44 protein-coding genes (1 of these 44 running past the window's edge) are annotated in these 57,671 nt (G+C 56.0%); 16 read left to right on the top strand and 28 right to left on the bottom strand.

Going from position 1 to position 57,671, the window contains the following annotated elements; all coding sequences use genetic code 11:
* A protein-coding gene (mukF, locus tag CWM52_RS18770; protein ID WP_004860096.1) for a chromosome partition protein MukF crosses the window boundary here: on the bottom strand, positions 1 to 1,300 show its 5' portion. Its footprint begins 23 nt before the window's first position; only the first 1,300 of its 1,323 coding nucleotides appear in the window; the start codon lies at positions 1,298 to 1,300; the stop codon falls past the left edge of the window.
* A 3-nt stretch (positions 1,301 to 1,303) separates the two neighbouring features.
* Positions 1,304 to 2,083, bottom strand: a complete 780-nt coding sequence (gene cmoM, locus CWM52_RS18765) for a tRNA uridine 5-oxyacetic acid(34) methyltransferase CmoM (protein WP_100685487.1) — start codon at positions 2,081 to 2,083, stop codon at positions 1,304 to 1,306.
* A 121-nt stretch (positions 2,084 to 2,204) separates the two neighbouring features.
* Between cmoM and elyC the strand changes: the two genes are divergently transcribed.
* Positions 2,205 to 2,984 carry an envelope biogenesis factor ElyC gene (elyC, locus tag CWM52_RS18760; protein ID WP_100685486.1) on the top strand — a complete coding sequence of 260 codons (780 nt, stop codon included), beginning with the start codon at positions 2,205 to 2,207 and terminating at the stop codon, positions 2,982 to 2,984.
* Here the strand turns inward: elyC and CWM52_RS18755 are convergent.
* The 12 genes from CWM52_RS18755 to serC all read right to left on the bottom strand — a co-directional run bounded on the left by CWM52_RS18755 (position 2,961) and on the right by serC (position 17,103).
* Entirely contained in the window at positions 2,961 to 3,854 is an 894-nt protein-coding gene (locus CWM52_RS18755) for a YcbJ family phosphotransferase (RefSeq protein ID WP_100685485.1), read from the bottom strand. The genes elyC and CWM52_RS18755 overlap by 24 nt on opposite strands.
* A gap of 143 nt (positions 3,855 to 3,997) precedes the next feature.
* Complete coding sequence (gene kdsB / locus CWM52_RS18750; protein WP_100685484.1) at positions 3,998 to 4,744, bottom strand: 3-deoxy-manno-octulosonate cytidylyltransferase; 747 nt, start codon at positions 4,742 to 4,744, stop codon at positions 3,998 to 4,000.
* The gene (locus CWM52_RS18745; RefSeq protein ID WP_004860086.1) at positions 4,741 to 4,923 is read right to left on the bottom strand and encodes a Trm112 family protein; all 183 of its coding nucleotides are present in this window, start codon (positions 4,921 to 4,923) and stop codon (positions 4,741 to 4,743) included. Before CWM52_RS18745 ends, kdsB begins: the two co-directional genes overlap by 4 nt.
* A 100-nt stretch (positions 4,924 to 5,023) precedes the next feature.
* On the bottom strand, positions 5,024 to 6,253 hold the full coding sequence (locus CWM52_RS18740; RefSeq protein ID WP_100685483.1) for a winged helix-turn-helix domain-containing protein: 1,230 nt from the start codon (positions 6,251 to 6,253) through the stop codon (positions 5,024 to 5,026).
* A 55-nt stretch (positions 6,254 to 6,308) separates the two neighbouring features.
* On the bottom strand, positions 6,309 to 7,289 hold the full coding sequence (gene lpxK / locus CWM52_RS18735; protein ID WP_100685482.1) for a tetraacyldisaccharide 4'-kinase: 981 nt from the start codon (positions 7,287 to 7,289) through the stop codon (positions 6,309 to 6,311).
* Positions 7,286 to 9,034 carry a lipid A ABC transporter ATP-binding protein/permease MsbA gene (msbA, locus tag CWM52_RS18730; protein ID WP_100685481.1) on the bottom strand — a complete coding sequence of 583 codons (1,749 nt, stop codon included), beginning with the start codon at positions 9,032 to 9,034 and terminating at the stop codon, positions 7,286 to 7,288. The genes lpxK and msbA overlap by 4 nt, the downstream gene beginning before the upstream one ends.
* A gap of 36 nt (positions 9,035 to 9,070) precedes the next feature.
* On the bottom strand, positions 9,071 to 11,332 hold the full coding sequence (locus tag CWM52_RS18725; RefSeq protein ID WP_100685480.1) for a ComEC family protein: 2,262 nt from the start codon (positions 11,330 to 11,332) through the stop codon (positions 9,071 to 9,073).
* Between the two features lie 210 nt (positions 11,333 to 11,542).
* The gene (ihfB, locus tag CWM52_RS18720; protein WP_004100704.1) at positions 11,543 to 11,830 is read right to left on the bottom strand and encodes an integration host factor subunit beta; all 288 of its coding nucleotides are present in this window, start codon (positions 11,828 to 11,830) and stop codon (positions 11,543 to 11,545) included.
* Positions 11,831 to 11,981: 151 nt separating this feature from the next.
* Entirely contained in the window at positions 11,982 to 13,655 is a 1,674-nt protein-coding gene (gene rpsA, locus CWM52_RS18715; RefSeq protein WP_004860074.1) for a 30S ribosomal protein S1, read from the bottom strand.
* A 113-nt stretch (positions 13,656 to 13,768) separates the two neighbouring features.
* Positions 13,769 to 14,452, bottom strand: coding sequence for a (d)CMP kinase (gene cmk / locus CWM52_RS18710; RefSeq protein WP_100685479.1), 684 nt, complete (start codon positions 14,450 to 14,452; stop codon positions 13,769 to 13,771).
* A 206-nt stretch (positions 14,453 to 14,658) separates the two neighbouring features.
* The gene (aroA, locus tag CWM52_RS18705) at positions 14,659 to 15,942 is read right to left on the bottom strand and encodes a 3-phosphoshikimate 1-carboxyvinyltransferase (RefSeq protein ID WP_100685478.1); all 1,284 of its coding nucleotides are present in this window, start codon (positions 15,940 to 15,942) and stop codon (positions 14,659 to 14,661) included.
* 72 nt (positions 15,943 to 16,014) lie between these two features.
* Positions 16,015 to 17,103 carry a 3-phosphoserine/phosphohydroxythreonine transaminase gene (gene serC, locus CWM52_RS18700; protein WP_100685477.1) on the bottom strand — a complete coding sequence of 363 codons (1,089 nt, stop codon included), beginning with the start codon at positions 17,101 to 17,103 and terminating at the stop codon, positions 16,015 to 16,017.
* A gap of 613 nt (positions 17,104 to 17,716) precedes the next feature.
* Between serC and ycaO the strand changes: the two genes are divergently transcribed.
* The 4 genes from ycaO (at position 17,717) to pflA (ending at position 24,142) form a co-directional block, all read left to right on the top strand.
* Complete coding sequence (gene ycaO, locus CWM52_RS18695) at positions 17,717 to 19,477, top strand: 30S ribosomal protein S12 methylthiotransferase accessory factor YcaO (RefSeq protein WP_100685493.1); 1,761 nt, start codon at positions 17,717 to 17,719, stop codon at positions 19,475 to 19,477.
* 384 nt (positions 19,478 to 19,861) lie between these two features.
* Entirely contained in the window at positions 19,862 to 20,719 is an 858-nt protein-coding gene (gene focA, locus CWM52_RS18690) for a formate transporter FocA (RefSeq protein WP_100685476.1), read from the top strand.
* 51 nt (positions 20,720 to 20,770) lie between these two features.
* The gene (gene pflB, locus CWM52_RS18685; RefSeq protein ID WP_100685475.1) at positions 20,771 to 23,053 is read left to right on the top strand and encodes a formate C-acetyltransferase; all 2,283 of its coding nucleotides are present in this window, start codon (positions 20,771 to 20,773) and stop codon (positions 23,051 to 23,053) included.
* Between the two features lie 348 nt (positions 23,054 to 23,401).
* Positions 23,402 to 24,142, top strand: coding sequence for a pyruvate formate lyase 1-activating protein (gene pflA, locus CWM52_RS18675; protein ID WP_100685473.1), 741 nt, complete (start codon positions 23,402 to 23,404; stop codon positions 24,140 to 24,142).
* Between the two features lie 114 nt (positions 24,143 to 24,256).
* Here pflA and CWM52_RS18670 read toward each other — a convergent pair whose 3' ends face one another.
* Complete coding sequence (locus CWM52_RS18670; RefSeq protein ID WP_100685472.1) at positions 24,257 to 25,405, bottom strand: MFS transporter; 1,149 nt, start codon at positions 25,403 to 25,405, stop codon at positions 24,257 to 24,259.
* Between CWM52_RS18670 and CWM52_RS26385 the strand changes: the two genes are divergently transcribed.
* Positions 25,404 to 25,622 (top strand): hypothetical protein, encoded by a 219-nt coding sequence (locus CWM52_RS26385; RefSeq protein ID WP_165785412.1) that lies wholly within the window; start codon positions 25,404 to 25,406, stop codon positions 25,620 to 25,622. The genes CWM52_RS18670 and CWM52_RS26385 overlap by 2 nt on opposite strands.
* A 54-nt stretch (positions 25,623 to 25,676) precedes the next feature.
* Here the strand turns inward: CWM52_RS26385 and CWM52_RS18665 are convergent, their stop codons facing one another.
* The 8 genes from CWM52_RS18665 to lrp all read right to left on the bottom strand — a co-directional run bounded on the left by CWM52_RS18665 (position 25,677) and on the right by lrp (position 37,792).
* Complete coding sequence (locus CWM52_RS18665) at positions 25,677 to 26,540, bottom strand: dimethyl sulfoxide reductase anchor subunit family protein (protein ID WP_100685471.1); 864 nt, start codon at positions 26,538 to 26,540, stop codon at positions 25,677 to 25,679.
* A gap of 1 nt (position 26,541) precedes the next feature.
* On the bottom strand, positions 26,542 to 27,159 hold the full coding sequence (locus CWM52_RS18660; RefSeq protein ID WP_100685470.1) for a DMSO/selenate family reductase complex B subunit: 618 nt from the start codon (positions 27,157 to 27,159) through the stop codon (positions 26,542 to 26,544).
* 10 nt (positions 27,160 to 27,169) lie between these two features.
* The gene (dmsA, locus tag CWM52_RS18655; protein WP_100685469.1) at positions 27,170 to 29,608 is read right to left on the bottom strand and encodes a dimethylsulfoxide reductase subunit A; all 2,439 of its coding nucleotides are present in this window, start codon (positions 29,606 to 29,608) and stop codon (positions 27,170 to 27,172) included.
* Between the two features lie 201 nt (positions 29,609 to 29,809).
* On the bottom strand, positions 29,810 to 31,102 hold the full coding sequence (gene serS, locus CWM52_RS18650) for a serine--tRNA ligase (protein ID WP_100685468.1): 1,293 nt from the start codon (positions 31,100 to 31,102) through the stop codon (positions 29,810 to 29,812).
* 91 nt (positions 31,103 to 31,193) lie between these two features.
* Positions 31,194 to 32,537: a replication-associated recombination protein RarA gene (gene rarA, locus CWM52_RS18645; RefSeq protein ID WP_100685467.1), complete on the bottom strand. Its 1,344-nt coding sequence runs from the start codon at positions 32,535 to 32,537 to the stop codon at positions 31,194 to 31,196.
* 8 nt (positions 32,538 to 32,545) lie between these two features.
* The gene (gene lolA / locus CWM52_RS18640) at positions 32,546 to 33,157 is read right to left on the bottom strand and encodes an outer membrane lipoprotein chaperone LolA (protein WP_100685466.1); all 612 of its coding nucleotides are present in this window, start codon (positions 33,155 to 33,157) and stop codon (positions 32,546 to 32,548) included.
* 123 nt (positions 33,158 to 33,280) lie between these two features.
* Entirely contained in the window at positions 33,281 to 37,162 is a 3,882-nt protein-coding gene (gene ftsK, locus CWM52_RS18635; RefSeq protein WP_100685465.1) for a DNA translocase FtsK, read from the bottom strand.
* 135 nt (positions 37,163 to 37,297) lie between these two features.
* Entirely contained in the window at positions 37,298 to 37,792 is a 495-nt protein-coding gene (gene lrp, locus CWM52_RS18630) for a leucine-responsive transcriptional regulator Lrp (protein WP_002439523.1), read from the bottom strand.
* Positions 37,793 to 38,326: 534 nt separating this feature from the next.
* On the opposite strand from lrp, the gene trxB reads away from it, so the two are divergent.
* The 5 genes from trxB (at position 38,327) to infA (ending at position 44,352) form a co-directional block, all read left to right on the top strand.
* Positions 38,327 to 39,295, top strand: coding sequence for a thioredoxin-disulfide reductase (trxB, locus tag CWM52_RS18615; RefSeq protein WP_100685463.1), 969 nt, complete (start codon positions 38,327 to 38,329; stop codon positions 39,293 to 39,295).
* Positions 39,296 to 39,409: 114 nt separating this feature from the next.
* Positions 39,410 to 41,176 (top strand): heme ABC transporter permease/ATP-binding protein CydD, encoded by a 1,767-nt coding sequence (gene cydD, locus CWM52_RS18610; RefSeq protein WP_100685462.1) that lies wholly within the window; start codon positions 39,410 to 39,412, stop codon positions 41,174 to 41,176.
* Complete coding sequence (cydC, locus tag CWM52_RS18605; RefSeq protein ID WP_100685461.1) at positions 41,177 to 42,898, top strand: heme ABC transporter ATP-binding protein/permease CydC; 1,722 nt, start codon at positions 41,177 to 41,179, stop codon at positions 42,896 to 42,898. It begins immediately after the preceding gene.
* A 157-nt stretch (positions 42,899 to 43,055) separates the two neighbouring features.
* Positions 43,056 to 43,760, top strand: a complete 705-nt coding sequence (gene aat, locus CWM52_RS18600) for a leucyl/phenylalanyl-tRNA--protein transferase (RefSeq protein ID WP_100685492.1) — start codon at positions 43,056 to 43,058, stop codon at positions 43,758 to 43,760.
* Positions 43,761 to 44,133: 373 nt separating this feature from the next.
* Positions 44,134 to 44,352: a translation initiation factor IF-1 gene (gene infA, locus CWM52_RS18595; RefSeq protein WP_002211347.1), complete on the top strand. Its 219-nt coding sequence runs from the start codon at positions 44,134 to 44,136 to the stop codon at positions 44,350 to 44,352.
* 130 nt (positions 44,353 to 44,482) lie between these two features.
* Here the strand turns inward: infA and clpA are convergent, their stop codons facing one another.
* A complete protein-coding gene (clpA, locus tag CWM52_RS18590) occupies positions 44,483 to 46,762 on the bottom strand; it encodes an ATP-dependent Clp protease ATP-binding subunit ClpA (protein ID WP_100685460.1) in 2,280 nt (759 codons plus the stop codon).
* A gap of 30 nt (positions 46,763 to 46,792) precedes the next feature.
* Positions 46,793 to 47,110: an ATP-dependent Clp protease adapter ClpS gene (clpS, locus tag CWM52_RS18585; RefSeq protein ID WP_004860017.1), complete on the bottom strand. Its 318-nt coding sequence runs from the start codon at positions 47,108 to 47,110 to the stop codon at positions 46,793 to 46,795.
* A gap of 325 nt (positions 47,111 to 47,435) precedes the next feature.
* On the opposite strand from clpS, the gene cspD reads away from it, so the two are divergent.
* Positions 47,436 to 47,657 carry a cold shock-like protein CspD gene (gene cspD, locus CWM52_RS18580; protein ID WP_004860015.1) on the top strand — a complete coding sequence of 74 codons (222 nt, stop codon included), beginning with the start codon at positions 47,436 to 47,438 and terminating at the stop codon, positions 47,655 to 47,657.
* Positions 47,658 to 47,725: 68 nt separating this feature from the next.
* Here cspD and macB read toward each other — a convergent pair whose 3' ends face one another.
* The 3 genes from macB to CWM52_RS18565 all read right to left on the bottom strand — a co-directional run bounded on the left by macB (position 47,726) and on the right by CWM52_RS18565 (position 52,544).
* Positions 47,726 to 49,672 (bottom strand): macrolide ABC transporter ATP-binding protein/permease MacB, encoded by a 1,947-nt coding sequence (macB, locus tag CWM52_RS18575; RefSeq protein ID WP_100685459.1) that lies wholly within the window; start codon positions 49,670 to 49,672, stop codon positions 47,726 to 47,728.
* Positions 49,669 to 50,784, bottom strand: a complete 1,116-nt coding sequence (gene macA / locus CWM52_RS18570; RefSeq protein ID WP_100685458.1) for a macrolide transporter subunit MacA — start codon at positions 50,782 to 50,784, stop codon at positions 49,669 to 49,671. The genes macB and macA overlap by 4 nt, the downstream gene beginning before the upstream one ends.
* Positions 50,785 to 50,885: 101 nt before the next feature.
* Positions 50,886 to 52,544 carry an ATP-dependent endonuclease gene (locus tag CWM52_RS18565; RefSeq protein ID WP_100685457.1) on the bottom strand — a complete coding sequence of 553 codons (1,659 nt, stop codon included), beginning with the start codon at positions 52,542 to 52,544 and terminating at the stop codon, positions 50,886 to 50,888.
* A 393-nt stretch (positions 52,545 to 52,937) separates the two neighbouring features.
* On the opposite strand from CWM52_RS18565, the gene aqpZ reads away from it, so the two are divergent.
* From aqpZ to hcr, 4 genes are all read left to right on the top strand, one after another.
* On the top strand, positions 52,938 to 53,633 hold the full coding sequence (gene aqpZ / locus CWM52_RS18560) for an aquaporin Z (RefSeq protein WP_100685456.1): 696 nt from the start codon (positions 52,938 to 52,940) through the stop codon (positions 53,631 to 53,633).
* 143 nt (positions 53,634 to 53,776) lie between these two features.
* Complete coding sequence (locus CWM52_RS18555) at positions 53,777 to 54,676, top strand: lysine exporter LysO family protein (protein ID WP_100685455.1); 900 nt, start codon at positions 53,777 to 53,779, stop codon at positions 54,674 to 54,676.
* Positions 54,677 to 54,873: 197 nt separating this feature from the next.
* Positions 54,874 to 56,526, top strand: coding sequence for a hydroxylamine reductase (hcp, locus tag CWM52_RS18550; protein ID WP_100685454.1), 1,653 nt, complete (start codon positions 54,874 to 54,876; stop codon positions 56,524 to 56,526).
* Positions 56,527 to 56,537: 11 nt separating this feature from the next.
* A complete protein-coding gene (hcr, locus tag CWM52_RS18545; RefSeq protein ID WP_100685453.1) occupies positions 56,538 to 57,506 on the top strand; it encodes an NADH oxidoreductase in 969 nt (322 codons plus the stop codon).
* The last annotated feature ends 165 nt before the right edge of the window (positions 57,507 to 57,671 follow it).

Genomic DNA, 57,671 nt, shown 5'->3' with positions numbered 1-57,671 from the left:
CCTGTACCTTGGCTCCGTAATCATTAATCGGCTGCCATTTTGCCGGCAGTCCGGTGAAATCTGCTTGTGCGACGCCCAGGCGTACCGCCTGATCGACGACGATTCGCGCCACATCAAAATGGCGAGCTCGCGGATACTGCGCCAGATATTCGCGCACCACCAGACCGAGATCCAGCGGGACGCCTTTGTCTTTGTAAACCACCAGTTGCGCTTCAATCAGCGCGGCGAGCTGTTCGCGAATTTCGTTAAACTCTTCGTATTCCAGATCCGCCGGGAGCTCCCCGGTAACCTCTTCGTCACGCAGCGCCATCTCTTCATCGCGCATATCCAGCAGACGATCGGCGCTGGCGTGAGTCAACGCCCACGGGGCGTCAAAGTAGGTCTGGATCGACTGACGCAGACGCTGGGCGAAGACGCGGTTTTTATCCATATCGATAGCGGTACGGATAAATTTGTGCACGTGGCGATCGTAGCCGATCCACAGGTCAATCGCCTGCTGGCCCCAGCTGACGATACGGTCCAGTTTACTTTGCAGATCGAAGACTAAACGGTCGACAAAATGCAGGTCGTCGCGCGAAATTGTCGCATCCTGAATTCTCAGCAGGTTAGCCTGTAGCTTATCGCCTGCGGCATCCAGGGTATCCTGTAGCTCGCGCAGAGTGCCGGACGTTTCCGACAGCAGCAGCTCGCAGCTGGAGATAGCCGCGCGCCAGTCTTTGTTCAACAGCTGAGCGATATCATCTTTGACCAGTTGCTGCTGCTCATCCATGATGCGCTGCGTCAGATCGATACTGTCGAAAATCTCAGCAACCGAGTATTTCAGCGGCGCAAAGACGTTGCGATGCCAGTGGAACTCATCGCCGCCCTCTTCCGCCGAGTCGGCTGCGCGCTTGAGCTCGCCGGCAACGATCGACAGCTGCATCGACAGACGCAGCGTAGAAAATTCGCGTTGGCGAATATAGTAGTCGGTAATACCGATGCCCAACGGCGTCAGGCGATAAATCGCATTGCCTTCCGTGATTTCGCTGGTAAAGCGGTTCAGCAGACGTTGGCGCACCATATCGTTGATCGCATTATTGGCGCGCTGGCTGATGGTTTCGCTGGTCTGCTCAAACGCATCACTGACGTGGCGGAACGCATCCACCAGTTCTCCCTCGGTCATTTCCCCTTCGAGCCGCTCGCCGTTCAGCGTAGCAACCGCCAGCAGAAACGAGAGTCTGTCTACCGGCAGCGAAATAGAAAAATCATTTTTTCTGGCCCAGGCAACCAGTTCGGGGACTGTCTGGGAAAATTCACTCATAGTTTATCCTTGCATCTGCGGCTTAAGCGCTGTGACATGAATGTAGCGACCCAGGCTGATATACGGCTCCTGGCGACAGTAGCGCGTCTCCAGCTCCAGCAGCGCCGCAAAATCGTCGCGCTGTTTGCGTTTTTCACGCAGATAATCATGAAACACCCGCACGCCGGTTTTACCGGTAATGCGCCAGCCCTGCTCTTCCAGCCAGCCATAAACCTGTTGCGGGGAACGCGGATAGTCCGGCGACAGCGTGCGTTTTTTCTTTTTCGGCATGCCGAGTTGTACGTAGTCGAAGTTCCCGACGACCATGTTATGCATCAACAGACCGTTAGCATTGTAGAACATTAACGATAACGCACCGCCGGGTCGTAAAACCGACCACAGCGTTCGCAGCATCTCCTGCGGCTCGGCCACCCACTCCAGCACCGCATGAAACAGTATCAGATCGACCGGGCTTTCCAAATGCTGCGCAATATCCTGTGCGGCGCATTGTACAAAATGCATGTTGTCGATCACACCTTTATCGGCGGCAGCCTGCCGGGCGCGCGCCACCATTTCAGCCGAAAGATCGCATAGCGTCACATGGTGGCCCATTTCCGCGACTTTTACCGCCGTTTGCCCTTCGCCGCCGCCGGCGTCAAGAACCCGGAGCGGTCCGGGCCCCAGCTGGTTCAGCAGCGGTTGCAGATCCTGCCACAGAATGGCCTGACGCAGTTCGCCTTTGGTGGTGCCGTAAATATTGCGCGAAAACTTTTCAGCCATGTCATCGAAATTACGATCTTTCACGGACGGATCCACCTGCCAACACAAAGCCGCTATTTTGTCATACCCACGCTGAGAATGAAGCGATCTGTTATAAGATCCGGACATAACTTTGGTTATATGGTTAAAAAAGGAACCATCTGGCATGCTTTTTACACTGAAAAAGGTTTCAGGCGGCATGATGTTGCCGCTTCCCCTGCTGCTATTGCTGATGGCGGTCGGCATCGCGCTACTGTGGTTTAGCCGTTTCCAGCGCAGCGGCAAGCTCTGCGTCAGCCTCGGCTGGCTGCTGTTGCTGTTGTTGAGCCTGCAACCGGTCGCCGATAGTTTGCTCAAACCCATTGAAGATAAATACCCGACGTGGCGGGATGCAAAGCGCGTGCAGTACGTCGTCGTACTTGGCGGGGGCTACACCTGGAACCCGGACTGGGCGCCCAGTTCAAATCTTATCAACAACAGCCTGCCGCGGCTGACGGAGGGGATCCGCCTGTGGTATGAAAACCCGGGCGCAAAACTCATCTTTACCGGCGCGGCGGCGAAAACCAATCCCGTCAGCACGGCAGAAGCCGGCGCCAGAGTTGCAGAGAGTCTGGGGATACCGCGCAGCGAAATTATCGTTCTGGATAAACCGAAAGATACCGAAGAGGAAGCCGAAGCGGTGAAACAGACCATCGGCGATGCGCCATTCCTGCTGGTGACTTCCGCATCGCATTTACCGCGGGCGATGATTTTCTTCCAACATGTCGGGCTAAACCCGCTGCCTGCGCCCGCTAACCAACTGGCGATCGCCTCGCCGCTCAACCCGTGGGAACGGGCGATCCCTTCCCCGGTCTGGCTAATGCACAGCGATCGCGTCGGCTACGAAACGCTGGGGCGCATCTGGCAATGGTTAAAGGGCACCTCAGGCGAGCCAGGGCAGGATTGATTTCGCGGCCAGGTCAAACCGGGCGCGGTCAAAGCGCCCGGTATTGACGAGGCTATCCACCTCATCCCACAGCAGATAGAGCCAGCGTCGCCACAGGAAGGATTCGGCCACCGGCGCGCGGCGCAGATAGTGCCACAGCAACTGCTCCGCCTGTCCGCCGTCCGACAGGCGAAACAGTTCATATTCTCGCGGCGCCCACAGCATCATCCCCGGCCCGACCATCGCCAGCAGCTGATCGCTACGCGCATCTTTCAGCATACTGCGCAGCGTAAAGCTGCCGTGTACCAGCACGCAGTTATCATTAAAATCTTTCAATAAATCCGGGAGGCACTCGCGGGCGCGGAACAGAATCCGTTTATCCTGCATCGTCAGGCCGGTATCCTGGTACAGATTAAGGGTGCTCCACAGCATCTCAACCCGCTGGCGGTACCAGTACGGCCACAGGTTTTCCTGGGTGCTGTCCACCATGCCGACGCAGCCGCCGCTATCGTGCCGGTGCCACGCCAGAAGAGCCTCCACGATCTGTTCCTGCAGTTGCTCCCAGCGTTCCGGCGTACGGGCCGGCGCTTCCGCAGAGACCCCGCGCAGTCGCTCAATCAACAACACGTCCGGGCCAGGATGCTCTTCATGCGTCAGCACCCCGTAGACTACCGGCATGCGCGCGGTACCGCTGCGCGCCAGCGTGGAGATTTTCCACGCCAGCTGGCGGGCAATGCCCGGGGTGGTAAAACTTCTCGCCAGCAGCGGTAGCGGGTTTCCCTGCGCATCATAAAGCGACCACAGCGCCGAGGCGGGTTTCTCGCTGATACACTCCACGCGGCTCAGTTTCTCTCCCAGCAGATGGCTAAGTTCGGTTCGCAGCTGTTCCATTTCTGATTACCCCTGTGAATACTACTGGTTTTAATAATGAGCGCCAGTCGCAGGGATGTCATCAGGCGAGATCAAAAAATTGAGGGAAAAGGTATGGAAAAACAGCTTGAGGATATCCCCTCACGGCGGAGGGGATGAACGAATTAACGCAGCTCCGCGCGCACGCGCTCCAGATCTTCCGGCGTATCAACACCGGTCCCCGGGACAACTTCGGCTACCGCGACATGGATTTTTTCGCCATACCACAGCACCCGCAGCTGCTCCAGCATTTCGATCTGCTCCAGCGGACTCGGCGCCCAGCTGACATAGCGACGGATAAAGCCGGCGCGATAACCGTAAATACCGATATGACGTAGCAGTGAATCGCCGATGGCCTCGCGCGACTGTGCAAAGCGATCGCGATCCCACGGAATGGTGGCGCGGGAGAAGTAGAGCGCATAGCCCTGCGCATCCATCACCACCTTCACGGCATTCGGATTAAATGCTTCCTGAGCATCGTGAATCGCAACGGCGAGCGTTGCCATGCCGCAAGTATTGGCCGCCAGATTTTCAGCCACCTGGCGGACGATCGCCGGCGGAATCATCGGCTCATCGCCCTGAATATTGACGATGATCGTGTCATCACTGAAGCCGCATTTTTCAACAACTTCGGCCAGACGCTCGGTCCCGGATTGATGGTCCGCACGCGTCATACACACTTCGCCGCCGGCAGCTTCTACCGCGCGCGCAACATCATCATGATCCGTCGCGACAATAATGCGCTCTGCCCCGGATTCGCGCGCGCGCTCCAGAACATGAACGATCATCGGCTTACCGTTAATATCCTGTAGGGGCTTGCCCGGCAAACGCGTGGAAGCAAAACGGGCAGGAATGATGACCACGAAACTCATGAATGGCTCTCTCCCACGGCTAATGCGCGGGCTTCGGTCTCCAGCAAGACGGGAATGCCTTCACGGAAAGGAAAGGCCAGACTGTCAATTTTGCAAATCAGCTCTTGCTTATCCTGGCTGTAGTAGAGTTTACCGTTGCAGACAGGACAGGCGATGATTTCTAGTAAACGGTGATCCATGATTCCTCCTGATGGACCGAATAGATTCTGCAGCAGCATATCACATGATGGCAAACTCAGGGATCCGTTTGCGGCAAAGGCTGAGCGGGGGTGACGTTGTTCAGACCGGGGAAATCTCCCAGCCCTGCTGACGGTCGGTGAAAAGCCCCGGCGGCAGACGACCGAAGGTTATGCGCTGTACCGACTGCCAGATAGCAAACTCTTCTATCGCCCGACGCAGCCCTCTCTCCAGCCCCGGGGTAACCTTGACCCCCTCTTCCAGCCACAGCGAAAAGACCTCCAGAACTCCGGTTTTCCGATGCACCTTGCTGTCCATTCTGCCCACCAGTCTTCCCTGGTGCAGCAGCGGCAGGACAAAGTAGCCATACTGACGCTTCGGCGCGGGCGTGTAGCACTCGAGGCGATAGCTGAAACTGAATAGTTGCTCAGCGCGCTTACGGTCCCAGACTACCGGGTCAAAAGGCGAAAGCACCGCGCTGTGGCTGGCGGCGAGTTTACCGCCGGGCGCCGCCTCCAGCTGCCCGAGCGCCTCGCGGTGGAGCCACATTTCGCCCAGCTCCTCGACCTGCACCGGAACCACCACGCCCTCCTCCTGCCAGCTCGCCAGCAGCGCCGGTAAAGCGGGCTGGCGGAGCCGATAGTAATCCGCCAGCCACTGAGGGCGAAAAATGCCGAGACTCCGGGCGCTGTTGCGCAGCATTAATGCTTCCGCCTGCGACTGCGTCAGCGCATCGCGCCCGTCGTCCCAGTGCGGCATGACGCGATGCGTCAGATCGTACACCCGCTGAAAGTTGCGCCGCTCCACCACCATCACTTTGCCGGCGGTAAACAAGCCTTCCAGATGGCGCTTGTGCGGCTTCCATTCCCACCAGCCGCTGGCGCCTTTGCGCGGATGTTCAAAGTCGGCCGAACGAACCGGACCATTCTGCGCGATATGCTCCAGCAGCAGCTGAATATCATCAGCGTGTTCAGTCATCCACGCTTTGTGATATTTCCAGCCCATCTTATCGGGCGTCAGCATGCAGTGGCGTACCAGGGCAAAGTCGCTGCGGGGCAGAAAGCAAGCTTCATGGGCCCAGTACTCCATCAGTTCCCCGCTGCGCAGGGCCTCCTCCAGCCAGCTTTGCGGATAGCGGCCAAGCCGGCTAAAAAGCACAAGATAGGGGCTGCGGGCAACGACGTTAATGGTATCGATTTGTAGCAATGACATCTGCTGAATAGTTTGCAGAATATCGCTGGCGCGGGCACGACGCCGGGGCTTCTTCAGCAATCCCTGCGCCGCAAGATGGAGATGGCGGGCTTCTTTAAGCGAAAGTTGTAATACCGACATGCAGGTTCTCCGTCAAGGACTCCGGCACCGCGTTATTGAAGCGAGCGTGGCAGAACTAACGTTGCGCCAGCGTCACCAGTTCCGTCAGCAGCTGCTGTGCGCGTTCATCCGTCATTATGGCGTCGACAGGTAAATACCACCAGTTTGCTTCGGCAAACCCACGACATTTCACCGCGTCTTTCTCGGTCATCAGCAGCGTTTGCTGCGGGTTCGCAAGGGCGGAAACGCTTGCCTGCGTTAATGCCTGGTGATCGGCAAGCGCGACGGTTTTTACCGGCAGGACGCCGCAGCTTTCGAGGGTGGCGAAAAAGCGCGGGGGATGGCCGATCCCGGCCATGGCAACGACATTGTCGAAAGAGGCCACGTCTCGCCGTTCGCCGCTGCGTAAATTTATCGCCAGTCCAGGCTGCAGGCGCATAGGGATCTCCCCGGCCTGCGCGACGCCGCCGTTCACAATGATGGCATCGACACTGCGTAAACGCGACGCGCGTTCACGCATCGGCCCGGCCGGGAGCCACCAGCCATTGCCAAAACGGCGCTCGCCATCAATCACGACAATTTCTTTGTCCCGTGCCAGTTTGTAGTGCTGCAGACCATCATCGGTGATGATGAGCTGCAAGTCATGCGCATGAAGCAGCGCCTGTACCGCCTCACGACGCTCCGGCGAAACCGCAACCGGCGCGCCGGTTCGTTGAAAAATAAGTACCGGTTCATCGCCGGCTTCCGCCGTACTGGTCTGCTTGCTGAGCAATAACGGATAGCTCGCCGCTTTCCCGCCATAACCGCGGGAGACAACGCCAACGCGAATACCGCGCTGGCGGAGCTGTTCCACCAGCCAGATGACCACCGGCGTTTTGCCGTTGCCTCCGGCGGTGAGGTTACCCACTACCGCCACCGGAACCGGTGCTCGCCAGGCTTTCTTCAGCCCCAGCCGATAGCTGAGGCGAATCAGCCCGCTCACCAGGCCATAAAGCCAGGAGAACGGCAGCAAGAGTCGCCATACCGGCGACTCACCGGACCAGATACGCGCAATCATTGGCCAAACTGCATTTTATGTAGCTGAGCGTACACGCCGCGGTGTTCCAGCAGGTCGGCATGGCTACCGCGCTCGACAATATGACCATCTTCCACAACCACAATTTCATCGGCTTGTTCGATGGTGGACAGACGGTGAGCAATAACCAGCGAAGTGCGGTTTTTCTGTAGCTCGTCGAGGGCCGCCTGGATAGCGCGTTCCGACTCGGTATCCAGCGCCGATGTTGCTTCATCCAGAATCAGAATCGGGCTGTTACGCAGCAGCGCACGCGCGATGGCAATACGCTGACGCTGTCCGCCGGAGAGCAGTACGCCGTTCTCACCGATAACGGTATCGAGGCCATTATCCATTTTGCTGATAAAGTCCATCGCATAGGCCATACGCGCCGCCTCTTCGATCTGCTCGCGGCTGTACTCTTCCTCGCGCGCATAGGCAATGTTATTCGCCACAGTATCGTTGAACAGATGAACGTTTTGCGATACCAGCGCGACCTGGTTGCGCAGCGATGCCAGGGTGTATTCACGCAGCTCGTGGCCATCGAGCAGAATCTGGCCATTATCGATATCATAAAAGCGCGTAATCAGGCTGGCGATGGTCGATTTACCCGACCCCGAACGTCCGACCAGGGCGACCGTTTTGCCTTCCTGGATGTGGAGGTTGATATTTCGCAGCGCTGGCGTTTCGCGGCCCGGATAGGTAAAGGTGACGTCTTTAAATTCCAGGTTGCCCTTCGCGCGATCGAGAACCAGCTTGCCTTCGTCTTTTTCCTGTTCGGAATCAAGAATCGCAAACAGCGTCTGGCAGGCGGCCATCCCGCGCTGGAACTGAGCATTGACGTTAGTCAGCGATTTCAGCGGACGCATCAACGCAATCATCGAGGAGAAGACCACGGTGATGGTACCGGCAGTCAACGTTTCCATGACGCTCGGGAAGCTGGCGGCATAGAGGACAAATGCCAGCGCCAGTGACGCAATCAGCTGAATAACCGGGTCAGAAATAGACGACGCGGAGACCATTTTCATCCCCTGCAAGCGCATTTTGTTGCTGACCTTATCAAAACGTTTGGTTTCTACCTCCTGGCCGCCAAACATCAGCACTTCTTTATGCCCTTTCAGCATTTGCTCTGCGCTGGTGGTCACCTGACCCATGGTGTTCTGCATATTCTTGCTGATATTACGAAAACGCTTCGATACCACGCGAATCGCCACGGAGACGATGGGGGCCAGGACTATCAGAATCAGCGACAGCTGCCAGCTGTAGTAGAACATCATCACAAACAGGCCGATGATCGAAGCGCCTTCGCGTACAACGGTAATCAGCGCGCTGGAAGAGGATGACGCAACCTGTTCGGAATCATAGGTAATGCGTGACAGCAAGGTACCCGTGGATTGTTTATCGAAGAAGGAGACGGGCATCCCCATCATGTGGCTGAACAGTCGGCGGCGCATGGTCATGACGACTTTGCCTGAAACCCACGAGATACAGTAGCTCGAAATATAGCTGGTGACGCCACGCAGCAACATCAACCCAATCACCACCAGCGGCATCCATAGCAGCACTGAGCGATCCGTTTTACCAAAACCATCATCCAGTAACGGTTTAAGAAGCGATAGCATGAAGGTATCACTAGCGGCGTTAAAGACTAACGCAACGGCCGCGACGATCAGTCCGGTTTTAAATGGCGCAATAAGCGGCCAGAGGCGGCGGAAGGTCTGCCACGTGGAGAGATCTTTATCATTCTGCATTCAATAAACCAGCTTATGTTGAAATAGCCGCATATTCTACCCGTTATCCGCGGTCTCGCCAAACCACTGATGATACCAACGCGGTAAAAGTTGATCTCGTAAGCTTTGGATTTGCCAACCTTCTGGAGAAAAAATAACCGTAACTTGCCCCTGATGCGGCGTATCAAACCACCGATAGCCCTGCTGTCGGTAGCGCAGCGCCACTTTAGCCGCCGGCATCCGCCAGACATTATATCGCGAGGCTGAAGCCAGCGCCGCCGCGCCGCCGACCCGCTGCAATAGTGCAACCGAAGAAGAGGTCTGACTCCCGTGGTGCGGAACCTGGATAAGTGTAGACGCAAGATGCTGCCAGTAGCGGCTCATCATTGCCCTTTCCGCCGGAATTTCAATATCTCCGGTCAACAGAACGCTCTGTTTTCCGTCATCAATACGGACCACGCAGGAGCGATTATTACCGGTCATGCTGGAGCCCATCAGCGGCCAGAGCACGCGAAAAGTCAATCCACGCCATTGCCAGCTTTCACCTCGCTGACAGGGAAGATGCCCCTGCCAGCCCAGCGGGCTGCGGATCCAGAGCCCGGGCCAGGCCTTCAGCAGCGAATTGAGACCACCGCGGTGGTCAAGGTGCTCATGGCTCAACAACACGCCCTCCGGGCGCAGGTTATGCCAGCGTAGCCACGGAATAATAATCTGCTGACCGCTATCGCCATCGGACCAGGCCAGTCCCGTATCATACAAGATTGCCGCCCCCTCCCGTTCGATGACCATGGCCAGCCCCTGTCCGACGTCCAGCATCGTGACCCGCCATTCATCTTTCACTTCGTGGCGCCAGAAAGGCCAGCTCAGCAGCACCGTGCTGCTGAGACAAAGTGCCGGGAGCGAACGCCAGGCGTGAAAACGCCACACCAGCAGTAGCAGCCAGGGCAATACGCTTAACGCCGCCCAGCGAAAATCCAGACTGAGCCAACCCTGCGGCAACAGACGCAAAAACCAGAATAATGCCGCCAGCAGACGGTCTGCCAGCCACCATACCGCCATTTCAACCACCGCAGGCCCGCTGAGATGCAGCAGCATCGCCAGCAGGATCAAGGGAACCACCGCGAAGGTAACCAACGGCACGGCAATCAGGTTTGCCCCCCAGGAAGTCAGGCTAATGCCGTGGAAAAGGAGAATCTGAATCGGCAATAGCAGAAACATCAGCCCAAGCTGCAGGTGGCCTAACGCGAGCACTTCGCGCCATGGCCAGCTGGCGCGCAGCTGCAACGGCGCCAGCTGGTACCAGAAAATCAACGTCGCGACGGCAAAGATAGACAGCCACAGACTATCAGACAACACCGCCAGCGGATCGGCGAATAAGATAGCGCCAATACAACAGAGCCAGATCTGCCAGGACGACCAGCGTTTGGCTGATAGCCGTAGGCCCGCCACGCAGATCAGGGCCACGCAGGTCCGCAGTGCAGGCGGCTGCATACCGGTCAGCCAGGCGTAAAATAGCGCGCAGGCCAGACCGACAAGTAGCGGCATTCTCCAGCCAATCCACCGGCACGGGAAAAAGAATTGCAGGCCGCGAACCACCAGTCCGCCGAGTATGGCGCCTAACGCAATATGCAGCCCCGAGATCGCCATCAGATGCGATGTGCCGGTTTCCTGCATCAGCCGTTTGATATCCCCCGGGACAACCAGCCTCTCTCCCATGCCGAGCCCGAGTATCACCGATTGCCAGGGAAAAGCCTCAAGAGTGCGCGCCAGCGATGCCAGATAGCGTGCGCGGTAACTGCACGTCGGGTCTAGCGCTTCAGCCGACGTAAAGCGCCCGGTTAACGCACGATGTTGTGCCAGGGCAAAACGCTGGCCGTCAAAGCCCCCTTCGTTGAGCTGACTATGGACCGGGCGAAGACGAGCGGTCATCTTCCAGCGCTGCCCGGCACATGGCGGGTCGGGCAGCGCATTACCGTACAGAGTCACCGCTGGTGCCGGCCATAGTCTCTGCCCGTTTAAACGGAGAATATTTCCCTGATAGGTCATCTCCCCTTCAACTGCCGTCAACTGGATTTCAACCTGCCGGTTACCGCCGGGTAGCACCTGCATCGGCCACAGCACCTGACGCGCGCTCAGCACACCCCAGGCAAAAAACAGCATGGTCAACGCCAGGTAACGTGATGGACTCCAGCGGTAAAACGCTATCAGGATCGCGCCAGCGATAATCACCTGAACGGCGGGCAGCGTGGGCAGCTCGGGTAACAACAGCAGTGGGCAGATCCCGATAACCGCGCACCCGGCAAGCTGTGATAAACGCATGTCCCCCTCCCTGTTGACGGAGAGTATTGCGCGAAAGCGAAAGGTCGTCAGCGGTCGGCGGGCAGATGTGGATTGCGGCTTGCGCAAAACCTGCGATGTTGCTGCAAAACGGGGGCGCTACTGCGAGGCAGGGCAAACTGGGGGCATAAAAAAAGCACCGCAGAGGTGCTTTTTTTATCATCGGAGTACGTTGTCGCGGCTCTGCGCAACTTACTCTTCGTAAATATTGGCGCGGTCGCGTAATTCTTTCCCAGGCTTAAAGTGCGGAACGTACTTACCTTCCAGCTCAACTTTATCGCCAGTCTTCGGGTTACGCCCGGTGCGAGGTGCTCGATAATGCAAAGAGAAACTGCCGAAACCGCGGATTTCAATGCGCTCACCTTGAGCAAGCGTTGAGGCCATATGTTCCAGCATTTCTTTAACAGCATCTTCGACCGCTTTCGCGGGAATGTGAGATTGCTGGCTGGCAAGTCTTTCTATCAATTCTGACTTGGTCATTATTCCTCCGGTTTCCTTCAAGGCAAAATTAGCTAACTGCTTTAAACAAGGGCGGCCGTAGCCGCCCTTTGTGCTTGATTACAGGACGAATCCTGCAATCTGTCAAGTAAACTCGTCGTAATTCAGGTTGTTGTAACCTGAATGACTAAGATTACTCGCCTTTAGCTGCTTTGAAAGCTTCAGCCATTGCGTTGTTAGAGAAGTTTGCATCTTCCTGTTTGTTAACAGTTGCGATGGCATCTTTCTCATCAGCTTCGTCTTTAGCACGAACAGACAGGCTGATTGCGCGGTTTTTACGATCAACGCCGGTGAATTTAGCTTCAACGTCGTCGCCAACGCTCAGAACCAGAGTCGCATCTTCAACGCGGTCACGGGAAGCTTCAGAAGCGCGCAGGTAACCTTCAACGCCGTCAGCCAGTTCTACGGTTGCGCCTTTAGCGTCAACTGCAGTGACTTTACCGTTTACGATTGCGCCTTTCTTGTTCAGTGCAACCCAGTTGTTGAACGGATCTTCTGCGAGCTGTTTAACGCCCAGAGAGATACGCTCACGCTCTGCGTCAACCTGCAGAACAACTGCTGCGATTTCGTCGCCTTTTTTGTATTCACGAACTGCTTCTTCGCCTGCAACGTTCCAGGAGATGTCAGACAGGTGAACCAGGCCGTCGATGCCGCCGTCCAGGCCGATGAAGATACCGAAGTCAGTGATAGACTTGATTTTACCTTCAACACGGTCGCCCTTGTTGTGGGTTTCCGCAAACTGCTGCCACGGGTTGTTTTTGCACTGCTTCAGACCCAGGGAGATACGACGACGTTCTTCGTCGATATCCAGAACCATCACTTCCACTACGTCGCCAACGTTAACAACTTTGGACGGGTGGATGTTTTTGTTGGTCCAGTCCATTTCGGAAACGTGAACCAGGCCTTCAACGCCTTCTTCGATTTCAACGAAGCAGCCGTAGTCGGTCAGGTTGGTCACGCGACCGGTCAGTTTGGTACCTTCCGGATAACGCTTAGCGATAGCTACCCACGGATCTTCGCCCAGCTGTTTCAGGCCCAGAGATACACGAGTACGCTCGCGGTCGAACTTCAGCACTTTAACAGTGATTTCGTCGCCAACGTTTACGATTTCGCTCGGGTGCTTAACGCGTTTCCACGCCATATCGGTGATGTGCAGCAGGCCGTCAACGCCGCCCAGATCAACGAATGCGCCGTAGTCAGTGAGGTTCTTAACGATACCTTTGACTTCCATGCCTTCCTGCAGGTTTTCCAGCAGCTGATCGCGTTCTGCGCTGTTTTCGGATTCGATAACGGCACGACGGGATACAACAACGTTGTTACGCTTCTGGTCAAGCTTGATAACTTTGAACTCAAGCTCTTTGCCTTCCAGGTGCAGAGTGTCGCGAACCGGACGAACGTCAACCAGGGAACCTGGCAGGAACGCGCGAATACCATTCAGCTCAACAGTGAAGCCACCTTTAACTTTGCCGTTGATAACACCGACTACAGTTTCAGCTTCTTCGTAAGCTTTTTCCAGCGTGATCCAAGCTTCGTGACGTTTAGCTTTTTCACGGGACAGCAGGGTTTCACCGAAGCCGTCTTCTACTGCATCCAGAGCAACGTCAACTTCGTCACCAACCTGGATTTCCAGCTCGCCCTGGGCGTTTTTGAACTGCTCTGCCGGAATGGCGGACTCAGATTTCAGACCGGCGTCAACCAGTACGATATCTTTGTCGATAGCAACAACAACACCACGAACGATGGAACCCGGACGGGTTTCGATTGTTTTTAAGGATTCTTCAAATAGTTGAGCAAAAGATTCAGTCATGTTTAATCTTCAGGTTTCATATTTAACGTCCACCTGGCTCCGTGCCGGATGGGGTTGTTTAACATACCCGCTAACACTCCATTGCTGCGGGGGTACTGCTAAATCGGTCGCGATTACGCGAGTGCCAGTTTTTGGCGCGCATATTGTAGCGCTTTTTCAATCACTTGCTCAATAGTTAAACTGGTTGAATCCAGAACTAATGCATCTTCTGCAGGAACAAGTGGGGCGACGGCGCGGTTACGATCGCGGTCATCGCGCTCTTTTATCTCGGATAAAAGGCGATCAAAGTTAACACTAAACCCCTTCTCCTGCAACTGAAGCATGCGACGCTGAGCACGTTCTTCCGAAGAGGCGTCAAGGAAAATTTTGACGGGGGCATCCGGGAAGACGACGGTTCCCATATCGCGTCCGTCGGCGATCAGACCCGGGGCTTCACGGAATCCACGCTGGCGACGCAGCAACGCTTCACGCACGCGGGGAAACGCGGCGACTTTCGATGCGGTATTGGCCACTTCCTGAGTACGAATGGCGGCGCTAACGTCTTCGCCTTCAAGAATGATTTCCAGACTGCCGTCGGTGGAGATAAAACGCACGTCCAGGTGCGCCGCTAGCGGTACCAGCGCCTCTTCCGATCCGACATCAACATGATGATGCAGCGCCGCAAGAGCCAGAACGCGATAGATGGCCCCGGAATCCAGCAGATGCCAGCCCAGCGCTTCCGCCATTGCCTTGCACAAGGTGCCTTTACCTGCACCGCCAGGCCCATCAATGGTGATTACCGGAATATTTGCCGTCATCTTTTTCTCCTTCAGCAAGGCGCATAGAATGTAAACGCCGCGCATTATACGCATCTCTACGCCGGAAAGTGAGCATTGCTTGCAAATTACGGACTACCAGAAATGAAACGCAGAAGAATTGCGCAATTATAGCGGGCTGACGGAACGTCAGCCCGGAAGATGACAATATTTTACTTTTTCGTTTTACTTTTATGCGCAGGCGAACGTTACGCCAGCGTGCTGATCCGCGCCAGCTGCTCGAAATAATCCGGGAAAGTTTTCGCCGTACATTTCGGGTCGAGAATGGTTACCGGCGTGTCGGAAAGCGCCACCAGCGAGAAGCACATTGCCATACGGTGATCGTTATAGGTGCCGATTTCAGCAAAGCGGAGCTTCGCAGGCGGGGTGATGCGAATGTAATCCTCCCCTTCTTCAACCTCTGCTCCCACTTTACGCAGCTCCGTCGCCATAGCAAACAGACGGTCGGTCTCTTTCACGCGCCAGTTATAAATGTTGCGCAGCGTGGTGGTGCCTTTTGCAAACAGAGCCGCGGTGGCGATAGTCATCGCCGCATCCGGAATATGGTTCATATCCATATCGATAGCGTTCAGTTCGCCATGCGTGCAGGCAATGAAATCCTCGCCCCAGGTGACGGTTGCACCCATTTTTTCCAGTACGTCGGCAAAACGGATATCGCCCTGTACGCTGTTGCGGCCGATACCGGTGACTTTGACCGTCCCACCTTTGATGGCGCCGGCGGCAAGGAAATAAGAGGCTGAGGAAGCATCGCCTTCCACCAGGTAATCGCCCGGCGACTGGTACTGCTGATTGCCGCGGACGACAACGCGTTGGTAGTTGTGGTTTTCAACATCAACGCCAAAGGTTTTCATCAGATGGAGCGTGATGTCGATATAGGGTTTAGACACCAGCTCGCCTTTAATGGCGATGGTCGTGTCCTGCGGTGCCAGCGGCGCAGCCATCAGCAGTGCGGTCAGGAACTGGCTGGAGACGCTGCCGTCTACTTCCACTTCGCCGCCGGTAAAGCCGCCGCGCAGGCGCAGAGGCGGATAGTTTTCCTGCTCCAGATAATCAATCTGCGCGCCGCCCTGGCGCAGGGCGTCGACCAGATGGCCAATCGGGCGCTCTTTCATTCGCGGTTCGCCGGTCAGCACGATATCGTTGCTACCCAGACATAGCGCGGCCGCCAGCGGACGCATGGCGGTCCCTGCGTTACCCAGGAACAGCTCCAGCGCGCTACCGGCCAGCAGCGGCCCACCGTTGCCGGTCACTTCACAGCGGGTACGGTCAGCAGACAGAACGTAATGAACTCCCAGGGCGCTCAGGGCATTCAGCATATGGCGTACATCGTCGCTGTCCAGCAGGTTGGTCAGCACCGTGGTGCCACGGGCCAAAGCCGCCAGCAGCAAAGCGCGGTTAGAGACACTTTTTGACCCAGGCAGGTTCACGGTGCCATCGACTCGCGCAATGGGTTGTAACGTCAGGGATTCCATCAAACTAAACTCTCAAACAAACAGAATAAAAACCCCGCAGACCCGCTGCGGGGATGAAAAGCAGGAGGGTGATTAGCCGTGGCGGCGTTCAAAATCCTGCATAAAGTCGGTCAGTGCCTGCACGCCTGCCAGCGGCATCGCGTTATAGATAGAGGCACGCATGCCGCCCACTACGCGGTGGCCTTTCAGCGCATGCAGACCTGCGGCAAAGGACTCTTCAAGGAACAGTTTATCCAGCGCGCTGTCGGCCAACTGGAACGGGACGTTCATGCGGGAACGGTTGGCCGCTGCCACATCGTTACGATAGAAGCTGCTGCGGTCGATCGCGCCGTAGAGCAAATCGGCTTTTTGCTGGTTGATTTTGTCGATGGCCGCCACGCCGCCCTGCTCTTTCAGCCACTTGAACACCAGACCGGCCAGGTACCAGGCGAACGTCGGCGGGGTGTTAAACATGGAGTCGTTGGCATCCAGGACGGAGTAGTCAAGGATTGACGGACAGGCGATACTGGCTTTACCCAGCAGGTCTTCACGCACGATCACCAGCGTCAGGCCCGCCGGGCCGATATTTTTCTGCGCGCCCGCATAGATAACGCCGTAACGGCTGACATCAATCGGAGCGGAGAGAATCGTGGAGGAGAAATCCGCCGCAACCACTACGTCGTCAGCAAAATTCGGCGTTTCATCAATCGCAATACCGTCGATGGTTTCATTCGGACAGTAGTGCAGATAGGCCGCACCTGGCGTCAGCTGCCATTCGCTCATCGGTTTAACCGCACGCAGGCCGTCAACCGTGATTTTCGCGTCAATGGCGTTCGGCGAACAATATTTTTTCGCTTCTTTAATCGCGCTTGCCGCCCAGTAGCCCGCATCGACGTAGTCGGCAACGGTTTTATCGCCAAGCAGGTTCAGCGGGATACCGGCAAACTGTCCGCGACCGCCGCCGTGGCAGAATAAAACTTTATAATTGGAAGGAATATTGAGCAGGGAGCGAAAATCCTGTTCCGCTTCTTCAGCCACCTTAATGAACTCTTTACCACGGTGGCTGATTTCCATCACCGACGTCCCCAAACCGTTCCAGTCGCACAGTTCCTTTTGCGCCAGTTTGAGTACTTCCGCCGGCAGCATTGCCGGGCCTGAACTGAAGTTATAGACCTGAGCCATTTCCCCTCACCACTTGCTATGTTATTTACCCGCGAACCGTCGCGGGCATAAGTTATTCCTGTGGCTATCGGTTTTATCATTCAGTGACACGTACCGCAACGAGTAAAACTAAGCAGCCACGAAATGTGCTTATCATCACACAAAAGAATCTGCCAGCTTGACGTCATAAAACCGACATAATTGCTGTCAGGTGACGCTTTTCGCCCTGCTGGCCCGCGACCATTCTGCATTTGCGCAGCGTGGAGATAATTGTTTATCCCCGGTGCGGAGCTTAAGAACTGCGCTACAACCTACGCCGGCATATTTATCGTCGCGCGCAAGGGTGACGAGCTTGCGTTGTGGGGCGACGGGAAAATGGCCAGACCGGCTTTGGCGTCCGGGTCCGATCATCGTAGAGACTGATTTGCCCGTGGGTTTCCGGCATAGCCAACCGGACCTGTCCCGGCTGTTCAACACCGTTATCCGCAGCGCCATACGATGCCAGTCAAATGCCTGCATGGTTAACGCCTGCACAGTTATCAGAGGTCAGTACGGATAGCCAGACGATGAAGATAGCGCCGGTCATCTAAAAGCCGTATCATTGCGCGCTTTACGTACGATAAAAGTGATCGCCATGACTCAAACATTTATTCCCGGCAAAGATGCCGCCCTGGAAGATTCCATCGCTCGCTTCCAGCAGAAATTGCTCGACCTCGGATTTGATATTGAAGAGGCCTCATGGCTGAATCCCGTACCGCACGTGTGGTCAGTACATATCCGTGATAAAGCGTGCTCGCTGTGTTTCACCAACGGCAAAGGGGCGACCAAAAAAGCGGCGCTGGCCTCCGCGCTTGGCGAATATTTCGAGCGTCTGTCCACCAACTACTTTTTTGCTGACTTTTGGTTGGGCGATACCCTCGCTAACGGACCGTTCGTCCACTACCCCAATGAGAAATGGTTCCCGCTGACCGAAGATGACGAGGTGCCGGAAGGTCTGCTGGATCCTCGTCTGCGCGCATTTTACGATCCTGACGATCAGTTGACCGCCAGCATGCTGGTCGATCTGCAGTCGGGCAATGACCAACGCGGCGTTTGCGGCCTGCCGTTCACCCGTCAGTCCGATGGCGAAACCGTCTATATCCCGATGAATATCGTCGGCAACCTGTATGTCTCTAACGGGATGTCTGCGGGCAATACGCCGAATGAAGCGCGCGTTCAGGCGCTGTCGGAAGTCTTCGAGCGTCATATCAAAAACCGCATCATCGCTGAAAGCATCAGCCTGCCAGAAATTCCGGCAGAGGTCATGGCGCGCTATCCGGGCGTGGTTGAATCCATTAACAAGCTGGAGGCCGAAGGTTTCCCGATTTTTGCTTACGATGGCTCGCTGGGCGGTAAATACCCGGTTATCTGCGTGGTGTTGTTTAACCCGACGAATGGAACCTGCTTCGCCTCTTTCGGCGCGCATCCGGACTTCGGCGTCGCCCTGGAACGTACCGTCACCGAACTGCTGCAGGGTCGTAGCCTGAAAGATCTCGATGTCTTTACGCCACCAACCTTCGATGATGAAGAAGTGGCTGAACACGCCAACCTTGAAACCCACTTTATCGATTCCAGCGGCCTGATCTCCTGGGATATGTTCAAACAGGATGCCGACTACCCGTTCGTCGACTGGAGCTTCTCCGGCACGACGGAGGAAGAGTTCGCCACCCTGATGGCTATCTTTAAAGCAGAAGATAAAGAAGTTTACATCGCCGATTATGAGCACCTGAGCGTCTACGCCTGCCGCATCATCGTTCCGGGAATGTCAGACATTTACCCGGCAGAAGATCTGTGGCTGGCCAATAACAGCATGGGCAGCCATCTGCGCGAAACTCTTCTCTCCCTGCCGGGCAGCGAATGGGATAAAGAAGATTATCTGGCGCTGATCGAGCAGCTGGACGATGAAGGGAATGACGACTTTACCCGCGTGCGCGAGCTGCTGGGCCTGGCGACAGGCAAAGACAATGGCTGGTATACGCTGCGCATTGGTGAGCTGAAGGCGATGCTGGCGCTGGCAGGCGGCGATCTGGAGCAGGCGCTGATCTGGACGGAATGGACCATTGAATTCAATGCTTCAATCTTCAGTGCCGAGCGCGCGAACTACTACCGCTGCCTGCAGACGCTGCTGCTGCTCAGTCAGGAAGAAGAACGTCAGCCTCTGCAGTATCTGAATGCCTTTATCCGCATGTACGGTGCTGATGCGGTAGAAGCCGCCAGCGCGGCGATGAGCGGTGAAGCGCCGTTCTATGGTCTGCAGGCCGTAGATAGCGATCTGCAGGCTTTCCCGGCCCATCAGTCCTTACTGAAAGCCTATGAAAAACTGCAGCGGGCAAAAGCGGCATTCTGGGCTAAATAAGGCTTCATTTTACTGCCAGCCACATTATTCACGGGGTCGATAAGGACCCCGTTTTTCATCGCTAAATAGCCCCGCGGCTAATTTGTAGTTGCAACGTTAATTTACAGTAAACTTTTTTTACGCATCACTTTAGGATTGTTAATTTTAATAAAAAATACCCCATTTTAATTAACCGTCCGTGGCGGCCAAAATGAAAAAAATCAACATAATTTGTAAATTTTAAAATTTATTTTTTTAATTTAAAACATGCACTTATCACCATAAAAAGTAAAAACCACACATATCCAGGGCTTATAGTTCCGGTGGGATATGATCTACATCAAATTCCCTTCTATAATGCTTTGTTAGTATCTCACCGCCAACTTTTATAAAGAGAGAGTTAGTGTGAAAGCTGACAACCCTTTTGATCTTTTACTCCCTGCAGCCATGGCGAAAGTCGCCGAAGAAGCAGGTGTCTACAAAGCGACAAAGCACCCGATGAAGACGTTTTATCTGGCGATTACCGCTGGTGTTTTCATTTCCATCGCTTTTGTCTTCTATATTACGGCGACAACCGGCACTGCCGCGATGCCTTTCGGGATTGCTAAACTGATCGGAGGGATCTGCTTTTCACTCGGCCTGATTCTTTGCGTCATTTGCGGTGCCGACCTGTTTACCTCCACCGTTCTTATCGTCGTGGCGAAAGCCAGCGGACGAATTACCTGGGGTCAACTGGCAAGAAACTGGCTCAACGTCTATGTTGGTAACCTGATAGGCGCGCTGCTGTTTGTATTGCTGATGTGGTTATCTGGCGAGCATATGACCGCCAACGGAGCCTGGGGCCTTAACGTCCTGCAAACCGCCGACCACAAAATGCACCATACATTTATTGAAGCCGTGTGTCTGGGTATCCTGGCTAACCTGATGGTCTGTCTGGCGGTGTGGATGAGCTACTCCGGCCGCAGCCTGATGGATAAAGCCATGATTATGGTGCTCCCCGTAGCGATGTTTGTTGCCAGCGGCTTTGAGCACAGTATCGCTAACATGTTTATGATCCCGCTGGGTATCGTAATCCGCGACTTTGCAAGCCCGGAATTCTGGACCGCGATTGGTTCCGCTCCGGAAAATTTCTCTCACCTGACCGTGATGAACTTCATTACTGATAACCTGATTCCGGTAACTATCGGGAACATTATCGGCGGTGGTCTGCTGGTTGGGTTGACATACTGGGTCATTTACCTGCGTGGCGACGACCATCACTAAGGGCCGTTTCAGGCAGTAAATAAAAAATCCACTTAAGAAGGTAGGTGTTACATGTCCGAGCTTAATGAAAAGTTAGCCACAGCCTGGGAAGGTTTCGCGAAAGGTGACTGGCAGAAAGAAGTCAACGTACGTGACTTTATCCAGAAAAACTATACCCCGTATGAAGGCGACGAGTCCTTCCTGGCTGGCGCAACTGAAGCGACAACCAAGCTGTGGGACAACGTTATGGAAGGTGTTAAACAGGAAAACCGCACTCACGCGCCTGTTGACTTCGACACCGCCCTTGCCTCCACCATCACTTCTCATGACGCAGGCTACATCAACAAAGCTCTTGAGAAAATCGTTGGTCTGCAGACTGAAAAACCGCTGAAACGTGCGATTATCCCGTTCGGCGGCATCAAAATGGTTGAAGGTTCCTGCAAAGCGTACGATCGCGAACTGGACCCGATGCTGAAAAAAATCTTCACCGAATACCGCAAAACCCATAACCAGGGTGTATTCGATGTGTACACCAAAGACATCCTGAACTGCCGTAAGTCTGGCGTTCTGACAGGTCTGCCGGATGCGTATGGCCGTGGCCGTATCATCGGTGACTACCGTCGCGTTGCGCTGTACGGTATCGACTTCCTGATGAAAGACAAATACGCGCAGTTCCTGTCTCTGCAGTCTGACCTGGAAAACGGCGTAAACCTGGAAGCGACTATCCGTCTGCGTGAAGAGATCTCTGAACAGCACCGTGCTCTGGGTCAGATCAAAGAAATGGCAGCGAAATATGGCTGCGATATCTCTGGTCCGGCAACCAACGCACAGGAAGCTATCCAGTGGACCTACTTCGGCTACCTGGCCGCAGTTAAGTCTCAGAACGGCGCAGCAATGTCCTTCGGTCGCGTATCCACCTTCCTGGATGCCTACATCGAACGTGATATCAAAGCAGGAAAAATCACTGAACAAGACGCTCAGGAAATGATTGACCACCTGGTCATGAAACTGCGTATGGTTCGCTTCCTGCGTACTCCGGAATATGATGAACTGTTCTCCGGCGACCCGATTTGGGCAACGGAATCCATCGGTGGTATGGGCGTTGACGGCCGTACTCTGGTCACCAAAAACAGCTTCCGCTTCCTGAACACCCTGTACACCATGGGGCCTTCTCCAGAGCCGAACATCACCGTTCTGTGGTCTGAAAAACTGCCGCTGAACTTCAAGAAATTCGCCGCTAAAGTGTCTATCGATACCTCTTCTCTGCAGTATGAGAACGATGACCTGATGCGTCCGGACTTCAACAACGACGACTACGCTATCGCATGCTGCGTAAGCCCGATGGTTGTTGGTAAGCAAATGCAGTTCTTCGGTGCGCGTGCTAACCTCGCGAAAACCATGCTGTACGCTATCAACGGCGGCGTTGATGAAAAACTGAAAATGCAGGTGGGTCCGAAATCTGAACCTATCAAAGGCGACGTTCTGAACTTCGACGAAGTGATGGACCGTATGGATCACTTCATGGACTGGCTGGCTAAGCAGTATGTCACCGCGCTGAACGTTATCCACTACATGCACGACAAGTACAGCTACGAAGCCTCTCTGATGGCGCTGCACGACCGTGACGTCATTCGCACCATGGCATGTGGTATCGCAGGTCTGTCCGTTGCGGCTGACTCCCTGTCTGCTATCAAATATGCGAAAGTTAAACCGATTCGTGACGAAGACGGCCTGGCCGTTGACTTCGCAATCGAAGGCGAATACCCGCAGTTCGGTAACAACGATGCTCGCGTTGATGACATGGCGGTGGACCTGGTAGAACGTTTCATGAAGAAAATTCAGAAACTCACTACCTATCGCAACGCTATCCCGACTCAGTCCGTTCTGACCATCACCTCTAACGTGGTTTATGGTAAGAAAACCGGTAACACCCCTGACGGTCGTCGTGCCGGTGCGCCGTTCGGACCAGGTGCTAACCCGATGCACGGTCGTGACCAGAAAGGTGCGGTTGCCTCTCTGACCTCCGTGGCTAAACTGCCGTTTGCTTACGCGAAAGATGGTATTTCTTACACCTTCTCTATCGTGCCAAACGCGCTGGGTAAAGACGACGAAGTGCGTAAAACCAACCTTGCAGGCCTGATGGATGGTTACTTCCACCACGAAGCATCTATCGAAGGCGGTCAGCACCTGAACGTCAACGTCATGAACCGCGAAATGCTGCTCGACGCGATGGAAAACCCGGAAAAATATCCGCAGCTGACCATCCGCGTATCTGGCTATGCAGTACGTTTTAACTCCCTGACTAAAGAACAGCAGCAGGACGTTATCACACGTACCTTCACTCAGACCATGTAATGGTTGTGACTGAAATCGCGATTTAAAAAGCGTACAATAAAGGCTCCACGCAAGTGGGGCCTTTTTAACACCCTCTCCACCCCAGTCTCTTTTGTCCGCTATCTATACTCTATGGATAACAGCCAAAACAGACTTAGAGCCTATCCCATCAGGCGTCATTGTCGCAGCCAGTTTGAACACGGACAGCGCGTAACAACCGGAGCGTACACGTAGTACGTGAGGATTGTGAGCACTGCCCAGATTCAAAATGGCAAGTAAAATAGCCTAATGGGACTGGCTCTTAAACACAGCCGGTTTGAGCTGTGCATCACAGGCCCCGGAAGGGCCGAATCTGGAGATATCACCGCAATGTCAACTATTGGTCGTATTCACTCCTTCGAATCCTGTGGCACTGTCGATGGCCCAGGGATTCGCTTTATCACCTTCTTCCAGGGCTGCCTGATGCGCTGCCTGTATTGCCACAACCGTGACACCTGGGATACCCACGGTGGTACCGAAGTCACCGTCGAAAACCTGATGAAAGAGGTCGTGACCTATCGCCACTTTATGAATGCTTCCGGCGGCGGCGTTACGGCATCGGGCGGTGAGGCGATTTTGCAGGCCGAGTTTGTGCGCGACTGGTTCCGCGCCTGCCACAAAGAAGGCATTCATACCTGCCTCGACACCAACGGCTTTGTCCGTCGCTACGACCCGGTTATTGACGAGCTGCTTGAAGTGACCGATCTGGTCATGCTCGACCTCAAACAGATGAATGATGAGATCCATCAGAATCTGGTTGGCGTGTCTAACCACCGTACGCTGGAGTTTGCCCGCTATTTATCGAATAAAAACATCAAAGTCTGGATTCGTTACGTGGTGGTTCCCGGCTGGTCTGACGATGATGACTCCGCGCACCGCCTCGGCGAGTTTACCCGCGATATGGGTAATGTCGAAAAAATCGAACTGCTCCCCTATCACGAGCTAGGCAAGCACAAATGGGTCGCGATGGGTGAAGAGTACAAGCTGGATGGCGTACACCCGCCGAAGAAAGAGACCATGGAGCGGGTCAAAGGCATTCTCGAGCAGTATGGTCATAAGGTGATGTACTGAATCCCCCCCCTTCCCCAACACAACGGCTGCCATTTCAGGCAGCCGTTTTGCTTTCTGTCGAGGAATACAGAGAACGGGAAGCGACAGCGCGCCCTGTTACCTTCCCGGGCTGGCTCAGGCGTGCGCCACCGGCGTCGGATGATGGCCGGCTTTGCGCAGCAACGTCAGCAGATAAATAAACGACACGCTGGCAATCATGATAAATAGCAGGTTGTCGGAAAAATTCTGCATCAGCATGGCGGTGAAGGTTGGCCCGAGCAAACTGCCGATGGTATAGCTCATCAACAATGCCTGGTTCATGGCGACCAGCTGATGGCGCTCGACTTTCTCACAGGCCCAGGCCATTGCTACCGGGTACAGCGTGAAGCCCGATGCGCCAAGGATGAACAGCGCCGGAGCCATTGCCGCGCCGCTAAGCATGGCCAGGCAGCCTAAAATCACAATAAAAACCTGAACGCGCAATACCAGCAAGCGACCATAGCGGTCGGCCATACGGCCGATCGGCCACTGGCCCAGAATACCTGCGCTGACCATAACCGCCATCCAGAAACCGATGCCGGAGTCACTGACCCCCTGATGGTTCAACCACAGCGGCATCAATCCATACAGTGACCCGAGAACAATCCCGGAGATAATGCAGCCGTTCACGCCATGGCGGGCCTGACGCAGCTTGAGCATTGGCCAGATCCGCGCCGGCTCATGCTGTTCATCGCTTTGGTTCACTACGCGGGTAAACAGCATAGGCAGGATTGCCGCCAGCGTCAGCGCGGTCACCCACGGCAGCACGCTCATCAGCTCCGTCGGCAGCTTGCTGACCATCAGTTGGCCCAGCACGGTTCCCACATAGTAAACCATCATGTAGGCAGCCAGCAGACGACCGCGGCTACGCGACGTTCCGCTGCAAACCAGCGCGCTTTCGACCACGACCCAAATCATCGCGCAGCCAACGCCGGCGAGAAAGCGCCAGCTGAACCAGGTCCAGAAACCGAGGGTAATGCCAAGCCCGACGCAGCCCACGGCAAAGATCAGCGATGCAAGATAATAACTACGGTTAAATCCCAGACGCTTAATGACCCATCCTGCCAGCAACGTCCCCACCAGATTACCGGTAAAATAGGATGACCCCACCATACCGACCTGCCAGGTTGGCATATTTTCATGGGCGAGCCAAAGAGGGACGAGGGTATTTAAAACCGCAATCGCCAGCGTCAACAGAAGCAGGCCGCAGAGCAACATTTGCACCGGCCGGGTGTAGATGGACATGGATATAACCGTGAGGAAGTTTAGATTTCGTGCGCATCATGCCACCGCCAAAAACATTGTCAATCCACCAGAAATCAGGCGGGAGGCGGTTTCACGGGCAACGATAGAAATTTTTCATCCAGCGGAGCGACAACAGAATTATTCTTTGTATTATTCCATTGTTTTTATTAATTTTTTGAAAAAAAACGGCGGGAATATCAGTAGAAAAATTTCATGAAAAAACAGCACATTTTTGTTGCGCCAGAACCGGGCGTCCTGGCGCAACGGATTATCAGCTGGCGATAGCCATACCGACCGTCATATGCAGACCGTAGAATATGCCCCGCCCTACCATCTCACCCACCAGTACCAGCACGAAGGCCAGACTTAGCAGCGGCACGGCGGGCTGATAGCCTTTGAGCAGCGGAACAACCCAGCATGCCACAGCCAGCACCAGCGCAACCACACGCCAGGCCATCAGTGAGCCATAATCCGGCACCAGCGCTGAAGCCTGCTGAACAGAACTGTGAATCGTCGACAGCTCGCTGCCTTGCATCAGGGCCACAATAATGCTGGCCACCAGCGCCAGCAGCGTGACTACCGGCAGCAGACGCATCGCCCGACCATCCACCCCGGCAACCCGCAGCAACAGATAGCCCAGCAGCGGGCCGCCGATCAACAGCGTCAGGAAGAAGCTCAGTGGCGTCCAGACGGTATACCAGGTCGGTACGGTATCGATGGTGTTATACACACGCACCATCATCCAGACAAAGATAATACCCAGCACCATCGTCGCGACCAGCCAGAGACTGCGCAGCCCGGTCGGCAGTTTCTTCACCACCGCCAGCAGCCAGCCAATGCCACCGACGGCGAAAAAGAGGGCGCCGCTGGCAATTTCGTTACTCAACGACGAAGCACCAACCCGGTTAAGCGAGTTAAAAGCCCGCATCGGCGACCCCAGGTGCAGGGTTGAGGCGATAAACCCAATCCCCATCAGCACCCATAAGCCAAACATGCTCAGTACCACGCGCTGCTGCTGCTCATGCGACAAACCGCCTTTCATCAGCGCCAGCGCCAGGACGATAAAACCACCCGCCACGCACTGTCCAAAGACCGTGAAGATCATCAGCGGCCATTCATGCCATCCACTTCCCATCTCACACCTCCTTCGGGTTGGCCAGATAGCCGGTTGTATCACCGCACGGACGACTATTGGCGTTCGGTTTGATGACAATACTGGGTTTGGTAAAGTGCGCAGATGGCAGCGGTGCAACCGCCGCCAGTTTGCCGTGTTTCTCACGCAGCTCTTCGACAGGGCCAAAGTCCAGCGCGCGCAGCGGGCAGGATTCGACGCAAATCGGTTTTTTACCCTCGGCGACGCGCTGGTAGCAGCCATCACACTTAGTCATATGCCCTTTGGCGGCATTGTACTGCGGCGCACCGTACGGGCAGGCCATATGACAATAGCGGCAGCCGATGCACACATCTTCATCCACCACCACAAAACCATCATCGCGTTTATGCATAGCGCCGCTCGGGCACACTTTGGTACAGGCCGGATCTTCGCAGTGGTTACAGGCGATGGACAGGTAATAGGCAAAGACGTTCTGGTGCCAGACGCCGTTGTCCTCCTGCCAGTCGCCGCCCGCATATTCATAAATGCGGCGGAAGCTGACGTCCGGGGTTAAGTTTTTGAAGTCTTTACAGGCCAGCTCGCAGGTTTTACAACCGGTGCAACGAGCAGAATCGATAAAAAATCCATATTGAGTTGTCATCGGTTATTCCTTACAGCTTTTCAACCTGGACCAGGTTCGTGTGCGATGGGTTACCTTTCGCCAGAGGCGACGGGCGTTGGGTGGTGAGCACGTTGATGCTCCCCGCCTGATCCACGCGTCCTGCGTCCGGGTTATACCAGGCGCCCTCACCCAGCGCGACAACGCCAGGCATCATTCGCGGCGTGACTTTGGCTTCGATATGCACTTCACCGCGATGGTTGTAAATACGAATGCGATCGCCGTTGGCGATGCCGCGTTGTTTCGCATCGAGTGGGTTAATCCACATCTCCTGACGACAGGCGGCCTTCAGCACATCGACGTTGCCGTAGGTAGAGTGAACGCGCGATTTGTAGTGAAAACCGGTCAGCTGCAGCGGGAATTTCGCCGTCAGCGGATCGTCATAGTTTTCAAAGCCCGGCGTATAAATCGGCAGCGGATCGATCACATCGCCATCGGGCAGCTCCCAGGTGGCGGCAATGTTCGCCAGCGCCTGGGAATAGATCTCAATTTTGCCCGACGGGGTCTCCAGCGGATTAGCCTGCGGATTGTCACGGAATGCCTTATAGGCAACATGATGGCCTTCCGGATCGCGCTGCTTGTAAATCCCCTGCTGACGGAAGGTATCGAAGTCCGGTAAATCCGGGATAGCCTTGCGGGAAAGCTCATGCAGATAACGCATCCAGCCTTCCTGGCTACGGCCTTCGGTAAACTTGTGCTCAACGCCGAGGCGTTTTGCCAGTTCCGTGGTCATGTCATAAATCGTTTTGCACTCAAAACGCGGTTTAATCACCTGGTCGGTGAAGATAACGTAGGACATGTTGCCGCACGAGGCATCCAGCGCGAAGTCCATCTGCTCGGAAGCAGTGCAGTCCGGCAGCAGAATATCGGCATATTTGGCTGACGAGGTCATGTGGCAGTCGATCACCACGATCATTTCGCACTTCTTATCATCCTGCAGGATTTCATGGGTGCGGTTGATCTCAGAATGCTGGTTAATCAGACAGTTACCGGCATAGTTCCAGATCATTTTGATAGGCACGTCCAGCTTATCTTTACCGCGTACGCCGTCACGCAACGCCGTCATCTCCGGGCCGCGTTCAATCGCGTCAGTCCACATAAACATGGAGATGCTGGTCTCAACGGGGTTCTCCAGCGTCGGCATACGCTCGAAAGGCAGGTCGTACGAGCCTTCACGCGCGCCGGTGTTACCTCCGTTGATGCCAACGTTGCCGGTCAGAATCGACAGCATCGAGATAGCACGGGTGGCGATTTCACCATTCGCGTGGCGCTGCGGCCCCCAGCCCTGGCTGATAAAGGCAGGTTTGGCTGTCGCAATTTCACGTGCCAGTTGCACAATACGAGCGGCCGGAATTCCGGTGATCGTCGATGCCCACTGCGGCGTTTTGGCAATGCCGTCGCGACCCTGACCGAGGATATAGGCCTTGTAGTGGCCGTTGGCCGGCGCATCGGCAGGCAGCGTTTTCTCGTCATAGCCGACGCAGTATTTATCGAGGAATGGCCGATCGACCAGATTTTCGGTGATCATCACCCAGGCGAGCGCGGAAACCAGCGCCGCATCGGTGCCAGGTCGAATCGGTATCCACTCATCTTCACGACCGGCACCGGTATCGGTATAACGCGGATCGATGATGATCATCCGGGCGTTGGATTTTTGCCGCGCTTGTTCCAGGTAGTACGTTACCCCGCCGCCGCTCATGCGTGTTTCACCAGGGTTGTTGCCAAACAACACCACCAGCTGGCTGTTTTCGATATCCGACGGGCTGTTACCGTCGGCCCAGCCGCCATAGGTGTAGTTCAGGCCCGCAGCGATTTGCGCCGACGAGTAATCGCCGTAATGGTTAAGGTAACCGCCGCAGCAGTTCATCAGACGGGCGATAAGCGTTTTTCCCGGCGGCCAGGAGCGGGTCATGGTGCCGCCAAGCGTACCGGTACCGTAATTCAGGTAGATCGATTCGTTACCGTAATCTTTAATCAGGCGCTGCATATTGCTGGCGATACTATCAAATGCTTCTTCCCAGCTGATGCGCTCAAATTTTCCTTCACCGCGCTTGCCAACGCGCTTCATGGGATACTTCAGACGGTCGGGGTTGTAGACGCGGCGACGCATGGAACGCCCGCGCAGACAGGCACGTACCTGATGCAGGCCGTCATAGTTGTCGTCGCCGGTATTATCCGTTTCAACGTATTTAATTTCGCCATCCACCACATGCATGCGCAGCGGACAGCGGCTGCCGCAGTTCACGGTACAGGCACTCCAGGTGACCGTTTCATTCACCGGCGCCACAGCGTCGGCAGCATGGGCAATGCGTGTAAATGGTAGGGTAAATGCGCTACTGGCCAGCGCCAGACCGCCAATTGCCGTGGTTTTCATTAAACCACGCCGGCTTACTTCGGCAGCCAGTAAAGCATCGGGGGCTTTAATTTTCATGGATACTCGCTTTGGTTGCTCACAATTCACTGACATTCGTTATGTAGTCGCATACATAACGAATTTAATTTTTTATAGCTTTTTATGCTGTGTTAACACCAAGGGAGTATGGGGGGTATCGCCAGAGGGATTATTGCCCGGCATCAATAAGGGGATTAAAAAAAAGCGCCCGAAGGCGCTTTTGAGAAGCAGGTAGAAAAATCAGCCGATAAATTCGAGGCCACGCATATAGGGGCGCAGAATTTCCGGGATCGCAATACGACCATCCGCCTGCTGATAGTTTTCCATCAGCGCGACCAGGGTACGCCCCACCGCCAGCCCGGAGCCGTTCAGCGTGTGCACCAGACGAGTTTTCTTGTCGGACTTGCTGCGGCAGCGTGCCTGCATACGACGTGCCTGGAAGTCCCAGACGTTAGAGCAGGAGGAGATTTCACGGTAGGTGTTCTGTGCCGGAACCCAGACTTCCAGATCATACGTTTTGCATGCGCTGAAGCCCATATCGCCGGTGCAGAGCGCCACTTTACGGTACGGCAGACCCAGCAGCTGCAGAACTTTTTCCGCATGGCCGGTCATCTCTTCCAGCGCCGCCATCGAATCTTCCGGACGCACGATCTGCACCATTTCTACTTTGTCGAACTGATGCATACGAATCAGGCCACGGGTATCACGACCGTAGGAACCGGCTTCAGAACGGAAACACGGCGTGTGGGCGGTCATTTTGATCGGCAGATCGTCTTCGTCGATGATCTCATCGCGAACAAGGTTGGTCAGCGGCACTTCAGCGGTCGGGATCAGCGCATAGTTGCTGCTGTCCGCTTCTTCTTCCAGCGGACGGGTATGGAACAGATCGCCGGCAAATTTCGGCAGCTGACCGGTACCGTACAGCGTCTCCTGGTTGACCAGATACGGCACATAGTTTTCACTGTAGCCGTGCTGTTCGGTATGCAGATCCAGCATGAACTGCGCCAGCGCACGATGCAGACGGGCCAGTTGCCCTTTCATCACCACAAAGCGGGAGCCGGTCAGCTTAACGGCAGCGGCAAAGTCCAGTCCGCCGTGCATTTCGCCCAGCGTCACGTGATCGCGGACGTCAAAATCGAACTCGCGCGGCGTCCCCCAGCGGCTGACTTCAACGTTGTCGTTTTCGTCGCGACCGGCCGGCACGTCGTCGTGCGGAATGTTAGGGATAGTCAGCGCGATATCGCGGATCTCTGCCAGTAACACGTCCAGCTCGGCTTTCGCCGCATCCAGCTGTTCGCCCAGTTTGTTAACTTCCTGGCGTAATGGCTCGATATCTTCCCCGCGCGCTTTCGCCTGGCCAATGGATTTCGATCGGGAGTTACGCTCCGCCTGCAGATTTTCCGTTTCAACCTGCAGAACTTTACGACGCTCTTCCAGAGCGCGCAGTTTATCTACATCCAGCTTAAAGCCCCGGCGTGCCAGTTTTTCAGCGACTGCGTCTGGCTCGGTACGCAGCAGATTGGGATCGAGCATGCTTATCCTGTGCTTATCGAATAAATAAAAGAAAAGTGGCCGCAGACTACGACCACCGGGATATCTTGATAACCTTACCGCAACGCCTCTGTTAGCGGTAGCGTTTTATGGGGCTATTTTGATCCTGTTCGCTAAGCCAGGCGAGCTTTTCGCCAATTTTCCCCTCCAGCCCCCGATTTGTGGGCCGATAATAACGAGTTTGGGCCATTTCCTGCGGGAAATAGGCTTCCCCGGCAGCATAGGCGTTTGGCTCATCATGGGCATAGCGATACTCCTGCCCATAGCCCATCTCTTTCATCAAGCGGGTTGGCGCGTTACGCAGATGCACCGGCACATCGTAGTCCGGACGCTCGCGGGCATCGGCCATGGCGGCTTTAAATGCGGTGTAAACCGCGTTGCTCTTCGGCGCGCAGGCGAGATAAACAATGGCCTGCGCAATCGCACGCTCGCCCTCCGCTGGCCCCACCCGGGTAAAACAGTCCCAGGCAGAGAGCGCAACCTGCATGGCACGCGGGTCGGCATTGCCAACATCTTCCGAAGCGATAGCCAGGCAGCGTCGGGCCACATACAGCGGATCGCCGCCGGCGGTAATGATACGAGCGTACCAGTACAGCGCCGCATCCGGCGCGCTGCCGCGAACGGACTTGTGCAGCGCGGAAATCAAATCGTAGAAACGGTCGCCTTTATTATCAAACCGGGCGCTGCGCTCGCCGGCAATTTCGGTCAGCAGTTCCGCTTTCAGCACCCGGTTGCCGGAGGCATCCGTCTCCGCCATATCGGCCATCATTTCCAGCGTATTGAGCGCCCGGCGCGCATCGCCGTTAACCAGCCCGGCGATCGCCTGGCGGGTATCATCCGGCAGCACGATATTTTGCCCGCCGTAGCCACGATCTTTATCGTTCATCGCCTGCGTCAGCACATGCTCAATATCCTCGCTGGACAACGATTTCAGCAGGTATACGCGCGCCCGGGATAGCAGTGCGGAATTGAGTTCAAACGAGGGGTTTTCCGTCGTCGCGCCGATGAAGGTGATGGTGCCGTCTTCAATATGCGGCAAAAAGGCATCCTGCTGACTTTTATTAAAACGATGGACTTCGTCAACGAACAGAATGGTGCGGCGCCCGGCATTACGGTTCTGTCTGGCGCGCTCGATCGCTTCGCGGATCTCTTTTACGCCGGAGGTTACCGCCGAGATTCGTTCAACATCGGCGCTGGCATAGCGAGCAATCACTTCAGCCAGCGTGGTTTTGCCGGTGCCGGGCGGCCCCCATAAGATCATCGAATGCAGATGCCCGGCCTCAATCGCCCGCGGCAAAGGTTTCCCCGGCGCCAGCAGATGCTGCTGGCCAATGTACTGCGCTAAATTTTCTGGCCGCATGCGGGCGGCCAGAGGTTGAAACGCATTATCGGAAAAATCGAGCGACAGATTGCTCACACTCGCCTCTACTTACGTTGATCGTCCACCGTCACCCCTTTCGGCGGTGTAAAGGTGAACTTAGATGCATCGACCGCGCCGTTTTGCTGAGACTTCAGCTGGTAGCTGCTGCGCTGGTCATCCTGCTCTATCGCGCTGAACTGATGGATGGTCCCGTCGCGGCCAACGTTGATCGTAAACTGCTTCAGGTTACCGCCGCCGCTTTTTGGCGTCAGGACAAAATCATCGCCGTTTTGCTTGATGTTGTACTGCTGCCAGTCGTTGGACTGGTTGCGGGCAATCAGCATAAACGGCGTGTTGCTGGTGGCGTCTTTCAACCAGGTGGCGGTTGCCTGCTCAACAAACGGGTTGTAGAACCACAGGGTCTTCCCGTCAGAGACCAGAATGCTTTCATCCGGCTGGGTCATATGCCAGTTAAACAGATTCGGACGTTTAACCCACAGGTCGCCCTGCCCGTCCTGGACGGCGTTACCGCTGCCATCGGTCACTTTTTGGGTGAAGCTGGCATGGAAGCTGCTCACTTTATCAAGGCGGCTTTTCAAATCACTGGCGGCATCCGCCCACACCTGGCTCACAACAAATCCAGACAGTAATGCACAGGTGATTGCGAGTTTTTTCATTGTTATTCCTTAATGTGCGTCACTCCCGACGCGGGAGCCTCTTCTGCCTCCTAATGTAGGACCGCCTGGCACGACGGAACAGCAGAACAGGCTGATTTTGCGCTTATTTACCCAACTTTGCACTTACTCGAAGGGCGGCGGCGCCAGCACTTCGCGGTTACCATTATGGCCCTGCTCGCTGACAATACCCTGCGCTTCCATCTGTTCGATAATACGTGCCGCGCGGTTGTACCCGATGCGGAACTGGCGCTGAACGCCGGAGATAGAGGCTTTACGTTTTTCAGTGACGAAGTTCACCGCCTGATCGAACAACGGATCCAGCTCTTCACCACCGTCAAAGCCGCCGCTGCCGCCTTCGCTTTCGCTATCCGACGTAATGCCGTCAACATACTGCGGACGCCCGCGCGCTTTCCAGTCCTGAACCACGGCGTGCACTTCCTGGTCGCGAACGAACGCGCCGTGGACACGCACCGGCATGGTCGAGTTCGGCCCGGAGTAGAGCATATCCCCCATCCCCAGCAGTGATTCCGCGCCGCCCTGATCGAGGATGGTACGCGAGTCAATCTTGCTTGAGACGGTGAATGCGATACGCGTCGGGATGTTCGCTTTAATAAGACCGGTAATGACGTCGACGGACGGACGCTGCGTTGCCAGCACAAGGTGAATACCCGCCGCACGCGCTTTCTGCGCCAGACGCGCGATCAGCTCTTCGACCTTCTTACCGACGGTCATCATCAGGTCGGCGAATTCATCCACCAGGACGACGATATACGGCAGTTTTTCCAGCACCGGATGGACGGCGTCCATACTGTCTCCCGGTTTCCAGTACGGATCCGGAATCGGCCGGCCCATCCGCGCCGCTTCGGCGATTTTCTCGTTGTAACCCGCGAGGTTACGCACGCCGAGCGCCGACATCAGCTTGTAGCGACGCTCCATTTCGTTCACGCTCCAGCGCAGTGCGTTAGCGGCGTCTTTCATATCGGTGACGACTTCGGTCAGCAGATGCGGGATCCCTTCATAGACCGACAGTTCGAGCATTTTCGGGTCGATCATAATGAAGCGCACATCTTCCGGCTGCGCTTTATACAGCATGCTGAGGATCATGGCGTTGACCCCCACCGATTTACCGGAACCGGTGGTACCGGCCACCAGCAGGTGCGGCATTTTTGCCAGATCGGCAACGACCGGATCGCCGGCGATGTCTTTCCCCAGCACCACGGTGAGCGGCGATGGGTTATCGCGGAATTTCGTGTTATCCAGCACTTCTCGCAGGTAAACGGTCTGGCGTTTTTTATTCGGCAGTTCCAGGCCCACGTACGGCTTACCCGGAATCACTTCCACGACACGCACCGCAATGGTGGACAAGGAACGGGCCAGGTCACGCGACAGGTTTGAAATCCGTGCGGCCTTCACGCCCGGCGCCAGATTCAGTTCGAAACGGGTGATAACCGGGCCTGGTGAGTAGTTCACCACATCCGCTTTAATGCGGAAGTCCGCCAGACGGGCCTCAACCAGGCGCGCCATTTGCTCCAGCGCGAAGGTATCCACCGGCTCGACCTCGCTCGGCGGCGGCGTCAGCAGATCCAGCGACGGCAGCGGCGTCGTCGGCCGCTGCATCGGCTGGCTGTTGCCGTTACGCATCAGCAGCGGGTGAATCAGGCTATCCTGCGGCGGCTGCGCGGCGGCTGTCTGCTGCGGCATATGGCCCTGAGGGGCCTGCCGCGGCTGATAGCTCTGTGCGGCAGGCTGAGGCTGCTGCGCCATCTGCGGAGGTTGAACCGGCTGCGCAGGTTGCTGATACGGTTGTTGTACCGGCGACGGTTGCACCGGTTGTTGATACCGCTGGGCCGGCTGCTGGTACTGCTGCACCGGCGGCTGTGTCTCCGGCATCGGTGTGAACAGCGGTTCGCTCGGACCGTCGTCGACCAGCGCTTTCATCGGCGAGAAATCATAATCCGCAGGAGAAAACGGCGTTGCGCCCTGCGGCTGTTCGCTGCTGTAGCGCTGCTGCTGCGACGCCGCAAACTGACGGGCCAGTTCGGCTTCCGCTGCGGAATCATCCTCTTCATCCTGCGCATAGACTTCGCCGTAACGCTGCTGCTGGGTGGCGGCAAACTGGCGAGCCAGTTCGTCCTGTTCCAGCGCGTCCACTTCTTCATCCGTTAACGGCTCGTCGTCATAGGCCTGATTGAGTTCAGCTTTACGCGCGCGCTCTTCAGCCATACGTTGTGACGGCAGCTTAATGCCATAAGAGGCCAGTTCGCGGCGCGTAGGGACACGGACATGATTAGGGCGCGGCAGTTTTGGACCAATCCCCTCTTTCACCTGCGCGCGCGGCCCACCGGATGCCGGGCTGAACAGCGGCGCAGCGGATGACGCGGCGGAAGCCGTTGCACCCGCGCTCGTCGCCTGCTGTACGCCGGCGGCAAGGGTAGTTACCGCTGCGGCTTCGACCGAAGGCGCTGGTGGCGGTGTAACAGGCCGTGTGGCGACCGGGCTTGCCGGTTCAGGGATCGGCTGATACCAGGCGGCCAGTTGCTCGCGCTCACGCGCTCGCTTCTCTTCGACCTCTTCAAAATAATACATCGGCGGACGCTGTGGCTTCACATCCTCCTGCGGCGCTTCAGGCGCTACGGCAGGAGCCGGTGGCTCCGGCTGATATGCCTGATGCTGCGGGAAAGACGACTCCGGCTGGTAAACCGGCTGCTGTACCGGCACCTGCTCAGGCTGATACGCCTGATACGGCGGGTAAGACGGTTCCGGCTGGTAAACCGGCTGCTGTACCGGCGCCTGCTCAGGCTGATAGGCCTGATGCGGCGGGTAAGACGGTTCCGGCTGGTAAACCGGCTGCTGTACCGGCACCTGCTCAGGCTGATACGCCTGATGCTGCGGGTAAGACGGTTCCGGCTGGTAAACCGGCTGCTGTACCGGCACCTGCTCAGCTACCGGTTCGGCCCATGCCTGTGGCGCGGCGGTTGCCGCTGCTGCTACAGCCAGCGGATCGGCAATGCTGTGGCCATTTAATAGCGGATCGTAAGGGTCAAAATCCCCCGGACGCACCGCGCTGGCGCCAGAAAACAGCACATCGTCAGCATCGCCCGGACGTGCCGCACTGGCCCCCGAAAAGAGGACATCGTCCGCTGCGACGGGTGCCCCGTTGGCGCTGAACTGCACATCCTCTTCGGCATCATCCATACGCTTGCCGGAGAACAACGCGGCATCGGTTTTACGCCCCATCGGATTGGAGAATTTCTCGGCCAGACGCTGACGACGCGCGAGCGCGCTGCGTAAAATGCGCGCACGACGAGATTCCTGCGGCTTAGCTGCGTCGTCGTAGTCGTCTTCATCGTCTTCGTATTCGTCTTCATCCACCCAGGTATCGTCCCGACGGGTACGGTTGCTGGCAAATGTCAGAACAGACAGAATCGCACCGCCGAGTTTTTCGGCAATGCTAACCCACGACCAGCCGGTGAACAGCGTTAAACCCGCCGCCCAGATGCAGAGCAGCGCAATGGTGCCGCCGCTGCTGTGCAGCAACGGTTGCAGAGTGGTGCTCAGCAAACTGCCGATCACGCCGCCGGAGGCGAAATACCAGATATCATCGGCGTTAATCGCGGCCAGACCGCAGGAGGTCAGAATCAGCGCCAGTGCGCCAATCAGGCGTAGCGAAACGGCAAAGTAGTCGATGTACTCGTCGTTCTCCTGATGACGCCAGGCGAACCAGCAACCGCCGATAATAATCACCGGAATGGTATAAGCCATTACGCCAAAAATGAAAAATAGCGTATCGGCAAGCCAGGCCCCCGGGATACCACCTATGTTATGGATAGGTTCGTGCCAGGCCGTTTGCGACCAGCTGGGATCCGAGGGATTAAAGCTGAGTAATGCCGCCATCAGCCAGATGGCAAACAGGGAGCAAAGGATGAGCAACGCCTCAAGGAGTCGGCGCCCGCTGCTTAACTTGGTCAGTTTGACTTCTTTGTCTTCGGTGTATTCCTGGCTCAAAAAAGGCTCTCCAGGTATCAGGCTGTTTCCTGCCTGCTGCTAAAACGGACAACAGTGCCGGGTCACCCCGGCACTGTTGCTGTATGGATTAACAGGAGTGTAATCAAACTACGTCGATTTTGCACCTGTTCCGTGTTAGCGCGTCTTAATTACCAGACGATTACTTTGCTTGACTTCTTCCATTACCACGTAGGTGCGGGTATCGTTCACGCCCGGCAGACGTAGCAGGGTCTCGCCCAGTAATTTGCGATACGCTGACATATCCGGCACGCGGGTTTTCAACAGATAGTCGAAATCACCGGATACCAGATGACACTCTTGAATTTCTTCAAGTTTTTGCACTGCAGAGTTAAATTGCTCAAACACATCCGGCGCGCCACGATTCAGAGTAATCTCAACAAATACCAGAAGTGATGCATCCAGATAGTGCGGGTTGAGCAGCGCCGTATAGCCCTGAATAAAACCCTGTCTTTCCAGACGACGCACGCGCTCAAGGCAAGGCGTCGGGGAAAGTCCCACCCGTTTAGAAAGTTCGACGTTTGAAATACGCCCGTCTTTTTGCAGCTCATTCAAAATATTACGATCGATGCGGTCGAGATCTTTGCCAGGGCGCTTCTTGCTATCTACCATTATTATTGTCTCTCTGTATTCCTTCCCTACTCCTGTTCCGACTCAGAGCCTTCACTGCCCGAGTCCATCCTGTTCTTACCCGCATACGACATCGGGTAACCCCAGGGGTACGTGAGAAGCCCGTTGCCTGACGGCAGCCACCGACATCACGCATGGCGTCTGTCCACACCATGCGTAGATTTCGCTAACCCGGTAAAAATGGCATTTGCGTGCATGAAAATTCGCCGCACGCGAAACACTGCTTTTTGTCTTCCATGAATGTTTTCGCAAAAGCACAGGGGATTGTCAAAGCAAAACATCGATTTTTAGTACAAGATGCCAGATATTCATTATCCGCCCCCGGTGATTCTCATGTTTTCCTCTTATAATTGTCCTGCTGACAGTAGAATTAGTTATATTCTTCGCACGTAAAATCGCCAGTTAATTGGCGTCCTCTATTGCACGTATCGTTAACAAAATTGCTGTGCTCTTTTTTTACGACAACAAATTCCCTACAATCCAGCCCAATGTATGCCAATAAATTATGGGGATCTCATGGGCACGACCAAACACAGTAAACTGCTTATTCTTGGTTCTGGACCTGCGGGATATACCGCTGCAGTCTACGCCGCGCGCGCAAATCTGCAGCCGGTACTGATTACCGGCATGGAAAAAGGCGGTCAGCTGACCACCACCACGGAAGTGGAAAACTGGCCGGGCGATCCTAACGATCTGACCGGACCGCTGCTGATGGAGCGGATGCACGAACATGCGACGAAATTCGATACCGAGATTATTTTCGACCATATCAATAGCGTCGATCTGCAAAACCGTCCTTTCCGTCTGGTCGGCGACAGCGGCGAATACACCTGCGACGCGCTGATTATCGCCACCGGCGCTTCCGCGCGCTATCTGGGGCTGCCGTCAGAAGATGCCTTCAAAGGACGCGGCGTTTCCGCCTGCGCGACCTGTGACGGGTTCTTCTATCGCAATCAGAAAGTGGCCGTCATCGGCGGCGGCAATACCGCGGTGGAAGAAGCCCTGTACCTCTCTAACATCGCCTCCGAAGTCCACCTGATTCACCGCCGTGACACTTTCCGTGCGGAAAAAATCCTGATTAATCGTCTGATGGATAAAGTGGCCAACGGCAATATCGTGCTGCATACCCATCGCACGCTGGAAGAAGTGACGGGCGATCAGATGGGCGTCAGCGGTCTGCGTCTGCGTGATACGCAGAATGCCGACAATATTGAATCTCTGGAGGTCGCGGGCCTGTTTGTCGCGATTGGCCACAGCCCTAACACGGCTATTTTCGCAGGCCAGCTGGCGCTGGAAAACGGCTATATCAAAGTGCAGTCCGGGATCCACGGCAATGCCACCCAGACCAGTATTCCAGGCGTATTCGCCGCGGGCGATGTGATGGACCATATCTATCGCCAGGCCATCACCTCCGCCGGTACCGGCTGTATGGCGGCGCTGGATGCTGAACGCTATCTTGATGGTTTAGCTGACGCCTGCAAATAATCTTTACAAGTCAGTAACAAAGGTAAAGAAGGCGACGAAAAGTCGCCTTTATTTTTTCCTCGTTGTAACATTGCGTGGCCTAAAAACCTCATAACTACACCTGCTAAGTGCGCAATGAATAAAACCCGTCAACAAGAGTTAACCCGCTGGTTAAAAGAGCAAAGCATTCTCTCCCGTCGCTGGTTGATGATTTCCCGCGCGCTGGGCGTCATTAGCGGCCTGCTGATCGTCGGTCAGGCCTGGGTGCTGGCGCGAATCCTTCATCGCATGATTATGGAAAATATTCCGGCGACGGCGTTGCTATTGCCGTTTATCATCCTGGTGCTGATTTTTGTTCTTCGGGCCTGGGTGATATGGCTGCGCGAGCGGGTAGGTTTCTATGCCGGGCAACATATTCGCTATGAAATACGCCGCAAGGTGCTCGATCGCCTGCAGCAGGCCGGTCCGGCGTGGATTCAGGGGAAACCCGCCGGAAGCTGGGCGACGCTGGTGCTTGAGCAAATTGATGACATGCACGATTACTACGCGCGTTATCTCCCGCAGATGACTCTCGCCGCCTGCGTCCCGCTGCTGATTGTGATCACCATTTTCCCAATCAACTGGGCGGCGGCGCTGATTCTTCTCGGCACCGCCCCGCTGATCCCGCTGTTTATGGCGCTGGTCGGCATGGGCGCGGCGGAGGCGAATCGCCGCAACTTTCTGGCGCTGGCTCGCCTGAGCGGCCACTTTCTCGACCGCCTGCGCGGGATGGAAACGCTGCGCCTCTTTCACCGCGGCGAAGCGGAAACGGACAATATTCGCCATGCTTCCCAGGATTTCCGTCAGCGGACGATGGAAGTGTTACGCCTCGCCTTTCTCTCCTCCGGCGTGCTGGAGTTTTTCACCTCGCTCTCCATTGCTCTGGTCGCAGTTTACTTCGGTTTCTCCTATCTCGGAGAGCTTAACTTTGGCCACTACGGCATCGGCGTCACCCTGATGTCCGGCTTCCTGGCCCTGATCCTGGCGCCGGAGTTTTTCCAGCCGCTGCGCGATTTAGGCACCTTTTACCATGCCAAAGCGCAGGCCATCGGGGCCGCAGATAGTCTGAAAACGTTTATGGAAAAACCGCTGGCGCAGGAGACTCGTGGTGAGAAGACCCTCAGCGACAGCGAACTGATTCGTCTCGAAGCGCGCGATGTGGTCGTCAAATCGCCGGAAGGCAAAGTCCTGGCGGGGCCGCTGAACTTTACGCTCCCTGCCGGTAAACGCGTCGTACTGGTCGGGCAGAGCGGTTCCGGTAAAAGTTCGCTGTTGAATACATTGACCGGTTTTCTCCCCTACGACGGCTCGCTGACGGTCAACGGCGTTGAACTGCGCGAGCTTGACGCTGGCCGGTGGCATCGTCTGCTCAGTTGGGTCGGGCAGAACCCGCAGCTCCCCGCCGCCACGCTACGCGAGAACGTTGTGCTGGCCTGGCCGGAAGCCAGCGAAGCGCAGCTTCAGCTCGCGCTGGATAAGGCCTGGGTCAGCGAATTCATCTCCCAGTTGCCGCAGGGGATTAATACGCCGGTCGGCGATCAGGCCGCTGGCCTGTCCGTCGGGCAGGCGCAGCGCATTGCCGTGGCGCGGGCCCTGCTGGTACCGTGCCGGCTGTTATTGTTGGATGAGCCGGCCGCCAGCCTTGATGCGCATAGCGAACAGCGGGTCATGCAGGCGCTCTTTAACGCCTCTTCGCAGCAAACGACGCTGATGGTGACCCACCAGCTGGAAGGCATCGCCGACTGGGATGCCGTGTGGGTGATGCAGGATGGGCAGATTGTTGAACAAGGGACCTATAGCCAGTTGGCTACGGCCAACGGGCCTTTTGCCGCCCTGTTAGCCCACCGTCAGGAGGAGATTTAAATGCGCGCGCTATTACCTTATCTGGCGTTGTACAAACGACATATCTGGCTGCTGACCCTCGGCGTGGTACTGGCTATCGTCACCCTGCTGGCCAGTATCGGTCTGCTGACACTGTCAGGCTGGTTCTTATCTGCTTCTGCCGTCGTTGGCGTCGCCGGTCTTTACAGTTTCAACTATATGCTGCCAGCGGCCGGCGTTCGCGGCGCGGCGATTATCCGCACCGCCGGTCGCTATTTCGAACGTCTGGTCAGCCACGACGCCACTTTCCGCGTGTTGCAGCATCTGCGGGTGTTTACCTTCAGCAAGCTGCTCCCCCTCTCCCCTGCCGGGCTGGCGCGTTTTCGCCAGGGTGAACTCCTCAACCGGGTGGTCGCCGACGTCGATACCCTGGACCATCTCTATCTGCGGGTCATCTCGCCGTTGATTGGCGCACTGGTTGTCATTGTGGTGGTCACCGCAGGCTTAAGCCTTCTCGATGTCACGCTGGCGCTGACGTTGGGCGGTATTATGCTGGTGACCCTGCTGGTTCTGCCGCCGCTGTTTTATCGCGCCGGGAAACCCGCCGGTGAGAACATCACGCAAATGCGCGGGCAGTACCGTCAACAGCTCACCGCCTGGCTGCAAGGACAGGCTGAACTGATGCTGTTCAGCGCCAGCGACCGCTACCGCAAACAGCTGGAGAAAACCGAGCAGCGTTGGCAGGATGCCCAGCGTCGTCAGGCAGAGCTGACGGCGCTGTCGCAGGCGTTGATGCTGCTGATTGGTGGCGTTGCCGTGGTTGCTATGCTGTGGCTCACCTCCGCTGGCGTGGGCGGCAACAGCCAGCCTGGCGCGCTGATCGCCCTTTTTGTCTTCTGCGCGCTGGCGGCATTTGAAGCGCTGGCACCGGTCACCGGTGCCTTTCAGCATCTTGGACAGGTTATAGCTTCCGCCCGCCGAATCACGCAGATTACCGGGCAACAGCCAGAAGTCACTTTCACCGCCGGCGACGCGCAGGCTTTCGGACCGGTGTCATTGACCTTGAACCAGGTCACCTTCAGCTATCCGCAGCAGCCTTCCCCGGCGCTGGAAAATATCTCATTGCAGGTTGGTGCAGGGCAGCATATTGCCATTCTGGGCCGCACCGGCTGCGGTAAATCCACGTTGCTGCAGCTTCTGACCCGCGCCTGGGATCCGGCTCAAGGCGAGATTCTACTCAACGACCAGCCGCTAACCCGACTCAATGAAGCAACCTTGCGTCAGGCGATGAGCGTGGTTCCGCAACGTGTGCATCTGTTTAGCGCCACGCTGCGCGATAACCTGTCGCTGGCCGCCCCCGGTGCCAGCGATGTCCAGCTGATGAAAGTGCTGGAACGCGTCGGGCTGGAAAAATTACTGGAAGATAGCGGTCTCAATGCCTGGCTGGGCGAAGGCGGTCGCCAGCTTTCCGGCGGCGAACTGCGCCGACTGGCCATTGCCCGCGCGCTGCTGCACGATGCGCCGCTGATGTTGCTCGATGAGCCGACCGAAGGTCTTGATGCGACGACGGAGAGCCAGATCCTCGATTTACTGGCTGAAGCGATGCGCGAAAAAACCGTGCTGATGGTGACCCACCGCCTGCGTGGACTGGCGCGTTTTAATCGGATAATTGTCATGGACAACGGCAAGATTATTGAGCAAGGTAGTCACGCGGAGCTGCTGGCTGAACAGGGGCGTTACTACCAGTTTAAGCAGCGTCTGTAGTCCGGCTGATTTACGCCGTTTTGCGTATATACTCAATGAGTTTCTGGCGTGCTGAAAAGAGCGGTCCGCTGCGCTGGCTTTGCCGGCATGGCGACGGACCGTGCGCTTGAAAATCGCGAATATATTGAACAATTGCCTGGTGCGTATTGAGGTTAAAATGCGTCTGGTTCAGCTCTCTCGTCAGTCCATTGCCTTCCCTTCCCCGGAGGGAGCGTTACGCGAACCCAATGGCCTGCTGGCGCTCGGCGGCGATCTCAGTCCGTCGCGTCTGCTTATGGCCTATCAGCACGGGATTTTCCCCTGGTTTTCTCCGGGCGATCCGATTTTATGGTGGTCCCCCGATCCGCGGGCGGTATTGTGGCCCGGGCAGTTCCATCTCAGCCGCAGCATGAAGCGTTTTCACCAGCGCTCGCCCTATCGCGTGACGCTAAACCACGCGTTTGGTCAGGTGATTGAAGGTTGCGCCGACAATCGTGATGAAGGGACATGGATCACCCCCGGCATCGTCAAGGCCTATCACCAGTTGCATGAGCTTGGCCATGCGCACTCGATTGAAGTGTGGCAAGGCGAGACGCTGGTGGGAGGCATGTACGGCGTGGCGCAAGGCGCGTTGTTTTGCGGCGAGTCGATGTTCAGCCGCGCGGAAAATGCGTCGAAAACGGCCTTGCTGATATTCTGCCAGGCATTTATCCGCGACGGCGGGAAATTAATAGATTGCCAGGTCCTGAATAAGCACACGGCTTCGCTGGGCGCCATCGAAATCCCCCGCCGCGATTATCTTGATGCGCTGTCGGTATTGCGCGCCCGTCGTCTGCCGGAAAGATTCTGGGTGCCCAGGGTGCTATTTACCGGCAATGTGTAAATGTTTTCAGCACATTTTTTATCGTGATGGTATAATTGCGCAGTAGAGTAGCTTCTGCCTGTTGCCCCGCCGCCGTTTGGGAATAATAAGAGTCAGATAACGCCCATCGTTCTGTCACTCCCCTTTACGTTTGCGCCTGTCATGCGGCTTATCCGTGTGAATTCCGGGCAATGCGCCAAACCTACTTCAATGAATAATTTTCGATGCGTCAGGTAGCACCGCAAAGCGCCTGGCTGCGTCAATAACTATGTAACCGAGCGAGCGAAGGCAGCCTGAAAGATAAAGTGCACAAACGTAAACCTTTACTTACGCGCTGAACTTCGGCATTATCTTGCCGGTTCAAAACTACGGTAGTGATACCCCAGAGGACTAGATGGCCAAAGAAGACAATATTGAAATGCAGGGCACCGTACTTGACACGTTGCCTAACACAATGTTCCGCGTAGAACTGGAAAACGGTCACGTGGTAACTGCGCATATTTCCGGTAAAATGCGTAAAAACTACATCCGCATTCTGACGGGCGACAAAGTGACTGTTGAGCTGACCCCGTACGACCTGAGCAAAGGCCGCATTGTCTTCCGTAGTCGCTGATAGTTTTCCGCCCTCGTGGCGTCAGATGCTGAAGGCCGGGATAATTCCCGGTCTTTTCATATCTGCAGCCGGTTAAAAACGGCGTAAAAAAACCGGCCCGCAGGCCGGTTTTTCCTCTCACAGAGCGGCATTAATGTGCCGTTTCTGGTTTGTGCTTCTGCGCGCTCTGGAAGTCATAGGTCAACGCGCCCTTCTCTTTATCCAGCGCAACGGTGACCTGCCCGCCGTCCACCAGGGAGCCGAACAGCAGTTCGTTAGCCAGCGGTTTCTTCAGGTTATCCTGAATTACGCGTGCCATCGGACGTGCGCCCATTGCCCGGTCGTAGCCTTTTTCTGCCAGCCAGTCACGCGCTTCCTGGCTGACTTCCAGCGAGACGCCTTTCTGATCCAGCTGAACCTGCAGCTCGACGATGAACTTATCCACTACCTGATGGATAACCGTGGTAGACAGATGATCGAACCAGATAATGTTGTCGAGGCGGTTGCGGAATTCCGGGGTAAAGATCTTCTTGATCTCATCCATCGCATCAGGGCTGTTGTCCTGCTGGATGAGACCAATCGATTTACGCTCGGTCTCACGCACGCCGGCGTTGGTCGTCATCACCAGCACCACGTTACGGAAGTCCGCCTTGCGACCGTTATTGTCGGTCAGCGTACCGTTGTCCATCACCTGCAGCAGCAGGTTAAAGACGTCCGGATGCGCTTTTTCGATCTCATCAAGCAGCAGTACCGCATGCGGATGTTTAATCACCGCATCGGTCAGCAGCCCGCCCTGATCGAAACCAACGTATCCCGGAGGCGCGCCAATTAAGCGGCTGACGGTATGACGTTCCATATATTCGGACATATCAAAACGCAGCAGCTCAATGCCCAGCGCTTTCGCCAGTTGCACGGTAACCTCGGTTTTCCCGACCCCGGTCGGCCCGGCAAAAAGGAAAGAACCTACGGGCTTGTGCTCGTGACCGAGGCCCGCGCGCGCCATCTTGATCGCTTCGGTTAACGCTTCGATCGCTTTACCCTGACCAAAGACCAGCATTTTCAGGCGATCGCCGAGATTTTTCAGCGTATCGCGATCGCTCTGCGAGACGCTCTTCTCAGGAATCCGGGCGATACGCGCCACCACGGACTCGATATCGGCGACATTGATGGTTTTCTTGCGTTTGCTGGCCGGCATCAACCGCGCCCGCGCCCCGGCTTCATCAATAACGTCAATGGCCTTATCCGGCAGATGGCGATCGTTAATGTATTTCACCGCCAGCTCCACCGCCGCACGCACCGCTTTCGCGGTATAACGCACATCGTGGTGCGCTTCGTACTTCGGCTTCAGGCCGTTGATGATCTGCACCGTCTCTTCGACGGAAGGTTCGGTAATGTCTATCTTCTGGAAGCGGCGAGCCAGCGCCCGGTCTTTCTCGAAGATGTTGCTGAATTCCTGATAGGTCGTGGAACCCATTACCCGAATCTTGCCGCTGGAGAGCAGCGGTTTAATCAGATTGGCGGCATCGACCTGGCCGCCTGACGCCGCGCCCGCACCGATAATGGTGTGGATTTCATCAATGAACAGAATGCTGTTGGTATCCTGCTCAAGCTGTTTCAGCAGCGCTTTGAAGCGTTTTTCAAAATCGCCGCGATATTTTGTGCCCGCCAGCAGGGAGCCAATATCCAGCGAGTAGATGGTGCAATCGGCCATGATTTCCGGCACGTCACCCTGAACGATTCGCCAGGCCAGACCTTCGGCAATCGCGGTTTTACCCACGCCGGACTCGCCCACCAGCAGCGGGTTATTTTTACGCCGACGGCACAGCACCTGAATCGCGCGCTCCAGCTCTTTTTCGCGGCCGATCAGCGGATCGATCCCGCCAACGCGAGCAAGCTGATTAAGATTGGTGGTGAAGTTTTCCATACGTTCCTCCCCGCCTGCTTGCTCTTCGTTGCTGGGCTGGCTTCCGCTGTTATCGGAAGACTGGCTCGGCTCGTCTTTGCGTGTACCGTGAGAGATGAAGTTGACGACGTCAAGACGGCTCACTTCATGTTTACGCAGCAGATAGGCCGCCTGTGATTCCTGCTCGCTGAAAATCGCGACCAGGACGTTAGCGCCGGTTACTTCGCTGCGGCCAGAGGATTGTACATGGAAGACGGCACGCTGCAGCACGCGCTGAAAACTCAGCGTAGGCTGGGTGTCACGCTCTTCTTCCGTGGCGGGCAGAACGGGTGTGGTCTGTTCGATGAAGGCTTCCAGTTCCTGACGCAGCGCCACCAGGTCCACGGAACACGCTTCAAGCGCCTCGCGGGCCGAGGGGTTGCTGAGCAGCGCCAGCAGCAAGTGCTCGACGGTCATGAACTCATGACGGTGCTCGCGCGCTCTGGCGAAAGCCATGTTTAAACTGAGTTCCAGTTCTTGATTGAGCATAGGCACCTCCCCCAATTTTCACGCCTGTCTTCAGGCTTTCTCTAGCGTACACAGCAATGGATGCTCGTTCTCCTTCGCGTATTCATTCACCATCGCGACTTTGGTCTCCGCCACTTCTGCGGTAAATACACCACAAATCGCTTTACCTTGATAGTGAACCGTCAGCATCAGTTGCGTTGCACGTTCTACATCATAAGAAAAGAATTTTTGTAACACGTCAATAACAAACTCCATTGGAGTGTAGTCATCATTGAGCAATATCACTTTATACATAGATGGTGGTTTAAGCTCATTACGAACTTCGTCTTCTACCAGCTGATCGAAGTCCAGCCAATCTCTCTTACTCATCGTCAGTATTCATCATCGGTTGCTGTTGCCAACAGGCGGCGGCCTGTCGATGACCAGAGGCTATGCACATCGCAAATCTACAATAGATCATAGATAACTATCATCTATTACTTCCATCCGCGATGTCTGTCACATTCCCCGGCAATAGCGTTAACTGCTTCAAATTTTGACGCATTTTTCGCCTCCTGCCATCGTCAATTGCTTGACGCATTTCCGTATTTCTCTAAATTGTACTGGCGAGAGTTGGCGAGCATTTGCACAACTCGTCACTCCACCACCGGTTCATTCCATCTTACCTATAAAGATTTACGAAGGATGTCGAAGTATGGAAATGGGTACTGTTAAGTGGTTCAACAATGCCAAAGGGTTCGGTTTTATTTGCCCTGAGGGCGGCGGCGAAGACATTTTCGCCCATTACTCCACCATCCAGATGGATGGTTACAGAACGCTAAAAGCCGGACAAGCCGTTCGGTTTGATGTTCACCAGGGGCCGAAAGGCAATCACGCCAGCGTGATTGTTCCTGTGGAAGCAGAAGCGGCTGCATAACTCTTTTGCTTCATTGTGTACATCCTGCCAGTAAAATGCCAGTCCTTCTGACTGGCATTTTTTTGTTTCTACTCGCGGGCCAGCGCATCCACCGGATCGAGACGCGCGGCGTTTCGCGCCGGCAGCCAACCAAACAGCACACCGGTTAGCGTCGAACACAAAAACGCCGTCAGCAGCGCCAGCGGAGAAAAACCTATCTCCCAGCCGGGTAAAAACAGCTGCAGAACCACCGCAATCATCAGCGATAACGTCACGCCCAGCGCGCCGCCGACCAGACAGACTAAAACAGCCTCTATCAGAAACTGCTGCAGCACGTCGCTGGCCCGCGCCCCGACCGCCATCCGAATCCCGATTTCACGCGTTCGTTCGGTCACCGACACCAGCATGATATTCATGACGCCGATTCCGCCCACCACCAGCGCAATCACCGCCACCAAAGTCAGAAACAGCTGTAGTGTATGTGTGGTCCGTTCCGCCGTTTTCAAGATGCTGTCCATATTCCAGGTAAAAACATCTTTTTTGCCATGGCGCAGCTCAAGCAAACGCAGCAGCTGCTGTTCGGCGGCGGCGCTGTCATACCCTTCCCGGACGCGAACGGTAATCGAATTAAGCCACGATTGCCCCATCACTCTTCCGGCCATGGTGGTGTAGGGCAGCCAGACGCGCAGGATTTTACTGCTGCCGAACATCGACTGCTTCTCATCGGCGACGCCGATGATGGTCGCCGGCATATTGCCGATGAGGATAATCTCCCCGACAACCCGCGTTTTGTGCGCAAACAGCTGGCGACGCGTGTTGCTATCCAGCACCACCACCTGCGCCCGGCTGTTGAGCTGCAGTTCATTAAACGTATTACCTTCGCTAAAGGTCATGCCGTAGACATTAAAATACTGCGGCCCGACCCCTTCCACGCTGGCGGCAACATCGACGTTATCCGCGCGCAGACGCAGGCTTTTTGACACCGCGGGCGTCGCCGAACGCACCCACGGCTGCTTCTGAATGGCCAGCAGATCGTCATATTTCAGCGCCTGCTGATAGCGGGGGTCATCATCGCCAAAATCTTTACCGGGATAAACATCGATGGTGTTGGTGCCAATCGCGCGAATATCCGCCAGCACCAGCTGTTTCGCCGCATCGCCGACCACCACGATCGACACCACCGAGGCGATGCCGATGATGATGCCGAGCATGGTCAACAGCGTGCGCATTTTATTGGCCGCCATCGCCCGCCACGCCATGACCAGCGCTTCACGAAAACCGCTGGTAAACTGGCGCCATGCGGAAGGCTCCTCCCCGGCCAACGGGCGGACGACCCCGCCGCCAGTCGGACTTTTCGCCGGCGGGTTACGCACAATTTCCCCATCGTGGATCTCAATGATCCGCTCGGCCTGTGCCGCCACCTGCGGATCATGAGTGACGATAATCACCGTGTGCCCCTGCGCTTTCAGCTGGTGCAGGATAGCCATCACCTCTTCACCCGAGCGGCTGTCCAGCGCCCCGGTCGGCTCATCGGCCAGAATCACCTCTCCGCCATTCATCAGCGCGCGAGCGATACTGACCCGCTGCTGCTGGCCGCCGGAGAGCTGCGAAGGTTGATATTCCGCCCTCTCTCCCAGACCAAGCCGCACCAGCAAATCATGCGCCCGGGCCAGGCGTGCTCGTCGCTCGCGCCCGGCATACACCGCCGGGACTTCGACGTTCTGCGCTGCCGTCAGGTGCGAGAGCAGATGGTAACGCTGGAAAATAAAGCCAAAATGTTCCCGCCGCAGGCGAGCCAGCGCATCACCGCTGAGTGAGAAGACATCGGTTCCGGCGACGCGGTAGCTGCCGCTGGTCGGTTTATCGAGACAGCCGAGAATGTTCATCAGCGTCGATTTTCCTGAACCCGATGCCCCGACAATCGCCACCATTTCACCGGCGGCAATGCTCAGCGTCACGCCCTTGAGCACCTCAACACTGCCGTCGCCGGAGAGGTAGCTGCGGCGGATATCACGCAGTTCGAGCAACGCCGTCATTTTGCCGTCCCGGTACGACTTTCGCCGACGATCACCTCATCGCCTTCATCCAGCCCTTTCACCACCGCCACATCGGTATCGTTGCGCGCGCCGATAGTCACTTCACGCTGTTTCACCTCGCCATTACGCAGCAGGCGGACGTGATAACGGTTATCGCCGATAGCATCGCCCAGCGCGCTGAGCGGGATGGTGATGACATTTTTGACTTCCGCCATCTGGATATGCACCTGGGCCGTCATTTCCAGACGCAGGATCCCCTGCGGATTCGGCACTTCAAAGCGGGCGTAATAAAAAATGGCGTCGTTGACTTTTTCCGGGGTGGGCAAAATATCCTTCAGGCTCCCCTCGTAGCGGGTCAGCGGGTCGCCGAGTACGGTAAACCAGGCTTTTTGCCCGGCACGAAGGTGAATCACGTCCGCCTCAGATACCTGAGCTTTGACCAGCATGGTACTGAGATCGGCGAGGGTCAGAATGTTGGGCGCCTGCTGGGCGGCTATCACCGTTTGCCCCTGCAACGTGGTGATTTGCGTCACTTCACCGGACATCGGCGCCACAATCCGCGTGTAGTCGAGGTTGGTTTTGGCGGTATCCAGCGTCGCCTGGTTACGCTTTATCTGCGCGTCAATGGTACCGATCTGCGCCTCTTTCACCGCCAAATCGGTCGTCGCCGTATCCAGATCCTGCCGGGAAATCAGCTGGCGCCGGGCCAGTTGCTGCTGGCGGGCGAGGGTGGCCGCGGCAAGCTGGCGTTCGGCACGCGCCTGATTCAACCGGGCGCGCAGTTCCATCAGCGTCGCGTCGACCTCTTTAATCTGGTTTTGCGCCTGCTCGGGGTCAATCACCCCCAGCAGCTGATCTTTCTGGACCTTGTCGCCGATATTGACGCGCAGCGTTTTTAACTGTCCGCTCACCTGCGCCCCGACATCGACTTTGCGCAGGGCGTCCAGTTTGCCAGTGGCCAGCACGCTCTGCTGTAAATCGCCTTTACGCACCACTAATGTCTGATACTGCGGCAGCGGCGCATTCAGTATCCGCCATCCCCAGAAGGCCAGCGCCAGAACCACGACGACCAGCAGCCACCAGACTTTCCTGCGTTTTCCATTGAGCTTCATAAAAGTTCCTGATGTTTTAACCCGCAGAGCCAGGTAGTGATTCTATCCGCAGAGGGTAAAAACATAACGCTAAATTTAAATCATTCTTATTGTCGCCACGTTTAATCTGCACGGCCGCGCGCCAGCCACAGCACGCGGGAGAACATTTTCTTCAACAGCGTCGGCACCGACTCCACGCCGCGGCGACCGGCCTCCATCGCCACCTCAATGGCCAGATCCGGTTTTGACGAGCGGTGAATCGCCTTGGTAATCACCCGTCGCATATTCATCGGCACATTTGCCGGTAACTGCGCCACCCGATGATAAACATCGTTAAAACCCTGGCGATACATAAAGTGTTCCATGTCCAGCGCCGGAAGCGTGGTCAGGTGATCGCGTTCAAGATCGCGGTCATCGTTGAGCAGGCTACGAACCGTCGCTGCATACTTTTTCCCCGCCTCATCGCCGTCGACCAGCACGTGCCATTGGATCCCCATCCGACGGGCAAATTTGATCAGCGGCTTCAGGCCCGACTGAGCAAACTCAATAACCTTAATCCCTTCAGCATCAAAATGGTGTCCGCACTGCCGGGCCAGTTCGTTAATCACCCAGGTCTCGGTCTCCCCTTCAACCAGCAGCCAGCAGCGGGCAAACAGTGAGGATGAACGGTTAAAGCGGATGTGAAAAGCGATGCGCCGGCTGTCTTCCGCATTCATTCCTCCCGGCCCAAGCCGCCAGGCCGACACGCGCGAGGATTCGCGTACCAGTCGGCAGACGTGCTCCACCGGCGTCAACGACAGGAGTTCGCTGGAGTTGGTGGTGGTGATGCGCTGCAGCGGCAGCAAATTCAGTAAATGCCAGGCAACCGACAGCATAATCGGATGCAGACGTGTTTCCGGGTCTTCAATCAGCAGCAGAGGCCGCGCGTCGCGGTCGAGCCGCACCGTCCCTTTTGCCTGAAGCAGGGTTGAAAACAGACCAAGCAGGATAACCCGATGGCTGCGGCCGCCGGGCTTATCAATCATCCGGTTGATAATATCCAGGTAACGCCAGCTGCGCTGTTCATCATGCGAATGACGACGCATCAGGCGGTGACGGGATTGCGCGCTACTCTGCTCGGCAAAATAGTGTTCCAGCAGTTGCACCATAGCCGACAGCCCCTGGCGTATCTGACTATCGGTTAAATTTTGCGGGTGATTCACCAGCTCGCGGGAGAGAAAATCCAGCTGGCGAGCGGTTATCTCAATCTGCGGCGAGTGCGGGACGGAATCATTATGAATTCGCCGCATAAAACGCGCATCGCGCAGGCGCAGAACCGGCATCAGGCGCACCAGGTGGCACACCATCTCGTCAATATCGTCCAGCGCCAGCGCCTCGCCTTTGCTGTTGATAAAGCTACGCAGCGTCATGACGCTGTTATCATCGGCCAGCTCGCCCTCCAGGCGATAAAAAATGCGCTGATAGCCATCCTCGCAGGGCACCCAGCAGTTACTCAACGGACGAAAACGACGTACCCGATGATGACCGGGTTCATTCTCGCGGAAGGTCAAAATGATATGCAGATGATGTTCACGTCCCTGGACATCGCCCGGCGGAAACCAGAAATCATCGCGGACGAAGTGATAGAGTTCGAACTCCGGCGAAAGCAGTAACGTCAGCGCATCCAGCAGGCTGGATTTACCCCATGCATTCTCGCCGATCAGAACGTTATTTTGCTCCAGCATCAACGATAAACGATTGATGCCGCGAAAACCGACGATTTCTACCCGCTCAAGATGCATATATCCTCCGCTCAGTAACCACTTTCTCCTTCAATAATCAGCAGTATAGCGATACATGCGTCAACATGACACTACCGGCCCACACGCGGCTCCGGGACGATGAATGATAATAATCAATTATAATTATTAATCATGTCATTTATTTAGAAAATAACTTATACGCAAACGTGGTTATCTTTATTATTTTTGCTCTACACTTTTCTACAATTGGTAATGGTGTAAGGATTAAAACACATTGCCCCAAATCAAATTATATCGAGTTATTTCGCTAGCCGCAGGATGACGAACACCCATAAAATAGCGTCGTTTTATTTTTATCATCATCCTTTACGTTGATAAATAAAGAACGGCATCAAAAAACATGCCCGTATACATTATTCTTTTGAGGTGGTTATGTTCAGAAAATTAGCAGCGGAATGTTTTGGTACATTCTGGCTTGTGTTTGGTGGCTGTGGTAGCGCAGTGCTCGCCGCTGCCTTCCCGGAGCTGGGAATTGGGTTTGCCGGGGTGGCTTTAGCCTTCGGTTTAACCGTATTAACCATGGCATTTGCCGTCGGTCATATTTCCGGCGGACACTTCAACCCGGCGGTCACTTTAGGTCTGTGGGCCGGCGGTCGTTTCCCGGCGAAGGACGTGATTGGCTATATTATCGCTCAGGTTGTGGGCGGTATTATTGCTGCCGCCGTTTTGTATGTGGTTGCCAGCGGTAAAGCCGGTTTTGATGCCGCGGCCAGCGGCTTTGCTTCCAACGGCTTCGGGGAACACTCGCCGGGCGGCTACTCCATGCTGTCCGCCATGGTGATTGAAATTGTCCTGACCTGCGGCTTCCTGCTGGTGATTCATGGCGCAACGGATAAAAACGCACCGGCCGGCTTTGCCCCGATTGCGATTGGCCTGGCGCTGACCTTAATCCACCTGATCAGCATTCCGGTTACCAATACCTCTGTTAACCCGGCGCGAAGCACCGCGGTGGCGATTTTCCAGGGCGGCTGGGCGCTGCAGCAGCTGTGGTTATTCTGGGTGATGCCGATTATCGGCGGTATCCTTGGCGGCGTGCTGTATCGCACGCTGCTGGAAAAACGCGATTAACCATTTATCGGGTTATCTGCTTTCACGCAAGGCCCGGCATTACCGCAATGCCGGGCCTTTCTTTTCAGGCACAGCTTTACTCGGTTCTCTGATTTGGGTAGTGTCAGTGGCGCTCAATTCATTCTGCAAGGACCAGATCGTTCATGTTTTCGGGATTATTAATCATTCTGCTGCCATTGATTGTCGGCTACCTTATTCCTCTGCGTCACCCTTCGGCACTAAAACTTATTGCGCGACTGTTGAGCTGGATTGTCTACGTCATCCTCTTTTTCATGGGGATTAGTCTCGCCTTCCTCGACAATTTATCCAGCAACCTGCTGTCCATTCTTCATTATGCGGCGGTCAGCGTAGTTGTTATTCTGCTGTGTAATATTGCCGCATTAATGTGGCTGGAGCAGAAAATGCCGTGGCGCCACCAGCACCGGCAGGAGAAATTACCTTCCCGCATCGCAATGGCGATGGAATCCCTGCAGCTGTGCGGCGTGGTGCTTATTGGTTTTCTGATTGGTCTGAGCGGTTTGTCATTTTTACAGCATGCCACCGAGGCGAGCGAATATACGCTTATCTTCCTGCTGTTCCTGATTGGTATTCAGCTGCGTAATAACGGAATGACCTTACGTCAAATTGTGCTTAATCGCCGCGGCATGATTGTGGCGGTGGTTGTCACCGTGAGTTCATTAGCCGGCGGCGTGATTAACGCCTTTATTCTCGACCTGCCGCTGAAGACCGGTCTGGCAATGGCCTCCGGCTTCGGCTGGTATTCGCTCTCCGGGATCCTGATGACCGAATCCTTTGGACCGGTCATCGGCAGCGCCGCATTCTTCAACGATCTTTCCCGCGAGCTGCTGGCCATCATGTTGATCCCCGGCCTGGTTCGCCGCAGCCGTTCCACGGCATTAGGGCTGTGCGGCGCCACCTCAATGGACTTTACCCTGCCGGTTTTACAGCGTTCCGGCGGCGTCGAGATTGTCCCTGCCGCCATCGTCCACGGTTTTGTGCTGAGCCTGCTGGTGCCGGTGCTGATCGCCCTCTTCACCGCCTGAAGCGCCTTCGCTCTGCCCCCGGCGACGGTATTCGCCGCCGTCGGGGAACAGATCGCTCCTCGTGGCGGTAGCCTGTCGCTACCAAATTTGCGCTAAATCAATCTCCCTTTAAATTGTATCAGAAATACCTTTTCTCCCTTCTTTTGCAGGCATAACCTTAAACATGTATATCAAATATAACTTTAAAAGGTGTGACCATGTTTTGTGTGCAATGTGAACAAACCATCCGTACCCCGGCAGGCAACGGCTGCTCTTACGCGCAGGGTATGTGCGGTAAAACGGCAGAAACCTCCGATCTCCAGGATCTGCTGATTGCTTCCCTACAAGGTCTGTCTGCCTGGGCGGTAAAAGCCCGGGAATATGGCATCATCGATCATGAGGTTGATAATTTTGCCCCGCGCGCATTTTTCTCTACGCTGACCAACGTTAACTTCGACTCCCCGCGGATTGTCGGCTACGCGCGTGAGGCTATTGCCATGCGCGAGGCGCTGAAAGCACGGTGCCTGAGCGTGGATGCGACCGCCAGCGTCGATAACCCGATGGCCGATCTGCAACTGGTGAGCGATGATCTCGGCGACCTGCAGCGTCAGGCGGCCGAATTTACCCCGAATAAAGATAAAGCGGCCATTGGCGAGAACATCCTCGGCCTGCGTCTGCTGTGTCTGTATGGTCTGAAAGGCGCAGCGGCCTATATGGAGCACGCACACGTTCTCGGTCAGTACGACAATGACATCTATGCGCAGTACCACAAAATCATGGCCTGGCTGGGTACCTGGCCCGCCGATTTGAACGCTCTGCTGGAGTGTTCAATGGAAATTGGCCAGATGAACTTCAACGTGATGAGCATTCTGGATGCCGGTGAAACGTCTAAATATGGTCACCCGACGCCAACTCAGGTCAACGTCAAAGCGAGCGAAGGCAAGTGCATCCTGATCTCCGGCCACGACCTGAAAGATCTGTACAACCTGCTGGAGCAGACCGAAGGCACCGGCGTTAACGTCTATACCCACGGTGAAATGCTGCCGGCGCACGGCTATCCGGAGCTGCGTAAATTCAAACACCTGATCGGTAACTACGGCAGCGGCTGGCAAAATCAGCAGGTAGAATTTGCCCGCTTCCCGGGGCCTGTGGTGATGACCTCGAACTGCATTATCGACCCGACCGTTGGCGCCTATGATGACCGTATCTGGACCCGCAGCATTGTCGGCTGGCCGGGCGTCAGTCACCTCGAAGGGGATGATTTTGCTCCGGTTATCGCTCAGGCGCAGCAGATGGCGGGCTTCCCGTACAGCGAAATTCCACATCTGATCACCGTCGGCTTCGGTCGCCAGACGCTGCTGGGCGCCGCGGATACCCTCATCGACCTGGTGAGCCGTGAAAAACTGCGCCATATCTTCCTGGTTGGCGGCTGCGACGGCGCGCGCGGCGAACGTAATTACTTCACCGATTTCGCCACCAGCGTGCCGGATGACTGCCTGATCCTGACCCTGGCCTGCGGTAAATACCGCTTTAACAAACTGGAGTTCGGCGATATCGAAGGTTTGCCGCGTCTGGTGGATGCAGGTCAGTGTAACGACGCCTACTCGGCGATTATTCTGGCGGTGACGCTGGCAGAGAAACTGGGCTGCGGCGTCAACGATCTGCCGCTCTCGCTGGTACTCTCCTGGTTTGAGCAAAAAGCGATCGTTATTCTGCTGACCCTGCTTTCGCTGGGGGTGAAGAATATCGTGACCGGCCCAACCGCTCCGGGCTTCTTCACGCCGGACCTGCTGGCGATTCTCAATGAGAAGTTCGGCTTGCGTTCAGTGACGACCGTAGAACAAGACATGCAGCAGCTGTTGAGCGCGTAAGGAGTAAGAGAATGACCATGCCAACCCATCAGTGCCCGTGGCGGATGCAGGTTCATCACATCCATCAGGAGACGCCGGATGTCTGGACAATTTCGCTGCTGTGTCACGACTATTATCCGTACCGCGCCGGGCAATATGCGCTGGTGAGCGTACGACATGCGGCGAAAACGCTGCGCGCCTATACCCTCTCCTCGACCCCGGGGGTCAGCGAATACATTACGCTGACCGTTCGCCGGATTGACGAGGGTGCCGGCTCACAGTGGCTGACCCGTGACCTCAAACGCGGAGATTATCTCTGGCTGTCCGACGCGATGGGTGAGTTCACCTGTGAAGATAAAGCCGATGATAAGTTCCTGATGCTGGCCGCCGGCTGCGGCGTCACGCCGATTATGTCGATGCGCCGCTGGTTGGCCAAATATCGTCCGCAGGCCGATGTGCAGGTGATTTACAATATTCGCTCGCCTCAGGAGGTGATTTTCGCCGATGAGTGGCGGCAGTATCCGGTGACGCTGGTGGCGGAAAACAACGCCGCCCACGGTTTTGTCGCCGGGCGTCTGACCACCGAGTTACTGAATAGCGTGCCGGATCTCGCGGCCCGGACGGTCATGACCTGCGGACCAGCGCCTTATATGGACTGGGTCGAACAGGAAGTCGCCGAGCTTGGCGTGACCCGCTTCTTTAAAGAGAAGTTCTTTACGCCGGTGGCACAAGCGGCCAGCGACGGACTGAAGTTCACCAAACTGCAGCCAGCGAAAGCGTTTTATGCGCCGGTCGGCACCACGCTGCTGGAAGCGCTGGAAAGCAACCAGGTGCCGGTGACCGTCGCCTGCCGCGCAGGCGTATGCGGCTGCTGCAAAACCAAAGTGGTTTCCGGCGATTACACGGTCAGCAGCACCATGACGCTGAGCGAGGCAGAAATCGCTGACGGCTACGTGCTGGCCTGCTCCTGCCATCCACAGGGCGATCTGGTTCTCGCCTGATCGTAGACGTGTCCGACCGGCGAGAACCGTTGTCATTTGTCGGTCGGATAAACTCCGTGCCAACCAACAAAAATGCCCGGTGGCGCTGACGCTTACCGGGCCTACGGGAATCGCTGTAGGCCGGATAAGCGCAGCGCCATCCGGCAATGCCTCACCGCCAGACCG

Origin of the sequence: Raoultella sp. T31, assembly GCF_002806725.1 — a bacterium.
Taxonomy (GTDB): Bacteria; Pseudomonadota; Gammaproteobacteria; order Enterobacterales; family Enterobacteriaceae; genus Klebsiella; species Klebsiella electrica.
The sequence above is the reverse complement of the archived record's forward strand: the minus strand, read 5'-3'. Positions and strand labels throughout refer to the sequence as shown.

What these genes read in the sequence shown, in the direction of transcription:
- CWM52_RS18755 (WP_100685485.1), bottom strand. Translation starts at nt 3,854, where the DNA reads ATGGAACAGCTGCGAACCGAACTTAGCCATCTGCTGGGAGAGAAACTG.
- aroA (WP_100685478.1), bottom strand. Translation starts at nt 15,942, where the DNA reads ATGGAATCCCTGACGTTACAACCCATTGCGCGAGTCGATGGCACCGTG.
- lpxK (WP_100685482.1), bottom strand. Translation starts at nt 7,289, where the DNA reads ATGATTGCGCGTATCTGGTCCGGTGAGTCGCCGGTATGGCGACTCTTG.
- CWM52_RS18660 (WP_100685470.1), bottom strand. Translation starts at nt 27,159, where the DNA reads ATGACAACTCAATATGGATTTTTTATCGATTCTGCTCGTTGCACCGGT.
- CWM52_RS18745 (WP_004860086.1), bottom strand. Translation starts at nt 4,923, where the DNA reads ATGGATCACCGTTTACTAGAAATCATCGCCTGTCCTGTCTGCAACGGT.
- lolA (WP_100685466.1), bottom strand. Translation starts at nt 33,157, where the DNA reads ATGAAAAAACTCGCAATCACCTGTGCATTACTGTCTGGATTTGTTGTG.
- cmk (WP_100685479.1), bottom strand. Translation starts at nt 14,452, where the DNA reads ATGACGGCAAATATTCCGGTAATCACCATTGATGGGCCTGGCGGTGCA.
- cydD (WP_100685462.1), top strand. Translation starts at nt 39,410, where the DNA reads ATGAATAAAACCCGTCAACAAGAGTTAACCCGCTGGTTAAAAGAGCAA.
- lrp (WP_002439523.1), bottom strand. Translation starts at nt 37,792, where the DNA reads ATGGTAGATAGCAAGAAGCGCCCTGGCAAAGATCTCGACCGCATCGAT.
- trxB (WP_100685463.1), top strand. Translation starts at nt 38,327, where the DNA reads ATGGGCACGACCAAACACAGTAAACTGCTTATTCTTGGTTCTGGACCT.
- cydC (WP_100685461.1), top strand. Translation starts at nt 41,177, where the DNA reads ATGCGCGCGCTATTACCTTATCTGGCGTTGTACAAACGACATATCTGG.
- serS (WP_100685468.1), bottom strand. Translation starts at nt 31,102, where the DNA reads ATGCTCGATCCCAATCTGCTGCGTACCGAGCCAGACGCAGTCGCTGAA.
- clpA (WP_100685460.1), bottom strand. Translation starts at nt 46,762, where the DNA reads ATGCTCAATCAAGAACTGGAACTCAGTTTAAACATGGCTTTCGCCAGA.
- hcr (WP_100685453.1), top strand. Translation starts at nt 56,538, where the DNA reads ATGACCATGCCAACCCATCAGTGCCCGTGGCGGATGCAGGTTCATCAC.
- rpsA (WP_004860074.1), bottom strand. Translation starts at nt 13,655, where the DNA reads ATGACTGAATCTTTTGCTCAACTATTTGAAGAATCCTTAAAAACAATC.
- CWM52_RS18555 (WP_100685455.1), top strand. Translation starts at nt 53,777, where the DNA reads ATGTTTTCGGGATTATTAATCATTCTGCTGCCATTGATTGTCGGCTAC.
- CWM52_RS26385 (WP_165785412.1), top strand. Translation starts at nt 25,404, where the DNA reads ATGGATATAACCGTGAGGAAGTTTAGATTTCGTGCGCATCATGCCACC.
- CWM52_RS18725 (WP_100685480.1), bottom strand. Translation starts at nt 11,332, where the DNA reads ATGCGTTTATCACAGCTTGCCGGGTGCGCGGTTATCGGGATCTGCCCA.
- macA (WP_100685458.1), bottom strand. Translation starts at nt 50,784, where the DNA reads ATGAAGCTCAATGGAAAACGCAGGAAAGTCTGGTGGCTGCTGGTCGTC.
- pflA (WP_100685473.1), top strand. Translation starts at nt 23,402, where the DNA reads ATGTCAACTATTGGTCGTATTCACTCCTTCGAATCCTGTGGCACTGTC.
- CWM52_RS18565 (WP_100685457.1), bottom strand. Translation starts at nt 52,544, where the DNA reads ATGCATCTTGAGCGGGTAGAAATCGTCGGTTTTCGCGGCATCAATCGT.
- infA (WP_002211347.1), top strand. Translation starts at nt 44,134, where the DNA reads ATGGCCAAAGAAGACAATATTGAAATGCAGGGCACCGTACTTGACACG.
- cspD (WP_004860015.1), top strand. Translation starts at nt 47,436, where the DNA reads ATGGAAATGGGTACTGTTAAGTGGTTCAACAATGCCAAAGGGTTCGGT.
- msbA (WP_100685481.1), bottom strand. Translation starts at nt 9,034, where the DNA reads ATGCAGAATGATAAAGATCTCTCCACGTGGCAGACCTTCCGCCGCCTC.
- ihfB (WP_004100704.1), bottom strand. Translation starts at nt 11,830, where the DNA reads ATGACCAAGTCAGAATTGATAGAAAGACTTGCCAGCCAGCAATCTCAC.
- CWM52_RS18670 (WP_100685472.1), bottom strand. Translation starts at nt 25,405, where the DNA reads ATGTCCATCTACACCCGGCCGGTGCAAATGTTGCTCTGCGGCCTGCTT.
- aat (WP_100685492.1), top strand. Translation starts at nt 43,056, where the DNA reads ATGCGTCTGGTTCAGCTCTCTCGTCAGTCCATTGCCTTCCCTTCCCCG.
- hcp (WP_100685454.1), top strand. Translation starts at nt 54,874, where the DNA reads ATGTTTTGTGTGCAATGTGAACAAACCATCCGTACCCCGGCAGGCAAC.
- clpS (WP_004860017.1), bottom strand. Translation starts at nt 47,110, where the DNA reads ATGAGTAAGAGAGATTGGCTGGACTTCGATCAGCTGGTAGAAGACGAA.
- serC (WP_100685477.1), bottom strand. Translation starts at nt 17,103, where the DNA reads ATGGCTCAGGTCTATAACTTCAGTTCAGGCCCGGCAATGCTGCCGGCG.
- pflB (WP_100685475.1), top strand. Translation starts at nt 20,771, where the DNA reads ATGTCCGAGCTTAATGAAAAGTTAGCCACAGCCTGGGAAGGTTTCGCG.
- CWM52_RS18665 (WP_100685471.1), bottom strand. Translation starts at nt 26,540, where the DNA reads ATGGGAAGTGGATGGCATGAATGGCCGCTGATGATCTTCACGGTCTTT.
- dmsA (WP_100685469.1), bottom strand. Translation starts at nt 29,608, where the DNA reads ATGAAAATTAAAGCCCCCGATGCTTTACTGGCTGCCGAAGTAAGCCGG.
- macB (WP_100685459.1), bottom strand. Translation starts at nt 49,672, where the DNA reads ATGACGGCGTTGCTCGAACTGCGTGATATCCGCCGCAGCTACCTCTCC.
- aqpZ (WP_100685456.1), top strand. Translation starts at nt 52,938, where the DNA reads ATGTTCAGAAAATTAGCAGCGGAATGTTTTGGTACATTCTGGCTTGTG.
- CWM52_RS18740 (WP_100685483.1), bottom strand. Translation starts at nt 6,253, where the DNA reads ATGTCGGTATTACAACTTTCGCTTAAAGAAGCCCGCCATCTCCATCTT.
- elyC (WP_100685486.1), top strand. Translation starts at nt 2,205, where the DNA reads ATGCTTTTTACACTGAAAAAGGTTTCAGGCGGCATGATGTTGCCGCTT.
- kdsB (WP_100685484.1), bottom strand. Translation starts at nt 4,744, where the DNA reads ATGAGTTTCGTGGTCATCATTCCTGCCCGTTTTGCTTCCACGCGTTTG.
- ycaO (WP_100685493.1), top strand. Translation starts at nt 17,717, where the DNA reads ATGACTCAAACATTTATTCCCGGCAAAGATGCCGCCCTGGAAGATTCC.